General features: G+C 40.1%; 50 protein-coding genes, 1 tRNA gene and 1 pseudogene. 47 read left to right on the forward strand and 5 right to left on the reverse strand.

What is annotated here, in order from left to right; translation table 11 throughout:
* Positions 1-4: 4 nt before the first annotated feature.
* From SCSH_RS07185 to SCSH_RS07210, 6 genes are all read left to right on the forward strand, one after another.
* Positions 5-78 (forward strand) — tRNA-Asn (locus tag SCSH_RS07185).
* A 128-nt stretch (positions 79-206) separates the two neighbouring features.
* The gene (locus SCSH_RS07190; RefSeq protein WP_057491208.1) at positions 207-704 is read left to right on the forward strand and encodes a sigma-70 RNA polymerase sigma factor region 4 domain-containing protein; all 498 of its coding nucleotides are present in this window, start codon (positions 207-209) and stop codon (positions 702-704) included.
* 303 nt (positions 705-1007) lie between these two features.
* The gene (gene ispE, locus SCSH_RS07195) at positions 1008-1856 is read left to right on the forward strand and encodes a 4-(cytidine 5'-diphospho)-2-C-methyl-D-erythritol kinase (protein WP_057491209.1); all 849 of its coding nucleotides are present in this window, start codon (positions 1008-1010) and stop codon (positions 1854-1856) included.
* An 89-nt stretch (positions 1857-1945) separates the two neighbouring features.
* Positions 1946-2386: a zinc-dependent MarR family transcriptional regulator gene (locus SCSH_RS07200; protein ID WP_057491210.1), complete on the forward strand. Its 441-nt coding sequence runs from the start codon at positions 1946-1948 to the stop codon at positions 2384-2386.
* A 2-nt stretch (positions 2387-2388) separates the two neighbouring features.
* Positions 2389-3099 (forward strand): metal ABC transporter ATP-binding protein, encoded by a 711-nt coding sequence (locus SCSH_RS07205; protein WP_057491211.1) that lies wholly within the window; start codon positions 2389-2391, stop codon positions 3097-3099.
* Complete coding sequence (locus SCSH_RS07210) at positions 3089-3901, forward strand: metal ABC transporter permease (RefSeq protein WP_057491212.1); 813 nt, start codon at positions 3089-3091, stop codon at positions 3899-3901. The genes SCSH_RS07205 and SCSH_RS07210 overlap by 11 nt, the downstream gene beginning before the upstream one ends.
* Positions 3902-3966: 65 nt before the next feature.
* Here the strand turns inward: SCSH_RS07210 and tyrS are convergent, their stop codons facing one another.
* Entirely contained in the window at positions 3967-5223 is a 1257-nt protein-coding gene (gene tyrS, locus SCSH_RS07215) for a tyrosine--tRNA ligase (protein WP_057491213.1), read from the reverse strand.
* 155 nt (positions 5224-5378) lie between these two features.
* On the opposite strand from tyrS, the gene pbp1b reads away from it, so the two are divergent.
* From pbp1b to SCSH_RS07285, 14 genes are all read left to right on the forward strand, one after another.
* Complete coding sequence (pbp1b, locus tag SCSH_RS07220; RefSeq protein WP_057491214.1) at positions 5379-7751, forward strand: penicillin-binding protein PBP1B; 2373 nt, start codon at positions 5379-5381, stop codon at positions 7749-7751.
* Positions 7752-8014: 263 nt separating this feature from the next.
* The gene (rpoB, locus tag SCSH_RS07225) at positions 8015-11578 is read left to right on the forward strand and encodes a DNA-directed RNA polymerase subunit beta (RefSeq protein WP_057491215.1); all 3564 of its coding nucleotides are present in this window, start codon (positions 8015-8017) and stop codon (positions 11576-11578) included.
* Between the two features lie 76 nt (positions 11579-11654).
* On the forward strand, positions 11655-15287 hold the full coding sequence (gene rpoC, locus SCSH_RS07230; RefSeq protein WP_057491216.1) for a DNA-directed RNA polymerase subunit beta': 3633 nt from the start codon (positions 11655-11657) through the stop codon (positions 15285-15287).
* A 119-nt stretch (positions 15288-15406) separates the two neighbouring features.
* A complete protein-coding gene (locus SCSH_RS07235; RefSeq protein WP_057491217.1) occupies positions 15407-15808 on the forward strand; it encodes a DUF1033 family protein in 402 nt (133 codons plus the stop codon).
* A gap of 144 nt (positions 15809-15952) precedes the next feature.
* The gene (gene comGA, locus SCSH_RS07240; RefSeq protein ID WP_057491218.1) at positions 15953-16894 is read left to right on the forward strand and encodes a competence type IV pilus ATPase ComGA; all 942 of its coding nucleotides are present in this window, start codon (positions 15953-15955) and stop codon (positions 16892-16894) included.
* On the forward strand, positions 16776-17861 hold the full coding sequence (gene comGB / locus SCSH_RS07245) for a competence type IV pilus assembly protein ComGB (RefSeq protein WP_370695911.1): 1086 nt from the start codon (positions 16776-16778) through the stop codon (positions 17859-17861). Before comGA ends, comGB begins: the two co-directional genes overlap by 119 nt.
* Positions 17861-18181 (forward strand): competence type IV pilus major pilin ComGC, encoded by a 321-nt coding sequence (gene comGC / locus SCSH_RS07250; protein WP_057491258.1) that lies wholly within the window; start codon positions 17861-17863, stop codon positions 18179-18181. The genes comGB and comGC overlap by 1 nt, the downstream gene beginning before the upstream one ends.
* On the forward strand, positions 18168-18587 hold the full coding sequence (comGD, locus tag SCSH_RS07255) for a competence type IV pilus minor pilin ComGD (RefSeq protein ID WP_057491219.1): 420 nt from the start codon (positions 18168-18170) through the stop codon (positions 18585-18587). The genes comGC and comGD overlap by 14 nt, the downstream gene beginning before the upstream one ends.
* Positions 18541-18834 (forward strand): competence type IV pilus minor pilin ComGE, encoded by a 294-nt coding sequence (gene comGE, locus SCSH_RS07260; RefSeq protein ID WP_057491220.1) that lies wholly within the window; start codon positions 18541-18543, stop codon positions 18832-18834. Before comGD ends, comGE begins: the two co-directional genes overlap by 47 nt.
* A complete protein-coding gene (gene comGF, locus SCSH_RS07265) occupies positions 18821-19255 on the forward strand; it encodes a competence type IV pilus minor pilin ComGF (protein WP_057491221.1) in 435 nt (144 codons plus the stop codon). The genes comGE and comGF overlap by 14 nt, the downstream gene beginning before the upstream one ends.
* Positions 19233-19640 carry a competence type IV pilus minor pilin ComGG gene (gene comGG, locus SCSH_RS07270; RefSeq protein WP_057491222.1) on the forward strand — a complete coding sequence of 136 codons (408 nt, stop codon included), beginning with the start codon at positions 19233-19235 and terminating at the stop codon, positions 19638-19640. Before comGF ends, comGG begins: the two co-directional genes overlap by 23 nt.
* A gap of 48 nt (positions 19641-19688) precedes the next feature.
* Positions 19689-20642: a class I SAM-dependent methyltransferase gene (locus SCSH_RS07275; protein WP_057491223.1), complete on the forward strand. Its 954-nt coding sequence runs from the start codon at positions 19689-19691 to the stop codon at positions 20640-20642.
* 59 nt (positions 20643-20701) lie between these two features.
* Positions 20702-21901, forward strand: a complete 1200-nt coding sequence (locus tag SCSH_RS07280) for an acetate kinase (protein WP_057491224.1) — start codon at positions 20702-20704, stop codon at positions 21899-21901.
* A gap of 394 nt (positions 21902-22295) precedes the next feature.
* Positions 22296-22973: a CPBP family intramembrane glutamic endopeptidase gene (locus tag SCSH_RS07285; RefSeq protein ID WP_057491225.1), complete on the forward strand. Its 678-nt coding sequence runs from the start codon at positions 22296-22298 to the stop codon at positions 22971-22973.
* A gap of 189 nt (positions 22974-23162) precedes the next feature.
* On the opposite strand, the gene proC is transcribed toward SCSH_RS07285, so the two are convergent.
* Together proC and pepA are read right to left on the reverse strand one after the other, a co-directional pair.
* Positions 23163-23933 carry a pyrroline-5-carboxylate reductase gene (gene proC, locus SCSH_RS07290; protein ID WP_057491226.1) on the reverse strand — a complete coding sequence of 257 codons (771 nt, stop codon included), beginning with the start codon at positions 23931-23933 and terminating at the stop codon, positions 23163-23165.
* Between the two features lie 89 nt (positions 23934-24022).
* Complete coding sequence (pepA, locus tag SCSH_RS07295) at positions 24023-25096, reverse strand: glutamyl aminopeptidase (RefSeq protein WP_057491227.1); 1074 nt, start codon at positions 25094-25096, stop codon at positions 24023-24025.
* 114 nt (positions 25097-25210) lie between these two features.
* On the opposite strand from pepA, the gene SCSH_RS07300 reads away from it, so the two are divergent.
* The 6 genes from SCSH_RS07300 (at position 25211) to SCSH_RS07325 (ending at position 28506) form a co-directional block, all read left to right on the forward strand.
* On the forward strand, positions 25211-25498 hold the full coding sequence (locus SCSH_RS07300) for a DUF4651 domain-containing protein (protein ID WP_057491228.1): 288 nt from the start codon (positions 25211-25213) through the stop codon (positions 25496-25498).
* Positions 25495-25818 (forward strand): thioredoxin family protein, encoded by a 324-nt coding sequence (locus tag SCSH_RS07305; RefSeq protein WP_057491229.1) that lies wholly within the window; start codon positions 25495-25497, stop codon positions 25816-25818. Before SCSH_RS07300 ends, SCSH_RS07305 begins: the two co-directional genes overlap by 4 nt.
* 64 nt (positions 25819-25882) lie before the next feature.
* On the forward strand, positions 25883-26509 hold the full coding sequence (ytpR, locus tag SCSH_RS07310) for a YtpR family tRNA-binding protein (protein WP_057491230.1): 627 nt from the start codon (positions 25883-25885) through the stop codon (positions 26507-26509).
* Positions 26510-26736: 227 nt separating this feature from the next.
* Complete coding sequence (locus tag SCSH_RS07315) at positions 26737-27780, forward strand: YeeE/YedE family protein (RefSeq protein ID WP_057491231.1); 1044 nt, start codon at positions 26737-26739, stop codon at positions 27778-27780.
* Positions 27780-28007 carry a sulfurtransferase TusA family protein gene (locus SCSH_RS07320; protein WP_057491232.1) on the forward strand — a complete coding sequence of 76 codons (228 nt, stop codon included), beginning with the start codon at positions 27780-27782 and terminating at the stop codon, positions 28005-28007. Before SCSH_RS07315 ends, SCSH_RS07320 begins: the two co-directional genes overlap by 1 nt.
* Before the next feature lie 103 nt (positions 28008-28110).
* Positions 28111-28506 carry a single-stranded DNA-binding protein gene (locus tag SCSH_RS07325; protein ID WP_057491233.1) on the forward strand — a complete coding sequence of 132 codons (396 nt, stop codon included), beginning with the start codon at positions 28111-28113 and terminating at the stop codon, positions 28504-28506.
* A 597-nt stretch (positions 28507-29103) separates the two neighbouring features.
* Here the strand turns inward: SCSH_RS07325 and SCSH_RS07335 are convergent.
* Positions 29104-30024, reverse strand: a complete 921-nt coding sequence (locus tag SCSH_RS07335; RefSeq protein ID WP_057491235.1) for a hypothetical protein — start codon at positions 30022-30024, stop codon at positions 29104-29106.
* A 716-nt stretch (positions 30025-30740) separates the two neighbouring features.
* Between SCSH_RS07335 and SCSH_RS07340 the strand changes: the two genes are divergently transcribed.
* The 12 genes from SCSH_RS07340 (at position 30741) to SCSH_RS07400 (ending at position 43408) form a co-directional block, all read left to right on the forward strand.
* On the forward strand, positions 30741-31700 hold the full coding sequence (locus SCSH_RS07340) for a sugar ABC transporter substrate-binding protein (RefSeq protein ID WP_057491236.1): 960 nt from the start codon (positions 30741-30743) through the stop codon (positions 31698-31700).
* On the forward strand, positions 31700-33025 hold the full coding sequence (locus SCSH_RS07345) for a sensor histidine kinase (protein ID WP_057491237.1): 1326 nt from the start codon (positions 31700-31702) through the stop codon (positions 33023-33025). The genes SCSH_RS07340 and SCSH_RS07345 overlap by 1 nt, the downstream gene beginning before the upstream one ends.
* Positions 33022-33702: a response regulator transcription factor gene (locus SCSH_RS07350; RefSeq protein WP_057491238.1), complete on the forward strand. Its 681-nt coding sequence runs from the start codon at positions 33022-33024 to the stop codon at positions 33700-33702. Before SCSH_RS07345 ends, SCSH_RS07350 begins: the two co-directional genes overlap by 4 nt.
* Positions 33695-35002, forward strand: coding sequence for an ABC transporter substrate-binding protein (locus SCSH_RS07355; RefSeq protein WP_057491239.1), 1308 nt, complete (start codon positions 33695-33697; stop codon positions 35000-35002). Before SCSH_RS07350 ends, SCSH_RS07355 begins: the two co-directional genes overlap by 8 nt.
* Positions 35003-35509: 507 nt before the next feature.
* Entirely contained in the window at positions 35510-35944 is a 435-nt protein-coding gene (locus SCSH_RS07360; RefSeq protein ID WP_057491240.1) for a PTS sugar transporter subunit IIA, read from the forward strand.
* Positions 35945-35958: 14 nt separating this feature from the next.
* Entirely contained in the window at positions 35959-36453 is a 495-nt protein-coding gene (locus SCSH_RS07365) for a PTS sugar transporter subunit IIB (RefSeq protein ID WP_057491241.1), read from the forward strand.
* Positions 36454-37162: 709 nt separating this feature from the next.
* Positions 37163-38017, forward strand: coding sequence for a PTS mannose/fructose/sorbose/N-acetylgalactosamine transporter subunit IIC (locus tag SCSH_RS07375; protein ID WP_057491243.1), 855 nt, complete (start codon positions 37163-37165; stop codon positions 38015-38017).
* 1 nt (position 38018) lies between these two features.
* Positions 38019-38855, forward strand: coding sequence for a PTS system mannose/fructose/sorbose family transporter subunit IID (locus SCSH_RS07380; protein WP_057491244.1), 837 nt, complete (start codon positions 38019-38021; stop codon positions 38853-38855).
* Between the two features lie 17 nt (positions 38856-38872).
* Positions 38873-39169 (forward strand): hypothetical protein, encoded by a 297-nt coding sequence (locus tag SCSH_RS07385; protein ID WP_057491245.1) that lies wholly within the window; start codon positions 38873-38875, stop codon positions 39167-39169.
* Positions 39170-39289: 120 nt separating this feature from the next.
* Entirely contained in the window at positions 39290-39577 is a 288-nt protein-coding gene (groES, locus tag SCSH_RS07390; protein WP_057491246.1) for a co-chaperone GroES, read from the forward strand.
* Positions 39578-39703: 126 nt separating this feature from the next.
* Complete coding sequence (groL, locus tag SCSH_RS07395; protein WP_057491247.1) at positions 39704-41329, forward strand: chaperonin GroEL; 1626 nt, start codon at positions 39704-39706, stop codon at positions 41327-41329.
* Between the two features lie 375 nt (positions 41330-41704).
* Positions 41705-43408 carry a zinc ribbon domain-containing protein gene (locus SCSH_RS07400; RefSeq protein ID WP_057491248.1) on the forward strand — a complete coding sequence of 568 codons (1704 nt, stop codon included), beginning with the start codon at positions 41705-41707 and terminating at the stop codon, positions 43406-43408.
* Between the two features lie 202 nt (positions 43409-43610).
* Here the strand turns inward: SCSH_RS07400 and SCSH_RS07405 are convergent, their stop codons facing one another.
* Positions 43611-44477, reverse strand: coding sequence for an RluA family pseudouridine synthase (locus tag SCSH_RS07405; protein ID WP_057491249.1), 867 nt, complete (start codon positions 44475-44477; stop codon positions 43611-43613).
* Positions 44478-44637: 160 nt separating this feature from the next.
* Here SCSH_RS07405 and pbp2a point away from each other — a divergent pair.
* From pbp2a to SCSH_RS07445, 9 genes and pseudogenes are all read left to right on the forward strand, one after another.
* Positions 44638-46794, forward strand: a pseudogene (gene pbp2a / locus SCSH_RS07410) (penicillin-binding protein PBP2A); the annotation flags it as partial.
* Positions 46795-46844: 50 nt separating this feature from the next.
* Positions 46845-46997 (forward strand): 50S ribosomal protein L33, encoded by a 153-nt coding sequence (gene rpmG / locus SCSH_RS10930; protein WP_003086794.1) that lies wholly within the window; start codon positions 46845-46847, stop codon positions 46995-46997.
* 11 nt (positions 46998-47008) lie between these two features.
* Positions 47009-47185 carry a preprotein translocase subunit SecE gene (gene secE / locus SCSH_RS07415; RefSeq protein ID WP_057491251.1) on the forward strand — a complete coding sequence of 59 codons (177 nt, stop codon included), beginning with the start codon at positions 47009-47011 and terminating at the stop codon, positions 47183-47185.
* A gap of 216 nt (positions 47186-47401) precedes the next feature.
* Complete coding sequence (nusG, locus tag SCSH_RS07420; protein ID WP_057491252.1) at positions 47402-47941, forward strand: transcription termination/antitermination protein NusG; 540 nt, start codon at positions 47402-47404, stop codon at positions 47939-47941.
* A gap of 182 nt (positions 47942-48123) precedes the next feature.
* Positions 48124-48966 carry a patatin-like phospholipase family protein gene (locus tag SCSH_RS07425; RefSeq protein WP_057491253.1) on the forward strand — a complete coding sequence of 281 codons (843 nt, stop codon included), beginning with the start codon at positions 48124-48126 and terminating at the stop codon, positions 48964-48966.
* Between the two features lie 92 nt (positions 48967-49058).
* On the forward strand, positions 49059-49517 hold the full coding sequence (locus SCSH_RS07430) for a ferritin-like domain-containing protein (protein ID WP_057491254.1): 459 nt from the start codon (positions 49059-49061) through the stop codon (positions 49515-49517).
* A 205-nt stretch (positions 49518-49722) separates the two neighbouring features.
* Complete coding sequence (leuS, locus tag SCSH_RS07435; RefSeq protein WP_057491255.1) at positions 49723-52224, forward strand: leucine--tRNA ligase; 2502 nt, start codon at positions 49723-49725, stop codon at positions 52222-52224.
* A gap of 243 nt (positions 52225-52467) precedes the next feature.
* Complete coding sequence (locus SCSH_RS07440) at positions 52468-53271, forward strand: transporter substrate-binding domain-containing protein (RefSeq protein WP_057491256.1); 804 nt, start codon at positions 52468-52470, stop codon at positions 53269-53271.
* Positions 53264-53781 (forward strand): amidohydrolase (locus SCSH_RS07445; RefSeq protein ID WP_152972538.1); only part of this gene is annotated, 518 nt, incomplete at its 3' end. The genes SCSH_RS07440 and SCSH_RS07445, both read left to right, overlap by 8 nt.

Raw genomic sequence — 53781 nt, forward strand, 5'->3', positions numbered from 1 at the left:
AAATTCCGGCATAGCTCAGTTGGTAGTAGCGCATGACTGTTAATCATGATGTCGTAGGTTCGAGTCCTACTGCCGGAGTATATGTAGTTTAGAGCACCTTGAGTGAGGTGCTTTTTGTGTTTGATAAAAATGGGACATAAATGTCCTGTTCTTAAAATTGCTTTCGTTTTATAATGTTGTCATCACATAAAGGAGGACGTTGTGAAATGGAAGAAGATTTTGAAATTGCTTTTAATAAAGTTAAGCCAATTATTTTTAAATTGCAGCGCTATTACTTTATTAAACTGTGGACGCGAGAAGACTGGCAGCAAGAGGGGATGCTAGTTTTACATCAATTGTTGAAAGAACATCCAGAATTAACCAGAGATGACACAAAGCTTTATGTTTATTTTAAAACAAGGTTTTCTAACTATGTTAAAGATATTTTGCGTCAGCAAGAAAGTCAAAAACGCCGTTTTAATAAAATGCCTTACGATGAAATCAGCGAAGTGGCTCACTGTGTTTCAAATGCAGGCATGCAGCTGGATGAGTATGTTTTATTTTGTGATTGCTTAACGGCCTATAAGGAAAATTTGGATGAGGCGCAGCAAGAACAGTTTGAGCGTTTAATCGCAGGAGAACGCTTTTTAGGAAGACAGAAAATGCTTAAGGATCTCAAAGAAAAGTTAAGCGATTTTGGCGATATGAGTTTAAAGGGGGACTGAGCTGTCCTGTGTTTAGATCTGATTATCTTATTGTAAAAAGGGGAAGAATTATCATAAATGAGGTTAATCAAATCTGACTAAAATTTAGGGGCTTTTGCTATCGATTTCTTATTGCCAAGAGTAGTCAGCCAAGGATATAATTTGAATAAGCTGTGGTAAAATTATCTCAGCTTTTTTTATAGTATATTTAACTGCCTTTAAAGATTGTTGAAATAGGAAAAGTCTGTTTTTATACAACTAGATGAACCATATAAGTGAAGTTTTTGGTATAATTAATATAATCATTCGCAAGAAAGGCATGCTATGGAAATTATTGAAAAAGCTCCTGCTAAAATCAATCTTGGTCTTGACATTGCCGGCAAGCGTCAGGATGGTTTTCACGAACTGTCAATGATTATGGTTAGTGTTGATTTAAATGATTATGTTACGATTACTGAAATTGCTGAAGATCAGGTCATCGTAAATTCAAATAGCTGCAAGATGCCTCTAAACAGTAAAAATGATGTCTATAAGGCTGCCCAGCTTTTGAAGGAACGTTATCAAATCAGCACTGGTCTTGAAATATCACTTCAGAAATCTATTCCCATATGTGCTGGTTTAGGCGGGGGCTCTAGTGATGCTGCTGCAACCTTACGGGCTCTCAATCGTTTATGGAATCTCAATTTATCAGAAGAAGAGTTGATTGAAATAGGATTTGAAATTGGAAGTGATGTTCCTTATTGTATCAAAGGCGGTTGTGCTCTTATTTCAGGCAAGGGGGAGATTGTACAAAAACTACCTTGTGCTTTATCGGCCTGGGTCGTTTTGGTTAAGCCTGATTTTGGTATTTCAACAAGAACTATTTTCAAAGAGATTGATACTAAAATTATCTCCCGAGTTGATATTTCTGCTTTAAAAGATGCTATACTGACGGGTTCTTATGAGGATGTGCTGCAGTTTATGGGGAATTCACTTGAAGATATTACCATTGCCAGAAAGCCTTTTATCCAAAAGATTAAGGATCGTATGAATAAATGCGGTGCTGATATTTCTTTAATGACAGGAAGTGGGCCAACTGTTTTTGCCCTTTGTCAAACAGAAAATCGTGCAGACCGTATTGTTAACAGTATGAAAGGCTTTTGCAAAGAAGTCTATAAGGTAAGAATGTTATAAAAAGTTTCAAATTCATTTGATTCTTTTTTTTATTTATGATAAAATGAAACAGCGAATAATTAACTGGTTAATTAAAAGGAGGAGAGATTATGGCATTGGGACAGGAAGTTGATCATTTAATCAATCAGATTCTTTTAAAGGCTGAAAACCAGCATGAATTATTGATTGGTTCTTGTCAAAGTGGTGTCAAGCTGACCAATACTCAAGAGCATATTTTAATGCTGCTCTCGCAGGAAAATCTGACCAATTCAGATTTGGCTAAACGCTTGAATGTGAGTCAGGCAGCAGTGACAAAAGCAGTCAAATCTCTTGTTAAGCAGGAAATGCTTGAGCCGATAAAAGATAAGGATGATGCTAGGGTTACTTATTTCAGCTTAACGGAAGCTGCCAAACCTGTTGCTAAGGAGCATGAGCACCATCATGCTATGACTTTGTCGGTTTATGATCGTCTATTAGAAACATTTTCCAAAGAAGAGCAAGCCATTGTCAATCGCTTTTTAAAGGCTTTGACCAAGGAATTAGAGGGGTAGCTGTGCGATATATTACAGTAAAAGATCTATCTTATCAATATGATGCTGAACCCGTTTTAGAGGGAATTACTTATCATTTAGACAGCGGCGAATTTGTCACTTTAACGGGTGAAAATGGAGCTGCCAAGTCAACTTTGATTAAAGCAACACTGGGTATTTTAAAGCCCAAGGTTGGTTCTGTAGTATTCTCTAAAAAAAACGTGGCTGGTAAAAAGTTACGTCTGGCCTATCTGCCTCAGCAGATTGCCAGTTTTAATGCTGGTTTTCCAAGCACCGTTTACGAATTTGTTAAATCAGGCCGTTATCCTAGAAATGGCTGGTTCAGAAGGTTGACAAAGCATGATGAGGAGCATATTAAGGTTAGCTTAGAGTCGGTTGGCATGTGGGAAAATCGGCATAAGCCTATTGGCAGTCTTTCCGGCGGTCAGAAGCAGCGTGCGGTTATTGCTAGAATGTTTGCTAGTGATCCTGATATTTTTGTGCTGGATGAGCCCACGACAGGCATGGATGCAGGAACAACAGAAACTTTTTATGAGCTAATGCATCACAGTGCTCATCAGCATAATAAGGCAGTATTGATGATTACGCATGATCCTGAAGAAGTTAAGAAGTACGCCGATCGAAATATTCATTTGGTGAGGAATCAAAACCTGCCTTGGCGTTGTTTTAATATTCATGAAAAAGATAAGGGGGAAAAGGATAATGTTGAGTGAGATACTGGCTTATGACTTTATGCAGCGGGCCTTACTTGCTGTTGCTGCTATCAGTCTTTTTGCTCCAATTTTAGGTCTGTTTCTCATTTTGCGTAGGCAAAGCCTGATGAGCGATACTTTGAGTCACGTCTCTTTAGCTGGTGTTGCTTTTGGGGTCCTACTGGGGATTTCTCCGACCTGGACGACACTTTTAGTGGTCACTTTGGCTGCTGTTGTGCTTGAGTATTTGCGAACGGTTTACCGCCATTATATGGAAATTGCAACAGCCATTCTGATGTCTATGGGCTTGGCCCTCTCCTTAATTGTTATGAGCAAGGCTGGAAGTAGCAGTAATGTCAGTCTGGAGCAATATCTTTTTGGTTCTATTATTACGATTAGCCTTGAGCAGGTAGTGGCCTTATTTGCAATTGCTGCTATTGTTTTAATTCTGACTGTTTGCTTTATTCGTCCTATGTATATTCTGACTTTTGACGAGGATACTGCTTTTGTTGATGGGCTGCCTGTTCGGCTGATGTCCGTTTTGTTCAATGTTGTTACAGGAGTGGCAATTGCTCTAACGATTCCAGCAGCCGGTGCGCTTTTGGTGTCAACCATTATGGTTTTGCCTGCCAGTATTGCGATGCGATTGGGAAAAAGCTTTAAAACGGTTATTACTCTAGGAATCTTGATTGGTTTTGTTGGAATGGTTTCTGGAATTTTTATTTCTTATTTGGCCGAAACCCCTGCCAGTGCAACGATAACCATGATTTTTATTGCTATTTTCTTGCTTGTTGGCCTGCTTAATCGGCTGATAAAAGATTAAAAAAGAGTGACCTAAAATCAAAATTCTTTAGAAATTGATTTTAGGTCACTTTTTTTATTAGGTTATTAATAAGTTAAGACAAAATATTTTTTCTTACCGCGGCGGATGACAGTTAATTCATTGTCAATTTTATCTTGCTCAGATAAACTGTAGTCTAAATCTTGGATACGTTCACCGTTAAGATAGATAGCACCGTTTTGCACATCTTCGCGAGCCTGACGTTTAGAATTGACAATGCCAGTGGCAACCAAAATATCAACGATATTGAGACTATCCTCTGGTTTTACGGCGTAGTTAGGTACATTGCTGAGACCTTGTTTGAGTTCTTTAGCAGAAAGGCTCTTGATATTTCCTGCAAAGAGCTGTTCGGTAATTTTTACGGCTTCTTTATAAGCTTCTTCTCCGTGAACAAAGGTGACAACTTCTTTTGCCAGTGTTTTTTGTGCTAAACGTTCATGAGGAGCTGCTTCGAATTTGGTACGAATGTCTTCGATTTCATCCAAGCTCAGGAAAGTGAAAATTTTCAGGAAACGTACAGCATCAGCATCCATAACATTCAGCCAGAATTGATACATTTCATAAGGAGAAGTCTTGTCAGCATCAAGCCAGACAGCATTGCCTTCTGATTTACCAAATTTTTTACCAGTAGCATCTGTGATTAAAGGAACAGTAATCACGTGACCCTGTGCATCAGCTTTGCGGCGGAGCAATTCAGTACCTGATGTCATATTGCCCCATTGGTCAGAACCGCCGATTTGCAAGGTAACACCGTATTTTTGATTAAGAACATAAAAATCGTAAGCTTGCATAATCTGATAAGCAAATTCAGTGTAAGAAATTCCGGTTTCAATGCGTTTTTTCACAGATTCCTTGCTCATCATGTAATTGACTGTAAAATATTTGCCAACATCACGCAGGAAATCAACGAAACTGATTGATTCAAACCAGTCATAATTGTTGACCATCTGAGCCTTATTGTTGCCGTTTTCAAAATCAATAAAGCGTTCTAACTGGCTGCGGATGCTTTGAACCCAGCCTTCTACGGTTTCTTTGGTTTGAAGACTGCGTTCATCATCTTTAAAAGAAGGATCTCCAATCAATCCGGTAGCTCCCCCTACAAGCGGATAAGGTTTATGTCCAGCTAGCTGCAGGTGCTTCATGACCAAAATCGGTACCAGATGACCTAGATGAAGACTATCTGCTGTTGGATCATAGCCTGAATAAAAAGAGACATGCCCTTCATTCAAGGCTTTTTTCAGGGCTTCTTCATCGGTAGTTTGAAAGACTAAGCCGCGTGCTTTAAGTTCTTCAAAAATAGTCATAGCTTTTCTCCATATTCTTATAACATTACAAAGCATTATATCAAAAATCAGAGGGGCAGCGCAAGTTCTTATAAAGAAGATGAGCATTAAACCTATTTAAATAATGACTATGTTAAAAATAATAAATTTGATATAATGTAAAATGAGGTATTACTATGTCCCTGCTAGACAAGATAAAAAAAACATTAAAAAAGCTGACAATCAAAAAGCCTAATTTTAAAAAAATTAATGTAAGACACTTAAGGATTAAAAATTTAAAATTAAAGGAACTAAAACGAGCTGATTATTTGGATATTGGCTCTGTCTTTTTGCGTACCCTTAAACTCTTGTCAGACTTTACTTATATTCTTGTTCTTTTCCTTATCTTTTTAAGTGTTGGTACGGGATTGGGGTATCTGGCAAGTCAGGTTGAAAATGTGAAGATTCCGGATAAGGAAGCCTTGGTTAAACAGGTCAATACATTGACCAGAATCTCTAAAATGACCTATTCTGATAAGTCTTTAATTGCGACGATTGATACAGATTTACTGAGGACACCGGTAGATAGCAGGGATATTTCGGGAAATGTGAAAAAAGCTGTTATTGCAACGGAAGATGAAAATTTCAAGGAACACCATGGCGTTGTTCCAAAAGCAGTCTTTCGGGCAACGCTTGCCTCGGTTTTGGGACTGGGTGAAAACAGCGGTGGTTCAACTTTGACCCAGCAGCTCTTAAAACAGCAGGTCTTGGGAGATGATCCCACCTTTAAACGTAAAACCAAGGAAATCATTTACGCCCTTGCGCTTGAGCGCTATGAGGACAAGGATAAAATTCTGACCACTTATCTCAATGTTTCTCCTTTTGGCCGTAATAATAAGGGGCAGAACATTGCAGGAGTTGAAGAGGCGGCTAAGGGAATTTTTGGTGTTGCTGCTAAAGATTTAACCATTCCTCAAGCGGCTTTTTTGGCAGGTTTGCCTCAAAGTCCTATTATGTATTCTCCTTACACAGCTGATGGCAAATTTAAGGCAGATAAAGATATGGACTTAGGGCTAAAACGTTCACGAAATGTGCTGTACAACATGTATCGTACGGGTGCCCTGTCCAAGGCTGACTATGAAAGTTATAAAAAATACGATCTTAAAAAGGACTTTAAAAAACCGCAGCCAGCCCAAGAAGATTCTCATGATTATTTATACTATTCTGTTTTTGAAGAAGCACAGCAGGCTATGTATGATTATCTTATTAAAAGGGATAAGGTTTCTGCACAGGATTTAAAGAATGATAAAACCAAGGAGGCCTATAAAGACAAGGCTCTGAAAGAGCTGCGTTTAGGCGGCTACACCATTACAACAACAATCAATAAAAAAGTTTATAATGCCATGCAGGCAGCAGTTGCTCAACATGGCGGCTCCCTTGATGACGGAACAGGAAAGGTTGAAGTTGGAAATGTTCTTATGGACAATTCCAGCGGAGCAGTCCTTGGTTTTGTAGGCGGCCGTGATTATAAAAATAATCAAAACAATCATGCTTTTGATACGGCAAGATCACCTGGATCCAGTATCAAGCCTTTATTGGCCTATGGACCTGCTATTGATCAAGGGCTTATAGGAAGTGCAAGTATGCTATCAAATTATCCTGCCACCTTTGCCAGTGGTCAGAAAATTATGCACGCTGGTGATGAAGGGACGGCTATGGTCAACTTGCAGGAAGCATTGGATGTTTCATGGAATATCCCGGCTTATTGGACTTATCAAACCTTGCTGCAAAAAGGAATCGATGTTCCAAATTATATGGAAAAAATGGACTACCATATTCCTGAATATTATATCGAAAGTCTTCCTTTAGGTGGAGGGGTTGAGACAACGGTTGCTCAGCAAACCAATGGCTACCAAACGATTGCTAATGGCGGTGTCTATCAAAAGCAATATATGGTTGAAAAAATTACTGACAGTCAAGGCAAGGTTATTTATCAGCACAATCCTAAACCAGTTCGTGTCTATTCTAAGGCCACAGCTAGCATTTTAAGCGATTTGCTGAAGGGTCCGATTAGTTCTGGTAAGACAACAACCTTTAAGGACAAGCTAAAGGCGCTTAATCCAGGACTGGCAGGAGCCGATTGGACCGGAAAGACAGGAACGACAGATGATTACACTGATGTCTGGTTAATTCTGTCTACTCCTAAAACAACTCTTGGCGGTTGGGCTGGTCATGATAACAATACTTCTTTAAGTGCAATGTCGGGTTATAACAACAATGCCCAATATATGGCGCACTTGGTCAATGCTATCAATCAAGCAGATCCTTCTGTTTTAGGAGTTGATCAGCGTTTTGGTCTTGATCCTAGTGTTATTAAAGCCAATGTTCTGAAGTCAACAGGTTTGAAACCTGCAACTGTCAATGTTAACGGAAAGAATATTTCTGTCAGCGGTGCAACCACTACAAGTTACTGGGCTAAAAATGGTCCTGGAAATACTGTTTATAAATTTGCCATAGGTGGTACAGACAGCGACTACCAAAAGGCCTGGTCAAGCATTGGAGGTAAGTAAAGTAGCTTGACAGCTGTAGTAATATAGTGTATAATGATTGATAAGTATTTGTCGTCTGTTCTGACTGAAATATTGTCCAGTTGGAGCTTACAGCAGTTAAATCAAACTTTAATGAGTCAGATTTAGCTGCTCTTTTTGTGCCTAATTTTGCAAAAAACGCTTATTTGTAACGGATATTTAAAGATTCTAAAAATTATCACAAACGGCAAATTTGCTAACGTTTTGACCTTTTTAGAGGTCTAGAAAGAAGAAGGAGCTAAAACTTGGCAGGACATGAAGTTCAATACGGTAAACACCGTACTCGTCGCAGTTTTTCAAGAATCAAAGAAGTTCTTGATTTACCTAATTTGATTGAGATTCAAACAGACTCATTCAAAGACTTTTTGGATACTGGTCTTAAGGAAGTATTTGAGGATGTTTTCCCTATTTCAAACTTTACAGAAACCATGGAACTTGAGTTTGTAGGGTATGAATTTAAGGAACCTAAGTATACCTTGGAAGAAGCGAGTGCTCATGATGCGCATTATTCAGCACCGATTTTTGTAACCTTCCGCCTGATTAATAAAGAGACTGGTGAAATCAAGACTCAAGAAGTCTTCTTTGGTGATTTCCCGCTGATGACTGAAATGGGAACGTTCATTATCAATGGTGCTGAGCGGATTATTGTATCTCAGTTAGTTCGTTCACCAGGTGTTTACTTTAATGATAAAGTTGATAAAAATGGGAAAGTTGGTTATGGTTCAACTGTTATTCCTAACCGCGGTGCTTGGCTTGAACTTGAAACGGATTCTAAGGATATTGCCTATACGAGAATTGACCGGACGCGTAAAATTCCATTTACAACGCTTGTGCGGGCTCTTGGTTTTTCTGGCGATGATGAAATTCTTGATATCTTTGGGGACAGCGAACTGGTTCGCAATACTATTGAGAAAGATATTCACAAAAATCCAAATGATTCTCGGACCGACGAAGCTCTTAAAGAAATTTACGAACGTCTTCGTCCAGGTGAACCTAAGACAGCTGACAGCTCGCGCAGCCTTTTGATTGCTCGTTTCTTTGATGCTCGCCGCTATGATTTGGCAGCTGTTGGCCGTTATAAGATTAACAAAAAGTTAAATATTAAAACCCGCCTGTTGAACCAAATTATTGCTGAAAATTTGGTGGATCCTGAAACTGGTGAGATTTTGGTTGAATCAGGAACTGAGATGACTCGCAGTGTGATCGAATCTATTTCTGAACACCTCGATGGTGATCTCAACAAGATTGTTTACACACCTAATGAGTACGCTGTACTGACAGAACCTGTTGTTCTGCAAAAATTTAAAGTCGTTGCTCCTAATGATCCAGATCGTGTTATCACCATTATCGGTAATGCTAATCCTGATGATAAGGTACGCCACCTGACACCTGCTGATATTTTGGCTGAAATGTCTTATTTCCTTAATCTGGCAGAAGGTCTCGGAAAAGTTGATGATATTGACCATTTGGGAAATCGTCGTATCCGTGCGGTTGGCGAGCTCTTGGCTAACCAATTCCGTATTGGTTTGGCACGTATGGAGCGTAATGTTCGTGAACGCATGTCTGTTCAAGACAACGAAGTGCTTACACCGCAGCAGATCATCAACATTCGTCCTGTAACAGCAGCTATCAAAGAATTCTTTGGTTCGTCTCAGTTGTCACAGTTCATGGATCAGCACAATCCGCTTTCTGAACTGTCACACAAGCGTCGTTTGTCTGCCTTAGGACCTGGTGGTTTGACCCGCGACCGTGCTGGTTACGAGGTGCGTGACGTGCACTACACTCATTACGGCCGTATGTGTCCGATTGAAACGCCTGAAGGACCTAACATTGGTTTGATTAACAACTTGTCTTCTTATGGACATTTGAACAAATATGGTTTCATCCAAACACCATATCGTAAGGTTGACCGCACTACAGGCGTGGTTACCAATGAAATTGAATGGCTGACTGCGGATGAAGAAGATGAATACACTGTTGCTCAAGCAAATTCAAAACTTAATGAAGATGGTACTTTTGCTGAAGAAATCGTTATGGGACGTCACCAAGGTAACAACCAAGAATTCCCAGCAAGTTCTGTAGAATATATGGACGTTTCGCCTAAACAGGTAGTTGCGGTTGCGACAGCATGTATTCCTTTCTTGGAAAATGATGACTCCAACCGTGCCCTTATGGGTGCCAACATGCAGCGTCAAGCTGTTCCGTTGATTGATCCAAAAGCACCTTATGTTGGTACAGGTATGGAATATCAGGCTGCTCATGATTCAGGTGCGGCGGTCATTGCTCAGCATGATGGGAAAGTTGTTTATTCTGATGCGGATAAGGTTGAGGTTCGCCGTGAAGATGGTTCCCTTGATGTTTACAACATTACAAAATTCCGCCGTTCTAATTCAGGAACTGCTTATAACCAACGCACACTTGTTAAATTAGGTGACAGTGTTGAAAAGGGAGACTTTATTGCTGATGGACCTTCCATGGAAAAAGGCGAAATGGCTCTCGGCCAAAACCCTATTGTCGCTTACATGACTTGGGAAGGTTATAACTTTGAAGATGCCGTTATTATGAGTGAGCGTCTGGTTAAAGATGACGTTTATACATCGGTTCACTTAGAAGAATTTGAATCAGAAACCCGCGATACAAAACTTGGTCCTGAAGAAATTACCCGCGAAATTCCAAATGTTGGGGAAGAAGCCCTCAAAGATCTTGATGAGATGGGTATTATCCGCATTGGTGCCGAAGTAAAAGAAGGAGATATTCTTGTTGGGAAAGTAACTCCTAAAGGTGAAAAGGACCTTACTGCTGAGGAACGTCTCCTGCATGCTATCTTTGGTGATAAATCGCGTGAAGTACGTGACACTTCCCTTCGTGTACCACACGGTGGAGATGGTGTTGTCTGTGACGTTAAAATCTTTACTCGTGCTAACGGTGATGAACTTCAGTCAGGCGTTAATACGCTGGTTCGTGTTTACATTGCTCAAAAACGTAAGATTAAAGTTGGAGACAAGATGGCCGGTCGTCACGGAAACAAAGGTGTCGTTTCACGTATTGTTCCTGTTGAGGACATGCCTTATCTTCCAGACGGAACTCCAGTTGATATCATGCTGAATCCTCTTGGTGTGCCATCACGGATGAATATCGGACAGGTTATGGAGCTTCACCTTGGTATGGCTGCCCGCAATCTTGGTATTCACATTGCTACGCCGGTCTTTGACGGTGCGACATCCGATGATCTTTGGGAAACGGTTAAAGAAGCTGGTATGGCTTCTGACGCTAAGACCGTTCTTTATGATGGCCGTACTGGTGAACCATTTGACAATCGTGTGTCTGTTGGTGTTATGTACATGATTAAACTGCACCATATGGTTGATGATAAACTCCATGCTCGTTCTGTCGGTCCTTACTCAACGATCACTCAACAGCCACTTGGTGGTAAGGCTCAATTTGGTGGACAGCGTTTTGGTGAAATGGAAGTTTGGGCTCTGGAAGCTTACGGTGCATCAAATGTTCTGCAAGAAATTCTAACTTACAAATCTGATGATATTACAGGCCGTCTTAAAGCTTATGAAGCCATTACTAAAGGCAATCCAATTCCAAAACCAGGTGTGCCGGAATCATTCCGTGTCCTTGTGAAGGAATTGCAGTCGCTTGGACTTGATATGCGTGTCCTTGATGAAGATGACAGGGAAGTTGAACTGCGTGATCTTGATGAAGGTGAAGATGAAGATGTTATGCATGTTGATGATCTTGAAAAAGCGCGTGAAAAACAAGTTATTGAAGCTGCCGAATTTGCAAATGGCGACGCAAAATAAGAGATAAGTAAACTGCTAGCTGCTTAAATTATTTTAGGCAGTCTAGCTGCTGATAATCATAAGAAAGGTAAAATTAGTGGTTGACGTAAATCGTTTTAAAAGTATGCAAATCACATTAGCTTCGCCTAATAAAGTCCGTTCATGGTCTTACGGCGAGGTTAAAAAACCTGAAACAATCAACTATCGGACCTTGAAACCAGAACGTGACGGTCTTTTTGACGAAGTTATTTTTGGTCCTACTAAGGACTGGGAATGTGCCTGTGGCAAATACAAACGCATTCGCTACAAAGGTATTATTTGTGACCGCTGCGGTGTTGAGGTAACTCGTACCAGAGTTCGTCGTGAACGCATGGGACATATTGAGTTGAAGGCACCTGTTTCTCATATCTGGTACTTTAAAGGCATCCCTTCTCGTATGGGACTCACTCTTGATATGAGCCCACGTGCTTTAGAAGAAGTTATCTATTTTGCGGCTTATGTGGTGATTGATCCTAAAGATACACCGCTTGAGCCAAAATCTCTTTTAACTGAACGTGAATACCGTGAAAAACTTCAAGAATATGGTCCAGGATCATTCGTTGCTAAAATGGGTGCAGAAGCTATCCAAGACCTCTTGAAACGTGTTGACTTAGAAGCAGAAATTGCTGAGCTTAAAGCAGAATTAAAAACAGTTTCTGGTCAAAAACGTGTTAAGGCTGTTCGCCGTTTGGATGTTCTCGATGCCTTTCAAAAATCGGGTAACAAACCGGAATGGATGGTGCTTAACATCCTGCCTGTTATTCCGCCTGATCTTCGTCCAATGCTGCAATTGGACGGTGGCCGTTTTACAACTTCTGACCTAAATGACCTCTACCGCCGTGTCATCAATCGGAATAACCGTTTGGCACGTTTGCTCGAATTAAATGCTCCTGGTATCATCGTTCAAAATGAAAAACGGATGCTGCAGGAAGCGGTAGATGCTTTGATTGATAATGGCCGCCGCGGCCGTCCAATCACAGGACCAGGCAGTCGTCCGCTTAAGTCTTTGAGCCATATGCTTAAAGGTAAACAAGGCCGTTTCCGTCAAAACTTGCTTGGTAAACGTGTTGACTTCTCAGGTCGTTCCGTTATTGCCGTGGGTCCAACACTTAAGATGTATCAATGCGGTGTTCCGCGTGAAATGGCGATTGAACTCTTCAAGCCATTCGTGATGCGGGAAATTGTTGCCCGTGACATCGTACAAAATGTTAAGGCAGCAAAACGCTTGATCGAACGTGGAGATGACCGTATTTGGGATATTCTCGAAGAAGTTATTAAAGAGCATCCTGTTCTTCTTAACCGCGCACCGACCCTTCACAGACTTGGTATTCAAGCTTTTGAACCAGTTCTGATTGATGGTAAAGCACTCAGACTCCATCCGCTTGCCTGTGAAGCCTACAATGCCGACTTTGACGGAGACCAAATGGCTATTCACGTGCCGCTGTCAGAAGAAGCTCAGGCCGAAGCCCGCCTCTTGATGCTGGCTGCTGAACACATCTTGAACCCTAAAGATGGGAAGCCAGTCGTAACACCTTCTCAGGACATGGTTCTTGGAAACTACTATCTGACAATGGAAGATGCTGGTCGTGAAGGCGAAGGTATGGTCTTTAAAGATCGTGACGAAGCTGTTATGGCCTACCGTAATGGTTATGTACATCTCCACAGCCGTGTGGGTATTGCTGTTGACAGTATGTCTGATAAACCGTGGACAGATGAGCAAAGACATAAAATCATGATTACAACTGTTGGTAAAATTCTCTTTAATGACATTATGCCAGCAGACCTTCCTTATCTTCAAGAACCAAATAATGCCAACTTAACAGATAAAACGCCCGATAAGTATTTCTTAGCTCCTGGTTCTGACATCAAGGAAGTTATTAAAAATCTTGACTTAAACATTCCATTTAAAAAGAAAAATCTTGGAAATATTATCGCTGAAATCTTTAAACGCTTCCGTACAACGGAAACTTCAGCCTTCCTTGACCGCTTGAAAGATCTTGGCTATTACCATTCAACCCTAGCTGGTTTGACAGTGGGAATTGCAGATATTCCGGTCATTGACAATAAACAAGAAATTATCGATGCGGCTCACCATCGCGTTGAAGAAATTTCCAAAGCTTTCCGCCGTGGACTCATGACGGATGAGGATCGCTATGAAGCTGTTACAGCAACTTGGCGTGATGCCAAGGAAAAACTGGAAGAACGTCTGGTTGAAACGCAGGATTCTAAAAATCCAATCGTTATGATGATGGACTCTGGAGCGCGTGGTAATATCTCTAACTTCTCTCAGCTTGCCGGTATGCGCGGACTGATGGCTGCTCCTAACGGACGTATTATGGAACTGCCTATCTTGTCTAACTTCCGTGAAGGTTTATCTGTCTTGGAAATGTTCTTCTCAACCCATGGTGCGCGTAAAGGTATGACTGATACAGCGCTTAAGACTGCTGACTCTGGTTATCTGACTCGTCGTTTGGTTGACGTTGCTCAAGATGTTATTATCCGTGAAGATGATTGTAAAACTGACCGCGGTTTGACGATTACGGCCATTACTGATGGTAAAGAAGTAACTGAGACACTTGAAGAACGCCTTTCTGGCCGTTACACTAAGAAGACAGTTAAACATCCAGAGACTGGTGAAGTTATCATTGGAGCTAATGAGTTAATCACTGAAGACATGGCTCGCAAGATTGTTGAGGCTGGTGTGACTGAGGTAACTATCCGTTCAGTATTTACATGTAATACTCGCCATGGTGTCTGCCGCCACTGTTATGGTATCAACCTAGCAACAGGTGATGCTGTTGAAGTGGGTGAAGCAGTTGGAACAATTGCTGCCCAATCTATCGGTGAACCAGGTACACAGCTGACGATGCGTACCTTCCACACGGGTGGTGTTGCTTCCAATGCTGACATTACTCAGGGGCTTCCTCGTATCCAAGAAATCTTTGAAGCCCGCAATCCTAAAGGGGAAGCTGTTATCACAGAGGTTAAAGGTCAAGTTACGGATATTGAAGAGGATGCTGCTACCCGCACTAAGAAGGTTTACGTCAAAGGTGCAACAGGTGAAGGTGAGTACACTGTACCATTTACAGCTCGCATGAAAGTTGAAGTGGGAGATGAAGTTCACCGCGGAGCACCGTTGACTGAAGGTTCTATCCAGCCTAAACATTTGCTAGAAGTTCGTGATACCTTATCTGTTGAAACTTACTTACTGGCAGAGGTACAAAAAGTTTACCGCAGCCAAGGGGTAGAAATTGGCGATAAACACGTTGAAGTTATGGTTCGTCAAATGCTGCGTAAAGTACGTGTCATGGATCCAGGAGACACAGATCTTCTTCCAGGTGTTTTGATGGATATTGCAGACTTTACAGATGCCAATAAGGACATTGTTATTGCTGGAGGTATTCCTGCAACAAGCCGTCCAGTTCTCATGGGAATTACCAAGGCTTCCCTTGAAACAAATTCCTTCTTATCAGCTGCTTCTTTCCAAGAAACAACCCGTGTACTTACAGATGCTGCTATTCGCGGTAAGAAAGACCATCTCCTTGGTCTTAAGGAAAATGTTATTATTGGTAAAATTATTCCGGCTGGTACTGGTATGGCTCGCTATCGCAATATTGAGCCACAGGCTATTAATGAAGTCGAAGTAATTGAAGAAGTCGAAACTGATGATGAAAGCCTCACTACAAAATAAAAAAAGGTCCTGCTTAGCAGGGCTTTTCTATTAATTTTCTAATCTTTCTCATAAATGAGCAAAAATTTTTAAAAAATATAGCTTTTCCTATATAATAAGAGTACTAAGGAAGTAAAGTTATGTATCAAGTAATAAAAATGTATGGCGATTTAGAGCCTTGGTGGTTCTTGGATGGCTGGAGTGATGATATTGTTCAATTTTATGAATTTAGCCATTATTATGAGGCTCTGAAATGCTATAAAAAGGAATGGATAGAATTATACCGTTCTTATTCCACTTTTAACAGCCACAGCAATATCATGACGGCCTTTTGGGATGAAAATGATCAGCGCTGGTGTGAAGAATGTGATGACTACGTTCAGCAGTACCATTCTTTAGCTCTTTTAACCGACTGGCAGGAAGTTCCTAAAGACCGGTATCGCCCGGCATATAACAAACGAAACATCAGAGCTTATCATCGGACTTCTTCTGTCAAGAAGTTTAAGAGAGCAAAACAGGAGCTAAAAAATTCTAATAAATAGCTGCGCTAAATCTTTTTCTGTAAATCGTATAAAATGAGGCAGAACCTTTGTTCTGACCTCTTATTTTTTTGCCATAAAAACAATAACTGTTAAATAATTATCCAAAACTTTTTTCTTTTGCGAATAAATAAGGCAGGAGGAGTTATGGTTCAGGAATTAGGAAAGAAAATCATTGCAGAAGCTGTTCAAAGTAGGGCTCAGGATATTTACATTATTCCTAAAAAAGATTCTTATGAGCTTTATATGAGAATTGGAGAGGAAAGACGGTTTATTGATACTTATAATTATCAGCTTATGGCTAATCTTATCAGCCATTTCAAATTTGTTGCGGGAATGAATGTTGGCGAAAAAAGGCGAAGTCAGCTGGGAGCCTGCGATTATTATTATGAGAAAGATAAAAAGATTTCTTTGCGCCTCTCCAGTGTTGGCGATTACCGCAATTATGAGAGTTTGGTCATTCGTCTCTTATTTGATGGACGCCATGATTTGAAATTCTGGTTTGATGGCATGAATCTCATTTTAAAAGAAATCAAAGGCAGAGGACTCTATCTTTTTTCAGGACCAGTTGGCAGTGGAAAAACGACACTCATGTACCAATTGGTCAAAGAAAAATTCAGCAACTGCCAAGTTATTACTATTGAAGATCCTGTGGAAATTAAACAAGATGACATGCTGCAGCTGCAATTAAATGAAAGTATTGAGATGACCTACGATAATTTAATTAAGCTGTCTCTTCGGCATCGACCAGATATTCTGATTATTGGAGAAATCAGAGATAAAGAAACTGCGAGAGCAGTGATTAGAGCAAGTCTGACAGGGGCGATTGTTTTTTCCACTATTCATGCTAAAAGTATTCCCGGAGTTTATGCCAGACTGCTGGAACTTGGAGTCAGTCGGGAAGAGCTGAAAAATGCTTTGAGGGGAATTGCTTATCAACGTTTAATTAAGGGAGGAGGAGTTATTGATTTTGCCCAAAGGAACTACCAAGAGCACTCAGCACAGAAATGGAATCAGCAGATTTATAGCCTTTTTGCAGAAGGATATATCACTAAGGAAGAAGCCCAAGCAGAAAAAATTAACGACTGATAAGCAAAGAAAAGTCATTCAGCTGTTTAATAATCTTTTTGCCAGTGGCTTTAATCTGACGGAAATCGTAACCTTTTTAGAACGTAGTCGTTTATTAGCAAAAGTGTATACGGATAAAATGCGCCAGAAACTCTTAGATGGTCAGAATTTGGCAGAGATGATGGGGGCTTTAGGCTTTTCAGATGATGTTGTTACCCAGCTGGCACTTTCTGATATTCATGGGAATACTCAGAAAAGTCTCCTAAAAATTGAAGCGTATTTAAGTAATCTTCTAGCTGTTAAGAAGAAACTGATTGAAGTAGCTACCTACCCTTTTATCCTAGTTATTTTTCTTATTTTAATCATGCTAGGTTTAAAAAATTATTTGCTTCCTCAGCTTGAAAACGGAAATTTTGCAACAGAGCTGATTTCTAATTTTCCAACTATTTTCCTCCTAGGTTGTATTTTTCTCATCTTTGTGTCTCTAGTACTTTATCTTTTTGCTAAAAGGATGAGTCGGATTCGTCTGTTGACTATTTGCAGCAAAATACCGCTTATCGGCAAGTATTTTCAGCTATATCTGACAGCTTATTATGCACGGGAATGGGGTAATCTTATAGGACAGGGGGTGGAGATGGCTCAGATTGTCAAATTAATGCAAGTTCAAAAATCACGGCTTTTCAGAGAAATTGGCTATGATATGGAAAAAGCTCTAATATCCGGTCAGGAATTTCATCAGAAAGTTTTAGAATATCCTTTCTTTTTAAAGGAGCTCAGTTTAATGATTGAATATGGGGAAGTGAAGTCAAAACTAGGCAGTGAACTTGAGATTTATGCTGAGGAGAGCTGGGAGCATTTCTTTTCCAAACTTAGAAAAGCAATGCAGCTTATTCAGCCGCTTGTCTTTATTTTGGTAGCAGTGGTTATTGTTATGATCTATGCAGCTATGCTGCTGCCAATATATCAAAATATGGAGGTCAATTTATGATGAAAAAGTTTAATTTAAAAAAAGTTAAGGTTAAAGGTTTCACTTTGATTGAAATGCTGGTCGTGCTGCTGATTATCAGTGTTTTATTGCTCTTATTTGTACCAAATTTAACAAAACAAAAAGATAAAGTAAAGGATACTGGCAATTCGGCTGTTGTTAAAGTTGTTGAAAGTCAAGCTGAACTTTATGAATTGGATCAGAGCGGTTCTGCAACTCTTTCAAAGTTAGTCGCCAGCGGCAATATTACTCAAGAACAAGCAAATTCTTATAAGGCTTATTATGCAAAACATCCTGAAAAAGAACGTCATGTGGCGAATTAAGGGCTTTACACTTTTGGAGAGTCTAGTGGTTCTGGCTATTACAGCCTTTCTGCTTCTAGGTCTGTCTGGAGGAGTTAAGCAGACCTTTGCCAGTGTAGAAGAGCAACTATTTTTTCTGTCGTTTGAGCATCTTTATCGTGACACACAGAAGCTCAGTGCTCTATCTAAACAGGAAATGACTCTAACTTTAGATAATGAAAAGATTTCTAATGGTATTGAGACGCTTGATCTTCCTGAGAATATTAAATTAGGAAAAGACATGACATTGCATTTTGACCAAACAGGCGGAAATTCATCATTAGCTAAACTTAATTTTCAAACTCCAAAAAAGACTGTGGAATATCAATTATATATAGGGAGTGGTCAATATAAAAAAACAGAAAATGAACGCCTACATTCTCCTTGAAAGTCTAATCGCCCTTGGGATTCTGGTGACCATTACATCTTTAATTCTTCATCAAATTAATGAGGATCAAAAAAGAGTGTCTAAAAATTTAAGAAGGCAGGAGATACTGAATGTAGCAGTAATGGCTGTTCAAACTAAACAAGACAGTCTAAGTCTTAATGGTATTAGTGTAAAAGTGATTAGAGGTAAGGATACAATAGCTGTTTACCATGAGCATGAGGAGGTTATAAGTCTTGTTAAAGAATAAATTAAAAGCCTTTACACTTCTGGAGTGTCTGGTTGCCTTGCTTGTTATTGCTGGTAGTGTCTCTGTTTATAATGGACTAACAAAAATAATCAGCAGCAATGTTCGGTATCTTTCAGAAAACCAAGAAGACAAGTGGCTGCTTTTTTGTCAGCAATTTCGCTCGGAGCTTGAGGGGACAAATCTCCAAAAATTAGATGATTATAAACTTTATATCAGCAAAGATGGTCAAAATTTAGCTTTTGGCAAATCAAAAGCAACAGATTTTCGAAAAACGAATGCTGATGGACGCGGTTTTCAACCCATGCTGACAGGAATAAAATCGGCTTATTTCAGTAAATCAGGACAGATTGTGAAACTAAATATTACTTTTGACAATGGATTGGAGAAAGCTTTTGTTTATGCATTTGATGAAAAAAGTTAAGGCAGGTGTCCTTTTATATGCTCTGCTTATGGCAGCGATTTTTAGTCTTTTACTGCAATTTTATCTTAGCCGTGTTATTGCAACGCAAAGACAGAATCAATTCCAATTAGCAGCCAGTCAGGCATATCTTATGGCGGAATTAACTCAAGATTTAGCCAAAGGTAATAGCGGTCAGTTTACCTTTAATTACGGCAGTTCAACTTATCAGAAGGAAAATCAGCAGCTTCTAATCGAGGTACATTTAAAAAGCGGTCAGTTTTACCATTATCACTTTAAAGAAGAGGGCGATAAGACAAAGGATAAAATAGCTGAAAGAAATTCTAAAAAAGAGAAAACAACCCCTGAAGAATCAAAGAAAGATAGAAGTTTTCGAACGCATAATTGATTTTGCCAGTTTAATCTATTTTTGATATGATAGGTGCTGGAGGAAATCATGGACTTTGAAAAAATAGAAATAGCATATAATTTACTGCTGGAAAACTGTCAGTGGCTGGAAACTAAGCTTCAGACAAATCTTTATGATGCTTTAATTGAGCAAAATGCTTATTATTTGGGAGCTGAAGGAGCTGATGATAAAGTCAATCGCAATAATGATAAGTTACAGCAGCTAAATCTTAGTAAAGAGGAGTGGCGTAGAAGTTTTCAGTTTTTGTTTATTAAGGCTGCTAAAGAGCACCAGCTGCAGGCAAACCATCAGTTTACTCCAGACAGTATTGGTTTTATATTGCTCTATTTGTTGGAAGAATTAACTGACAAAGATCAATTAGATATTCTTGAGATTGGTTCGGGAACAGGAAATTTAGCAGAAACCATTGTTAATAATACTTCTAAACAGATTGATTATATGGGAATTGAGCTTGATGATCTTCTGATTGATTTGTCAGCCAGTATTGCAGATGTATTAGATTCTCCTGTTCATTTTATTCAGGAAGATGCAGTGCGTCCGCGGATTCTAAAAGAAAGTGATGTTATTATCAGTGATTTGCCTATTGGTTTTTATCCTAATGATGAAGTTGCTAAGCGCTATGAAGTTGCAGCAGCAGAAGGTCATACCTATGCCCATCATCTGTTAATGGAGCAGTCGCTTAAGTATTTAAAGAAAAATGGTTTAGCTATTTTTTTAGCACCCATTGATTTATTGACCAGCCAACAGAGTTCTTTGTTAAAGGCTTGGCTGCAAAGGAATGCTGCTATTTTATCAGTTATCTCTTTACCAGAAACAGTCTTTAGCCATAAAAGCAATATGAAATCTATTTTTGTTTTAAAAAAGCAAACAGAACAAAATTTTGAAACTCTTGTTTATCCATTAACGGATTTGCAGAATCCTGAAACTTTAAGAAATTTTATGAAAAATTTTAAAAAATGGCAGGAAGATAATGTCTTTTAAACGATAATTTGCTATAATAATCTTATATTATCGTAAACGATTTCATGAAGGGGTATATTATGTCGAAAACAATTTCTATTAATGCAGGTTCTTCAAGTCTTAAATGGCAGCTCTATCAAATGCCTGAAGAAGAAGTGCTGGCAAAAGGTTTAATTGAGCGTATTGGCAAAGATGATGCGATTTCAACTGTAAAATTCGACGGTCAAGAAGTCTCTGAAACTTTGGCTATTAAGGACCATACGGCTGCTGTAAAAATTCTTTTAGATGATTTGATCCATTTAGGAATTATCAAATCTTATGATGAAATTACAGGTGTGGGTCATCGTGTAGTTGCTGGCGGAACCTACTTTAATGAATCTGTTTTGGTGGATAGTGAAGAGGTTATTGAAAAAGTTGAAGAATTAGCACTTCTGGCGCCTTTGCATAATAAGGCCAATGCTGCAGGAATACGGGCGTTTAAGAAGATTCTTCCAGATATTACCAGTGTTGTTGTTTTTGATACTGCCTTCCATACAACCATGCCAGAAGTTGCTTATCGTTACCCATTACCAAATAAATACTTTACGGAAAATAAGGTTCGTAAATACGGTGCTCACGGTACTAGCCATTATTATGTTGCTCACGAAGCAGCTAAGATTCTAGGTAAACCAATTGAAGAACTTAAGTTGATTACTGCCCATATGGGAAATGGTGTTTCTCTTACAGCAGTTGCTGGTGGAAAATCAGTAGATACTTCCATGGGCTTTACTCCTCTAGGCGGTGTTATGATGGGAACGCGTACAGGAGATCTTGATCCAGCGATTATTCCTTATTTAATGGATAATACAGATGATTTCAAAACGCCAGAAGATATTCGCCGTATTTTCAATCATGAATCTGGTTTGCTTGGTATATCAGAATTATCCAACGATATGCGTGAAATTGAAACAGCAACGAAAAGTGGCAATAAAGATGCCTCTTTGGCTTATGAAATGTTTATTGATCGCATTGTTAAGCATATTGGTGCTTATGCAGCGGTAATGAATGGTGTTGATGCCATTGTCTTCACAGCAGGTATCGGTGAAAATGATGCTCGTATTCGAGATGAAATTATCAAACATTTTGCTTGGATTGGTGCAGATGTTGTTGCTGAGAAGAATGAGACGCGCCCAGCGTATGGCGTTGTATCATCAGATGATGCTAAAGTTAAGGTGCTGGTTATTCCAACGGATGAAGAACTCGTCATTGCGCGTGACGTTGAGCGCCTAAAAGTTAAATAAGTTATCACATTTTATGATAAGACCGAAAAAGCTGATAGATAATAACCTATCAACTTTTTTGTTTATTTTGAGAATCGGCTAAGTTAAAAATATATTTGGTATTATAACCAGACCGAACTCATTTTTGTAAAGTCTGTTTTGCTTGCTAAAAAATGTAATGCAAGCTATAATGCTTTTATTGCAGAGCATAAATTGAGAAACTATATCTAAAAGTTGTGAGATTCAGTGGGATAAGCTAAAAGTGAGATATGCTCAACACTTATTTTAGCAGGTGATAGTTTACTGAGAAACACTAATGACTTGTTGGAATTAACACATGAAACTTCTGAACACTTTGGAGATAGGCCAAAGTTTACTGTAAAATAACCGAGGTCTTGTTAATTAAAGGAGGAATATGAAAGGAATTTTAAAAAAATTAATAGCGGCTATCGCTATTATTGGTTTGTTTGTTGTAAGCCAAACACCTGATTTGTTAATGATTATTTGGAAAAAGGAAAATCCAAAACTTGATACATGGCAATGGCTGTTGATTATGATACTGCAAATCATTGTGGTTATTGGTTTTTATCTATTGGCCAGACGAAAAGAGCTGATTAGTTCTGGAGTCAAACATTGGCTGAGTTGGAAAACTTTTACGGTTGTTTCGTTAGGTTTTATAGCTTTATTTATTATCAAACTTGTTGGGGGAATCATCTTAACTTTAGAAGGAAAAACAAGCACAAATAATCAAGAAATGATTAATCAGCTTTTTGAGAATTCTTCTCTTTTAGTTATGTTTATGACTATTGTTATTATTGCTCCTTTGACAGAGGAACTTATCTTTAGAGGGCTCATCCCGAAACTGTTTTCTAAGCGATTTGAAGGTTTGGGATTTGCTGTTGGAGCTCTGCTTTTCGGTTTACTACATGGGCCAAGTGATATTGGCAGTTTTGTTTTGTATGTTGGTATGGGAGCTGTTTTAGCTGTTATATGCTATAGATTTAAACATTTGGAATACAGTATTTTGACACATGCCCTTAATAATGCTTTAGGCTTTGCAGCTTTACTGATTAGTCATCTGATGGGCAGCTGAGTTCCTAGTAACTTATTTTGAAAGATTAGTAAAGGCCTACAAAATCTTGTGAGAAGAGATTTTGTAGGCCTTTTTTGCAGAATAAAAGGAGCTGTTTATACTTCCTCTGAGGTTTGGTTTCATATTGTTGTACTCCTGAAGAAAAAATTATGGATAAGTTTTTCTTTAGGAACAATAGCTCTTCTATTTTTACATGTTTTTAGCTTTTTCGATGGTGGTATCAATAGCTGAGACAACACTGGCAGTAAAACCCGTTTTTTCTAAATCTAAAAGTCCTGCAATGGTTGTACCGCCAGGACTTGAAACCCTGTCAATAAGATCGTTGGGACTGCTGCCGTTTGAAAGTAGATTTTGGCTGGTGGCTAATACGGTCTGACAAATAATATTGAAGGCTAGATCTTTAGAGAAACCGTGTTTTAGTCCGGCCTTGGTCAGTGCTTCAATAAAAAGTGCAATATAAGCAGGGCTGGAACCTGCTAGAGCGGTGAAAGTATCGAAATCCTTTTCAGCAATTTCAAAAGTTGTTCCAAAAGTATCTGTGATTTGCTTAGCTGTTTCAAAGAGTTGGTCAGAAACATTGTCATTGCGGCAAATGGCAGTACAACTCTGAAACAGTTGTGCATTGAGATTTGGCATAATACGGATAATAGGGAGCTCCGTTCGGCTTAACTCGGCTAAGCGATCTAAGGATACTCCGGCAGCCATTGAAAGGATAGGTTTGTTAATATTTAAATCTTGTAAAACGGAAGGCAAAACCTGCGGTTTAATTCCTAAAACAACAAGGTCAGCTTTTTCAATCAGTTCCTGATGGGATGCTGCAAAGCTGACTCCTAGTGTCTCAGCCTTTTTTTTACTTTTTTCAAAACTGCTGTCTGAAATAAGTATCTTAAATTCTGTTTTTTTTAGTCCGGCGATGATTGCACTGGCCATTTTGCCAACACCAATAAATCCAATTGTCATAATAAGCTAGAGATTTGAAAATGCTGAATGAAGCAAATTGTGATTTGTCAGACGCATTATCAGAGAATATTTATCCCCTCTCATCCTTTCTAATAATTTTTGATAAGATCAACAGTTGAGCGGTCAAGTTTCTTGATGATTGTTTGGAGGAAGTTCTGTGCCTGCAGAAAATCATCTAGGGCATAAAGTGTTTGATGTGAGTGAATATAACGCGCACAGACACCGATAGTTGTTGAAGGGATACCGCCATTTTTGAGGTGGGCTGCGCCAGCATCTGTCCCGCCTTTAGCGCAATAGTATTGGAATTTGATGCCAGCTTCTTCTGCGGTAGTAAGCAGGAAGTCACGCATATCTTTAAGCATGAGATGTCCTGGATCATAGAAGCGAATCAGTGTACCTTGACCAATTTGTCCTTGATTGCCATAGACATCTCCAGCAGGCGAACAATCAACTGCAAAGAAAATTTCTGGATCAAACTGAGTCGTTGAGACGTGGGCACCGCGAAGACCAACTTCTTCTTGAACGTTGGCACCTGCGATAAGGGTGTTGCCCAATTGTTCATCTTTCAGTTTTTCAAGGAGTTCCGTTATCATGAGAACTCCGTAACGGTTGTCCCAAGCTTTAGAGATGACATTTTTTTGATTGGCAGTTAGGATAGCTTCTGATTTTGGTACAATGATATCTCCTGGACGTACGCCAAAGCTTTCGGCTTCTTCCTTGTTAGCAAAGCCACCATCAAATACGATGTCTTCTACTTTTGGCAAAGAAGCTCCGCCATTGTTTCCGCGCAAGAAATGGGGTGGTACAGAGCCAGAGATGACTGGAATAGCTGTGTTGTCACGCGTATAGAGGGTGAAGCGCTGTGAGCTGACAACAAGTGGATTCCAACCGCCAATTCCGACCACGCGAAGGGTTCCATCAGCCTTAATCTCACTAACCATGAAGCCGACTTCGTCCATGTGGGCAGCTACCATGACGCGAGGTGCATTGTTGGCTGTGCTATGCTTGATGCCGAAAATTCCACCTAGTCCGTCTGTCTGAACTTCATCAGTTAATGGGGTTATTTTTGTTCTCAGAAAGTCGCGGATATTTGTTTCGTATCCAGCGATACCATCTAATTCAGTGACTGTCTTAATTTTGTTGAATAAATCTAATTTTGTCATTTCTACCTCGTATTATTAAAAAGGAAACCTGTTATTAACTATATATCCAGATTCACGTTTCTTGCTTAATTCTATACTTTATATTTTAGCATGTTTTATGATAAAATAAAGGTTATGAAAATTAAAAAAGTCACATTGGTCTCTGCTGCTCTTGCAGGGATAAGCGGAGCTCTTCTTACCAGCCTAATTATTCAGCGGCGTTTGGAAGAACAAAGACGAGACAAGGTTACCAGAGAAATTCGGCAGTTTTTTAATCAATTTGGTGAAATTGAAGTCCTCTATATCAATGAATTTGAATCGGATCAGAAGCATCTTTATGGTGGTGTGGTTATGAAAGACAATACTGTCTATCATTTTACTCATCAAGAAGGCCATATTGACTATACGGAGGAAAAAAGATGATTATTCCGCAGTCTTATGAAGAATTAGCTGTGTATGCAGAACAAAAGGAGAAGACAGTCTTCTTTTTCACAGCAGATTGGTGCCCTGATTGCCAGTTCATTTATCCAGTTATGCCAGAGATTGAAGCAGAAAATCCAGAATTTACCTTTGTTCGAGTTGACAGAGATAACTTTATGGAAGTCGCTCAGCGCTGGAACATTTTTGGTATTCCAAGTTTTGTCGTAGTGGAAAATGGTAAGGAAATTGGGCGTTTTGTGAATAAACAGCGTAAAACAAAAGCTCAAATCAATACTTTTTTGGCTGAGCTGAAGACGCTTTAAGTTTTAAAATACTGATTTTTATACTGAATTTATGTAAGCAATTAAACAATTGAAAGGAATAGAGATGATTTTTACTTACAATAAGGAATATGTCGGTGATGTTTTGATGGTTATTGTCAAAGATAGCAAGGGTGGGAAACTGTCTTCTGAGCGCCATGGAAAAATTGCCCGTGTTTTTTTGCAAGAGAGTAATGAAACAGTTGCTTGGAATATTTTTGAAGTATCCGAATTGATTGAGCTTAAAGGCAAGGGGCAAGTCTTCCTGACAGATGAGCAAGTTGCTGTCTTGAACACTGAATTGGTCAAGGAAGGTTTTCAAGAAACTTTGGAAAATGATTCTTCTCCTAAGTTTGTTGTTGGTGAAATTGTTGAAATGATTCCTCACCCAGACAGTGACCATCTCAATATTTGCCAAGTCAAAGTTGCCAGTGACAAGACCCTGCAGATTGTTGCTGGAGCTCCCAATGCGGGTGTCGGTTTAAAAACAATTGTTGCCTTACCAGGCGCTATGATGCCAAACGGCAGCCTGATTTTTCCAGGAAGTCTCAGAGGTGAAAAGAGCTTTGGTATGATGTGTTCGCCACGTGAACTGGCTCTGCCAAATGCTCCGCAAAAGCGAGGAATTATTGAGCTCAGTGGCTCTGCAACTGTAGGAGAAACTTTTGATGCCAATAAGCACTGGCGTGCTTAGGATAAACTATACGAAACAGCAGTGAGCATCCAAATAGTCATTGGACAGCTTGAATGCTGTTTTTTTATTTTTGCATTTTTTAAAAGAATTTAGCAAAGCTACTGCATGCTGTAGCTCCGCTAAACTGGCGATAACTATTTTTTATAGACAGCCATAAAAAATATAGATTGGTCAAGAATTAACAGCCGTGATAGGATAATTAATAACGAACTTAAGGGAGGTGTGACATGCTTGTAACGCTTATTTCCGGGGGCTTAGTTGGGACTGTTTTTGGTTTTGTTTTGCAGCGGACTCGTTTTTGTCTGACGGGCGGTTTTCGCGATATGTATATTGCAAAAAATAACACAGTCTTTTATGCCTTTTTGATTGCTATTACCGTTCAGAGCATTGGTGTTATCAGTCTTATTCAGCTGGGAATTGTATCCAATCCTTATGAGAATTATTCAATTCTGGGAGCGGTTTTAGGATCCTATATTTTTGGAATTGGCATTGTTTTGGCAGGCGGCTGTGCGACGGGAACTTGGTACCGAGCAGGTGAGGGTTTGATTGGAAGTTGGATAGCCCTTTTCTTTTATATGTTAAGTGCAGCTAGTATGAAATCTGGTTTGCTTTTGCCCTTGAATGAAAAAATTGCCAGTTATGGAGTTGTTAATGAAGATTTTGCTGGGCAACTAGGAATATCTGTTTGGTATTTTGTGCTTGTACTGAGCGCAGTTACCAGTTTCTTAATTGTCCGTGATTTACGGAAACCAGCCAAAAAAGCAGCAACTCTACCTCCGAAGTATCAGGGTCTTCGGCATTATTTGTTTGAAAAAACTTATCCTAAATATTGGGCGGGGTTTGTGATTGGACTTATTGCCTTAGCTGCTTGGCCAGCCAGTGAAATAACTGGTCGAGTCGGGGGACTTGGCATTACGACGCCTTCAGCCCATCTCATAACTTATATTGTGACAGGTGACAGCAGTTTGCTGAACTGGGGTGTCTTTCTTGTTTTAGGCATTTTTCTAGGTTCCTTTATTGCTGCTAAGGGTTCAGGAGAATTCCGCTGGCGTTTGCCTAACCTCCCTACCGTCGGTAAAAGTGTTGTCGGTGGTATTCTTATGGGTGTTGGTGCTTCTTGGGCCGGTGGTTGTACAATAGGAAATGGTCTGACAGCAACGGCTGTCATGTCAAGTAAAGGCTGGATTGCCTTACTTTTAACCATTCTAGGTGTTTGGACAGCTTCTTATTTTAGTTTTGTAAAACCAAATCTCAAGAAAGGAGAAAAATAATGGCATTAGTAGAACTTGAAACAGGTGGATTGATCTGCCCTTTTCCACTGATTGACGCTAAAAATAAGATGGCAGAGTTAGCTGTGGGTGATGAGCTTTTAATCAAGTTTGATTGCACTCAGGCAACAGAAAGCATTCCCAATTGGGCTGCGGAGAATGACTATCCGGTTACACGCTTTGAACAAGTTGGTCAAGCTTCATGGGAAATTGTAGTACAAAAAACATAGATAAATTAAAAGTCTGCATCCTTATTGTGGAAGATAAAACTTTTTGTAATTGATTCTTTATTTTTCTTCTATTTTTTCGAATAGTAAAGTAGGAGGGAAAATGATGTACAATAAAGTTATCCTGATTGGACGTTTAACGGCAAGACCTGAGATGTCCAAGACACCTAACGATAAGTCAGTCACGCGCGTGACTCTTGCTGTTAATCGCCGCTTCAAGGGATCAGATGGCGAACGGCAGGCAGATTTTATTCAGATTGTTTTTTGGGGGAAGCTGGCTGAAACCTTAGCTTCGTACAGCAGTAAGGGAAGTCTCCTGTCGCTTGATGGTGAACTGCGCACTCGTAGATATGAAAAAGAAGGAGTTACTCATTTTGTAACTGAAGTTTTAGGGCATTCTTTTCAGTTGCTCGAGAGTCGTGCTCAGCGGGCTGTCCGTGAAAATAATGCTGAAAATGATTTGACAGACTTGGTCCTTGAAGAGGAGGAGCTGCCATTTTAAAAGAAGCAATGTAAAATAATTATGATAGAAAGAGCCGTAAAAGGCGGTAAATTTTTTGTTGGTTGACCTTAAACAATATTTTAGAATAGTTAACCGCTTGTTTAAAACCGAGCCTAGGTTTCTTAGTTATTCGATTACTATTTATGGAGAACCTGTTTTACTTCTGAGGAATGAAACAAATAAAGAAAGTGAGACAGAAAACCAACAATTCGAAGAATTTAATTTCTCAGCAAAACCTCAGTTCTAATTGCTGTTTTATATAGTCACTAAAAATCAAAAATAGACTAGGTGACGAACTGCAATCTGTAGGGTAGGGCAAAGTGAAGGTAACAGCCTATAGTTTTGATTTTTGAAGAGGATTAATCTCCTATCTGATTTGACAAATCTATTACTTAACAGTCAATTAGCCGAAATGAAACATAAGTATAAAAAAAGAGGAATCAACTTGCTTAGGGTTATTCCTCTTTTTATGAGTAGTTGGGCAGGTAATGACTTTTTCAAGAAAGCTCACAAAACCTTATTTTTTCAAGCTTTTTGACAGTTTAGAACGGTGATTTTTTCTTTTCTGATTTTAAGTTTTTGGCTTGATGACTTAGGTCAGTCAGCTTGTTTTTCTTTTTCTTCTTGTTTGGTAATGCCATGGTGGCTTGGTTCGTCTGGTCTCATGTAGTCCAAATTGAAAGTATGAGCGTCAGCGATAGCCTGTTCTATAGCCTTTTCGAATTTATCCTTATCTTTTGCCGGATAGTAGATATTGGCAGTTACAATATTATGCCCTACCTTAAAATGATAGATGGACTCAATAACATCACCGTCGCTATAGGTCATTTTTTGTTGGTAGATATAGATAGTTTGGCCTTGAAGCTTTAGAGGTGCATAATCAATGATTCCATGCGTTAGGTTGAGAGCATTTGCTACATTATCTAAGTTTCTATTAAAGCGTATTCTCTCTTGCCGCTTTAATTCATTAGCAAAAGCGTATTTGGATTTGTCTATTTTCGCGAAACGTTTAGCATCTTTTGTAGCGGCATAATCCCCTGCAGTTTTATAGTCCCGACCAGGACCTGCTTCAAAAAAGACAAAGGCTCCTGAATTATCCTTGCTATTGATGATAAGACCGTATTTACCATCAAAATCAAGAGGTGCCTGTCTATCCTTATAGGTTTGCTGCCATTGCTTTGGAATTGGGATAGCAATATTAGTGCCGGGGAGCCAAGATTCCCTAGCTTTTAATTCTCGTGGTTTTGTCTGTTGATATTTATCAGCCCAGTCAACTAGATAATCCTGTTTCTGAGCATCAGATAAATTCTCTGTAGAGGAGTTCAGGTATTTTCGGTATTTGTTTTCTTTAAAGATGAAAAAGAGAGGATCTCGGTACCTTTGAACAGCAATCATGTAGTTAATCTCTGCCTTTGTATAAGGGACACGTTTGTTAACTAAGGCTATATAATAATCTGAAGTATTATTTTGCCGCTTATCTATGAAGATTGCATAGCCAAGGGTAAATAGTACAGCCATCAGTGATACTCCTAGAATCACCAAAATAAAACATCCGATTTTGGATTTAAAAAATCTTTTCATAATAACTTCCTCGCTAAATATTACTAGTAGTTCAGTGAGAATGGAATTTGGCAGGTATACTTACTGCCGTTTAGCTATTTTCAAATCAGGCACTTATTACGTAACTGTTTGATTTATTAAGAGCTGTCCGATTAACCTCTTATACTCTTCAAAAATCAAAACGATAGGTTGTTGCTGCAGCTCGTCGCCTAGTTTATTTTGATTTCTAGTGAGTATTAGTCTGTATAAATAGTAAAACTCCTTGTGCGTCCTATTTTTAACAAAAAAGAAAACGCTTACCCATCTAAGTATAACATAAAATGTTAAAAATTTAGAGCTTTAATTAAAAATAAGATTGTTGACTTGCCTCTTTAAAAAAATAATCTTTTGTCCTCAACGGTCGGGATATCATTTTCAATGGGTGATTATGCTTTTAAAACTAGCGTATTGCTAAAAATATTACGCTGTTTTTTGTTGATTGCCTCTTGTTTTTATTGTATTTGGCAGTGTTTGCCATGAATAAATGAAAGTGTTAAACTAGAGTAATAGATAAGATGGTATAAATGCTTTTTTAAGAACAATTATTATGAAATAGCTTTTTGCTTTTAAGCTCCGGATGGTATTTTGCTGGCCGGTGACATTTTAAAGAGCAGTTTTTGAGATGGGAGGAAAATATGAAGAACAAGCAGCTCATCAGGCTTCTGGCTTGCCTATTGGTTACAGCGGTAGTTTCGATTCTGTTTTTTTATTACAAAGAAAAGCCTGCTTTCCCTCAGCAAATAAAAATCGGTGCCACTTATATGACTATGAACAATGATTTTTATAAATATTTGAATGCTGAGGTTGAAAAAAGTGTGAATGAACATCACGATCAGCTCTATACTCGGGATCCTGCTCTTAGTATCAAAAAACAGGTTGAGCAAGTGCGGTTTTTTATCTGGAAAAAGGTTGATGTCATTATTATTAATCCAGTAGATGGCAATAGCCGCCTGCTCATTAACAGTCTTAAAAAAGCTAAAAAAGAAGGGATTAAAGTTATTGCAGTTGATAGTCAGTTTAAGGATAGTTCTGCTGTTAATACGACAATCGTTTCTGATAATTATAAGGCTGGGGTTCTGTGTGCCGAGCAGATGATGAAAACGAGAAGAAGCGCTGATATTTTGCTGCTAGAACACAGGGATGCTCTATCTGCGAATAGTCGAATTCAAGGTTTCCTAGATACTATCAAAAGACATGGATCTTATCGAATTGTGTCGCGGCTTGACAGTTTGGGACAGACTGAGATAGCTATGCCTAAGGTTAAACGATTGATCCAAAACAATCTTGACTTTGATACAGTAATGGCCCTTAATGATCGGGCTGCTATTGGTGCCTTGGCTGCTATCAAGGGAGAAAAAAAGACAAATACACAGGTTTACGGGATTGATGGGTCTCCTGATATGAAAAATTTGCTTTCTACGACGCCGGAAATTCAAGCGACTGTCGCTCAGTCTCCTTATACCATGGGGCAGGAAGTCATCAAAGCGACACTTAAACTTTCTAAAAATAAAACCTATCCTAAAGAAATCATTGTACCAGTTCAGCTGCTGACAAAAAAGAATATTGGAGAAGCTGATTTAGTAGGGTGGCAGTAATGAATAGCTATAAATACTTAAGATACAGTCAATACGCTAGGCAAGCTTTGATTTTTATCAATCTGCTTGCAGTTATTTATTATGCTTTTGTTTATTTGTTTGCCAGTAAGTATATTGTAGCTAAAAATTTAAGCCATGTTCTTTTGGATAAATTAGATGTTGTTCCGACAGCTCCTGAAAGCATCTTTTTTTCGACTCTGTTCTTTTTTGCCTTATTTTTAATAGTCATGTTTTACCGTGAAAGTATCCTAAACAAAAAGGAAGAAATCAATGACTGGCTGATTGTTGCAGAAGTCATGCTGATTGTTTTTACCTTTATTTCCCTGCAGTTTTCCTATAATGGTCTTTTTCTTTTAGTTTTTGCTGATGTTTTTTACAGCTATGCTAATTTTTATAATGTTAAGGAACAAAAGTATTGGCTGCTCTTTATTTTTCTGGGATTTGGCATGCTGCTGATCTCTAATTTTGACCTTTTGTCTCTAGTCATGAAACTGCCGTCTTTGGACGTTTACATTAGTTTTTTTCCTAGTACTAGCCGTCTGGTCATTCTCTTTATTAAGAATTTTCTTTATTCTTTAAACATCATTGTCTTTATCGTTTCGTTGGTAGCCTACATTATGTACTCCATTGCTGAAAATCATAAGATCGAAGAGGAACTGCGTATGGCTGCGCGGGCTAATACCGAATTAAATGATTATATTTCTCTGGCTGAAAAAATTGCTGAAGACAAAGAGCGTAAGCGTATTGCCAGAGAAATTCACGACACCTTAGGCCATGCTTTGACAGGGATTTCAGCAGGAATTGATGCGGTCAGTGTTCTAGTGGATTTGAATCCCAGCCATGCCAAGGATCAGTTGAAAAATGTTTCAGATGTTGTCAGAGAGGGAATTCAGGATGTCAGAAGGTCCTTGGAAAAAATGAGACCCGGAGCGCTTGAAAAAGGAAGTTTGAAGGAAGCTCTCCTGAAGATGATTGCTGATTATGAAAACCTGTCTAAATTGCAGGTCAGTCTGGATTATAAATGGGATAATATTGATTTGGATATTACCAAGGAAGACATTATTTTCCGCGTGATTCAAGAGACTATTACCAATTCTCTGCGTCATGGCCATGCGCGTCATGTTTGGATTGAAATGCTCAATACAGATTCCTATATCATTAAAATCAAGGATGATGGTTTAGGCTGTAAGGAGATAAAACCGGGCTATGGACTGACGCAGATGCAAGAACGTCTGGCTATCATTGGCGGCCGCGCCAGCTTTGAAAGTGAAGATGGTTTTCAAACCACTGTCATTATCCCCAAGAAAAAAGGAGAAGAAAAGTGATTAAAGTACTTATTGCTGATGATCAGGAACTTATTAGAGAATCATTGAAAATTGTTTTGTCATCTTACAAGGATATTGAAGTTATCGGTGCTGTTGACGACGGGACTGAGGTTTTAGAGAGCCTGAAAAAAAGCCAGCCTGATGTCATTTTGATGGATATCCGCATGCCAAAGATGGATGGGGTTTTATGCACCAAGGAAGTCAAGGAAAATTATCCTCATATCAAGATTATTATTCTGACAACTTTTGACGATGATGATTTTATTTTCAAGGCCCTCCAGTATGGTGCCTCGGGCTACATTTTAAAGGGAATATCAATGGAAGATCTGCATCAGGCTATTGTGACAGTCAATAAGGGTAATGCCATGATTAATCCGGATGTAGCAACAAAGGTTGTCAAATTATTTTCTCAGATGGCTCAGTCTAATTCGGCTATTCAGGTGCAGGAAGATAGTGTTGAACATATTTCTAAGGCCGAGTGGAAAATTATTCAGCAAATTGGTTTTGGTCTTTCTAATAAAGAAATTGCAGCCAAGCTGTTTCTGTCGGAAGGAACTATCCGCAATTACCTGTCGACCATTCTATCCAAGTTAAACCTACGCGACCGGACGCAATTAGCTATTTGGGCAGTGCAGACAGGTGTTACGACTAGGCATTTTGGAGACGACAATGATTAAAAAATGGATTTGTCAATATAAGTTTCTTTTAATAAGCATTTTGGTGCTTATAGTAGCTGTCCTGAGTGTTTTCTTCTTTCAGTCAAGACAAAAGAAGATTCTGCGTCTGGGCGTCTATGCTGGCAGCAGCTGGGATGTTCCCAGCGGGAAGGAATACCAATTTTTAGATGAGGCTATCAAACGTTTTGAAAAGAGGCATCCCAATGTTGACGTTCGCTATGAAAGTGGAGTTTTGAAGGAAGACTATTCTTCTTGGTTGGCAGGAAAAATTGTTGAGGGGAAACAGCCAGATGTATTTATGGTTCCTGAAAATGATTTTAATCTTTTAGCTTCGACAGGGGCTTTGGCAAATTTAGACAGTTACATCAAAAAAGAACTGAAACCGTCTCAATTTTACCGTTCGGCTTATAATTCCGGTCACTTTGGTAAGAATCAATTTGCTCTTCCTTTTGAAAGCAATCCTGTCATGATGTGCATTAATAATGATTTATTAAAGAAAGAAGGGATTGATCTACCAACTTCAAACTGGACGGTGAAGGATTTTTATACCATTTGTAAAAAGGTTACCAAGGACACTGATGGAGATGGGATTATTGATCAGTATGGCAGCCTTGGCTATGGCTGGGAAGAAGCTTTGGCAGCATATGATATTCAATTGTTTAATAAAATGGGAACCGAGGCGTATTTTAATACGAAAAAGGTTCGTTCAGCGCTGTCTCTGGTCACTAAATTAAAAGATCTAAACGGCAATTATAATGTAACACTTAAGGACTTTGACGAAGGGAAAGTCGCTTTTTTCCCTATGACCTTAGCTCAGTATAGGACCTACAAACCCTATCCTTATCATGTTTCAAAGTATTCTTCATTTTCCTGGACCTGTGTAGGAATGCCTTCTCAGCAATCATCTAAAGCAAGAACTAAGACCAGTACTTCTTTATATGCCATGTCTGCTAAGACGTCCCAATCTAAGTTGGCCTGGGAATTCCTGAAACTTTTATGTGCTGATAAGAAAACTCAGCAGCAGCTGTTTGAGAATTCACAAGGAGCATCTGTCCTAAAATCAGTGATGAACAGTAAGGAAAGCAAAAATCTCCTGCAAAATGATAGTTTTGGTGCCAGAGCTTTGACCGTAAATACGCTTGACAGTATGATGAAAGAAGCAATAACAACGCCTAAATTTAAGTCTTATAATACCATTTATGAAAAGGTGGGCTATCTTATTACTAAGTCTTTAGAAGACGGTACTGTCGAAAGTGATTTGTCGGATATCCAAAAAGAAGTTGAAAATGAATTGAAGTAAAATAATAAAGGTGCTTGTAATCAGACTGCACCAGCAAAAAACGAACAGCTGAAATTTTCAGAGAATCAAGGCTGTTCCTTTTTTTGTTTTAGCAATCGTGTGATACTCAAAGAAAATCAACAGTACAACGACATGTCATGAGATTTTCAGGAAATGTTATTTTATCAGACTTCAGCTCTGACAATCAATGAACAAATAATGAAAAATTCTTTAAGTGGCCAAGTGCTTTTTAGAAGTTGTTTTCTAAGATTTCGGTCAATTACTGTTAAACACTTATATTTACGTCGGCAGTATGTCAGAGTCTCTTTCAGATGTCGGAAATTTTAAATTTTGTATAAAATCTCTTCATTTACGGCTTAAATTTTCATTTTTGAAAAGTTAGAATAGTGACAATTGTCATCTGCTAAATGACAATTGTCAGGGAACTAAAAATGACAAATGACACTTTAAAAGCGTTTTCAAACAAAGTAAAATAAGTATGAAATTAAAAGAAAGCAGGGTGTTTTCATGAAGTACTTATTACTCGTAAGCCATGGAGGCTTTGCCCAGGGACTGAAGACCTCCTTAGCTATGTTTGCCGAAGATAAGATTGATCAGGTAATAGCTGTTGGTTTGGAAAATGGGAAATCAGTAGATGATTTTGCGCAAGACTTCAAAGAGGCTGTTTCAGACCTTAAAGAAGAGGATTCAGTGGTTGTCTTGGCTGATATTGTTGGTGGCAGTCCTTTAACGACGGCTTGCAATATTTTGGCAGAATTAGGCAAACTGGACGATGCCATTGTTTTAGGCGGGATGAACTTGCCAATGGCTGTAAATGCAGTAGTGATGAAAGATGTACTTGAGGGTCAAGATTTTGTAACAACTGTTTTAGGTGAAGCAACAAGTGCTTTGCAGGAATTCAAGGTTACTTCTGATGACGAAGATGACGATGATGATATCTAATAAAGGAGGAAAAAATGGCTGTATCATTTGTAAGAATTGATGACCGTATGATTCACGGGCAAACTGTAACACGCTGGGCTAAGGAGTATCCATGTGATGGCTTGATTGCCGTTAATGATGCTGCAGCTAAAAATAAGGTGTTAATCCAAGCCTATAAAGGAGCTTCGGATAAGAAGACTTTTGTTTGGACTAAGGAAGCCTTTGCTCAAAAATCGCAAAAAGTAACAGATTCTGACAGCCGCTACTTCCTTATCGCTAAAAATCCTATTGATATGAAGGAAATTTTGGTGGATCAAGGATTTGTTCCAGGAGATGTGAAGGAAATTATCGTCGGTCCTGCAAACGACCGTCCAGGTGCTGTTAAACTGGGCAACAACCAGTCAATTACTCAGGAAGAAGCGGACGCAATTGAAGCTATTGAAAAAGCTGGATATAAAGTAAAATTCCAACTCTTGCCGGATGTCTCAATCGGTTACTGGTCAGATTTCAAATCTAAATTTGGTTATTAAGGTAGAAAGTTTGAGAGTGGGACAAAAATCGGTAAATCGTCATGAAATTGCGATTTCGATTTTGTCGTCCCACCTCCGCACAGTTGGCTAGGTTTTCCGCTTTGGCCTTGTGGCAAAAGGAAAGCCAGCCAACCACTGCGTCAAGAGATTATTCCAAAACAGGAATATTGGATAAGTTTTTGTCCGCCTCGTTTGTTATCAAGTGCAAAGCATTTAGATAACAATCCTCTGCCGTATCTTAATAACTGAACACGGCTACGACACTCTGCAAAAAGACAGCTTCTCCTAGAGTCTTTTGACTCTTCGTCGAACCTCCTATTTTGCTGTGTGTCGCTTACGCCTTTGTATCTTAATAATTGAACACGGGCTAAAATCATAGTAAAAAAGATAAACTTCCTTGTGTCTTAACGACACAGCGTCAGTTTCCTATTTTTATACGGATTTCTTTACGCCCTTTGTATCTTAATAATCGAACACGAGCTGCGAGCTGTGTCAAAAAGACAGCTTCTCCTAGAGTCTTTTGACTCTTCGTCGAACCTGCTATTTTGCCTTTGCTCGCTGACGCTCTTTGTATCTTGTTAATTGAACACGGGCTAAAAGCGTCGAGAAAAAGATAGCCTGCCTTATGCGCAAAGCGCATGGCGTTAGGCTCCTATTTTCTTCTCGCTTTCTTAACGCCCTTTGTATCTTTAAATAAAGGAGAATTATTATGACAATTTCTTGGTTACAAGCAGCCATTCTTGGCTTGTTTGCCTGTTTGTCTTCAATGCCCGGTCTGGGTGGTACTACCATTGGTAACTACACTCTAGGCCGCCCCTTAGTCGGTGGTCTGGTCTGCGGCTTGGTTCTTGGAGATGTTAAGACAGGTATCGTTTGTGGGGTTGCTATGCAGCTGGTTTACATTGCTTTGGTAACACCTGGTGGTACGGTATCAGCCGATGTTCGTGCAGTGTCTTACATCGGTATTCCTTTGGCAATGGTTGCCATTCATTCACAAGGGCTGTCCGCTAATTCAGCTGATGCAGCTAACCTTGCAAAATCAATGGGGACTCTGGTAGGAACCATTGGTACTGTACTTTTCTACGGAACAGCTACTATGAACCTGGTTTGGCAACATATCGGATGGAGAGCTGTTGAAAAGAGAGATTATAAAAAACTGTATGCAGTAGACTGGGGATTCCCTTGGGTTTCTCATATCGTCTTCTCATTTATCCCAACTTTGATTATGTGTAAACTGGGAGCAGATGCTGTTACGGCTCTGAAGGAAGCTCTGCCAATGGACGGTATCCCAATGAAAACCCTCTTTACCGTTGGTTCTCTTCTGCCATGTGTAGGGATTGCCATCCTTTTGAAACAAATTGTTGAAAAAGCTGTTGACTTTGTCCCATTCTTTGTTGGATTTACCTTAGCAGCTTCACTGGGATTGAATCTGGTATCATGTGCCGTAATTTCCCTGATCTTTGCTGTATTGTTCTATGAATTGGAAATGGCTAAAAATGCTAAAGCTACGGCAGTAGTCGGTGCAGATGGCGTAGATTTTGATGACGATGAGGAGGATATCTAAGATGGCTCAAAAGAAAATTACAAAGAAAACCCTAAGCAAGTCCTTCCATCATTGGTACTATGGTAACCTGACCTGCTTCTCACAAGAGCATATGCAAACTTTTGGTTACCTGACTTCTATGCTGCCAATCGTTGAAGAACTTTATGACAATGAAGACGACAAAGCTCGTTCAATGCAAACTTATACAGCCTTCTTTAATACTGAACCGCAATTAGGGGCACTTATTGTCGGTGTTACAGCGGGTCTTGAAGAAGCGCGTGCCAACGGTGCTGACGGTGTTGATGATGAAACCATCAATGGTCTGCGTGCTGGTCTGATGGGACCAGTTGCCGGTATCGGAGACTCTCTGGTTGTCGGTACTTTGATTCCAATTATCCTAGGGATTGCTCTTGGTTTGTCAACGGGTGGTTCACCAGTCGGCGCAATCTTTTATATCATTGTCTGGAACCTTCTGGCTTACTTTGGTATGCGTTTTGCCTACTTCAAAGGTTATGAGTTAGGAGATAAGGCGGTTGAAGTGCTGGTTGGCCCTCAAGGACAAGCTATTCGTAAAGCCGTAGCTATTGTCGGTGGTATGGTCGTCGGTGCGGTAGCGGCAACTTGGGTACCTATTAAGACTGCCTTTGAACTGAAAAATTCTTCCGGCAAGGCCTTCTTGGTGCTCCAAGATCAATTGGATGGCGTTTATCCAGGATTGCTGACAGCCTTGTTCACTGTATTTTGTTGGTGGCTGATGGCTAAGAAGAATATGTCACCAATCAAAGTTATGCTGCTATTGGTAGTCATTGCTCTTGTTGGTGTCTTGACAGGATTCTTCGATCCAGGATTGAAATACTAAATTAAAAAGGAGAGATTATGCTGACAAAAGAAGAATTTATCAAAGGCTATGAAGAAGAAATAGCTTATCAAAAGCACATGATTGAAAATCTGGGACGCTGGTTTACCTTGATGTTTGTCATTGCCAGTATCGGAGTTGTCTTGATTTATTCCTTCTCAGCTAATCTGATCGGGCTCATTATTGGCATTGTTTTGACAGTTCTGGGTATCTTGGCCATGTTGATTTTTGGTTATGGTATTTACAAAGGTCGGATCAATGTTCAGAAGGTTATTGATGATTTTGAAGAAAAGCTGAAACTTTCTGAGTCTAAATAAATTAAAAAAACTTTACCGAGAGGTAGAGTTTTTTCTTGACTATTTTTGACCAAGTGATAAAATAATAAATGTAATTAGCACTCGATAGGTTAGAGTGCTAAAAATCTATGGAGGTGTATTATGTTAAAACCCTTAGGAGACCGAGTGGTCGTACAATTAATTGAAGAAGAAGAAAAAACAGTTGGTGGTTTTGTCCTTGCTGGTGCCAGCCAAGATAAGACTCAAAAAGCGACAGTAGCAGCTGTTGGCGAAGGTATTCGTACATTGAGCGGTGACTTAGTTGCTCCAAGCATAGCTGAGGGAGATACTGTCCTGCTTGAAAGTCATGTAGGAACACCTGTTAAAGATGGTGACAAGGACTATCTCATTGTTCGTGAAGCAGACATTTTGGCGGTCGTTCAGGACTAATTAGAAGGTCTGTAACAGATATCTGAAAATGTGAGGCTGCAGTTTCAAGGTTTTAGCCCTAAAAAGCGCTTAATGAGACTGACAGATTATTAGATTATATATTATTTAGATAAAGAGGATTAGATTATGGCAAAAGATATTAAATTTTCAGCAGATGCCCGTTCCGCAATGGTACGCGGTGTAGATACTTTGGCAGATACCGTTAAGGTGACCTTAGGCCCTAAAGGACGCAATGTAGTTCTTGAAAAGTCATTTGGCTCTCCTTTGATTACCAACGATGGGGTAACCATTGCTAAAGAAATCGAATTAGAAGACCATTTTGAAAATATGGGAGCTAAGCTGGTTTCAGAAGTTGCTTCAAAAACCAATGATATTGCGGGTGACGGTACGACAACGGCAACTGTTTTGACACAGGCGATTGTTCGCGAGGGTCTTAAAAACGTCACTGCCGGTGCCAATCCAATCGGTATCCGCCGCGGAATTGAAACTGCGGTTGCAACAGCAGTTGAAGGCTTACAAGCTATCGCTCAGCCTGTTTCCGGCAAGGACGCTATTGCTCAGGTTGCAGCTGTCTCTTCCCGTTCTGAAAAAGTTGGAGAATACATCTCTGAAGCCATGGAAAAAGTTGGCAATGACGGTGTTATCACGATTGAAGAATCACGCGGTATGGAAACTGAGCTTGAAGTGGTTGAAGGAATGCAGTTTGACCGCGGCTACCTGTCTCAATACATGGTCACTGACAATGAAAAAATGGTTGCCGATCTTGAAAATCCTTATATTTTAATTACCGATAAGAAGATTTCAAACATTCAAGATATTCTTCCTTTACTGGAAGAAGTTCTTAAAACTAACCGTCCGCTCTTGATTATTGCTGATGACGTGGATGGTGAAGCACTTCCAACCCTCGTTTTGAATAAGATTCGCGGTACTTTCAATGTTGTGGCTGTTAAGGCTCCTGGCTTTGGTGATCGTCGTAAAGCTATGTTAGAAGATATTGCTATCCTAACTGGCGGAACTGTTATTACAGAAGACCTTGGCCTCGAACTTAAAAATGCAACAATGGATGCTCTTGGTCAAGCAGCCCGTGTCACAATTGATAAGGACACAACTGTCATTGTTGAAGGTTCAGGCAGCAAGGAAGCTATTGAAAACCGTGTTGCGCTTATCAAATCGCAAATTGAAACAACAACTTCAGACTTTGACCGTGAAAAGCTGCAAGAACGTTTAGCTAAATTATCTGGTGGTGTTGCTGTCATTAAAGTCGGAGCAGCTACTGAAACAGAATTAAAAGAAATGAAACTTCGTATTGAAGATGCGCTTAATGCAACACGCGCTGCTGTTGAAGAAGGCATTGTTTCAGGAGGCGGTACAGCCCTTATCAATGTGATTGAAAAGGTTGCTGCCCTTGACTTGGAAGATGATGCTGCAACAGGCCGCAACATTGTTCTGCGTGCTTTGGAAGAACCTGTTCGCCAAATTGCTAAAAATGCCGGCTATGAAGGGTCAGTTGTTATTGACAAATTGAAGAACAGCCCTGTAGGTACAGGCTTCAATGCTGCCAATGGTGAGTGGGTTGATATGATTAAAGAAGGTATCATTGACCCTGTGAAGGTGACACGTTCAGCTCTGCAAAATGCGGCTTCTGTAGCAAGTCTTATTCTGACAACAGAAGCAGTTGTTGCTGATCATCCAGCACCAGAAGCACCTGCAGCTCCGGCTATGGATCCAGGCATGATGGGCGGCATGATGTAATTTAGAATCAAATAAGAAAACTTGGCTGCAGAATCAAGGAGATTCTGCAGCCTTGCTATTGTAAGAACGAGAGTTGCAGACAGCATCTATGTTGCTTGTCTGCAACTTAGTCAGCCATTAAAGGCAGAAAATCTCATTATGTTCATCCAAAAACAGTTGATTTTGATTGTTTTGTTATCATTTTGTTATAATTTAAAAAAAGAAAAAAAGTATAATGCGAGAACAGCCTAAAAGTCTAATTCCTGGATGGCATCCGCTTAGAGGCTGACGCTAATCTGCCTGATGTTCTTTTATCATAGAAGAACAAATAAGAGTTAAGGGCTGATAACAGTCGGTCGAAGCGCAGTCAGTGCTTTTAATAATGAGGAGTAAAAGATGGAGAATTTTAAGAAAAAGTGGCAGCTAGTCATTCAAAAGGTAAAAGAGCTGCTGGGGCCGCTTTTTGAAAGAATGAAAAAGGAAGGCAAAAAACTGCTTCAAAGAAAGCCCATACGTACAACTCTCGTGATTATTGGGGTTCTTTTAGTCATCTTTGGCTTGTGGGGAAGTTTTCATTATTCCAAAACAGCTACGCTGGACCGCTATATTAAGGCTCGAAGCGCTTCGGGCAATACCTTTGAAAACATCAAGGAATATATGGTCTGGGATGATACCAATGAGCTGATTACCAATGATGAAGCTCAGTATACCAAGTTTGCTCGCCTGAAAACAAAAGCTGACCAGCGCAGTTTGCGACGAAAACTTTTGATGGCTGGTGCATCTGACACACTTTACCTTAAACGTATAAAGCAGCGGTTCTTCTTTTTTCCAGACTATCGCTTAGCAATGAAGCCGCTCAAATTAAAGCTAAAAACAAATGTCTCAAATCTAGATGTCCTTTTGAATGATAAGAAGGTTGCTACCAGCGATTCTGATCAGTATCAGCTGACTCTTAAGCATTTGCCGGTAGGTGATTATCGGTTTACTCTTAATGGTTTGCATAATGGAAAGGAGGTCGAGTTCAGCAAAGATTATGATGGTAAGCATAAGACGGTTGACATGACTTTGGCCTTTAAGAACTTTACAGTCAAAAGCAATCTCAAAAATGGTGACCTTTATTTCGGCAGGAAAAAGATTTCTTCTCTTTCAAATGGTGAGTATGCTGTTAGTGATTATCCTGTCATGGGAACAAAATCTGTCTATGTCAAAAAGTCCTTTTCGGACGGGGAAATAAAATCTAAGAAGCACTCGCTTTTGGATATCGCAGATGGCAGTACCCTTCAGCTGGATGTTCCAAATCAGCTGGATGAAGAGACTGCTCAAAAACTACTTAACTCTGCTTTTGAGAAGTTCTCTGTCTATGCTACCAGCGGACAGGATCCTACGGATTTAGCGCCTCTTTTTGAAAAGGGAACAGACAATCATTTTTACAATGCCTTGAAGGGCAGTCTCAAACAAAAAATGGTAACTGAAAACCGGAAACCTTCCAGTTTTGCGGTTATCTCTGTCAATTTAAATGATTTGCGTCAAACAGGCGTAAAAACCTATGATTTATCTTATGAAGTTGCTTATGATTATTACTATGATGAGGCGACAGATCCGGAAAAGAAAACATCAGGACACCTCATTCAAAATCTTACTGGTCAGGTTAGAGTGAAAAAGACCGCTGCAGATTATATTATGACCAAGTCAGTCAGCGGACCGACAGTTGTCAGCGAAGATAATCAAGTAAAAAGTCCAACACCGCTGCCGGAAGATCTGATAGGAACTTGGGAGACCAAGGAAGACGATAAGACAGTGACCATGACCTTCTCAGAAGATGGAACCGTGACGAAAAAGACTGACTATAAGGACGATAAGAAAGAAGATACGACGAGAACTGCCAAGGTTGAAAAAACTGAAAAGACCTCAGATGGCACGTACCGCTATTACTATCAATCCGGTGATAAGGCAGCCTTTACGGTTTTAGATGATATCGGTGCTAATGATCAATATACCTATGGTGTAAAAATCAATGGCAGCAGCATTACAACTGTTTACTGGGAAACAGGTGACACCAGCGGTTCTCCTAAAACCGGCATTAGTTTGAGTAAAAAATAAGAAAAAGCATCTTTCTACACTGCATTTTTAAATGGGACGAAAAACTGATAACTAAAACGAGAGTAGGACATTTAATTTTTGTCCTACTCTCGTTTTGCTAGCTGTGAAAGTTTTTTGAGTGATTAGGAAATAGTCATGCATGCTTATGACTTACTTAGATTAAAGGGATAAGAAGCAAGGGTTTGTCTGCGTTCGAAAAATTTTATCTAGGCAGCCCTTTTTCAAAAGTAGCTGAATTGGCTTCAATTTTAATTTCTTCAAGTGTTAAGGGATGTGTAAACCTTAATTGATGGGCATGCAGCATGAGCCTGCTGGCAGTTTTCCTACTGTAAAGAGGGTCTCCTATCAGAGGATAGCCGTGGTAAGCCAGGTGAACACGAATTTGATGGGTGCGGCCGGTCTGGAGCTGGCACTTGATGAGGCTGGTATTATTGGAGAAATGCTTTAAGAGTGAAACATGGGTGATGGCTGTTTGACCGTGCTTTTGATCCACCAGCCGTTTACGTCGGTCATGGCGGTCGCGTCCGATTTTTTCCCTAAAAACAGCTGTTTTTTGGGGAAGCTGTCCTTCTGCCAAGGCCCAATACTCACGCTGAATGTGTTTGTTTTCCAGCAACCGATTGATGATAGGCAGGATAAAGGGATTCTTAGCAAACAGGACAGCTCCGCTGGTTTCCTTATCAAGCCGATGTACAACATAGCAGGTCTGTCCTGCATAGCTGGACACATGGTTTAAAAGGGCGATTTCCTTGGGTTCATTGCCATGTACTTTCATTCCTTCGGGTTTATTGACGATAATCAGGTGCTCGTCTTCATAAAGGCAGTCTACCAAGTCCTTGTTTCCCGTGGGAATAGTCTTGACTGGATAATCATCGTCATCAAAGATTAACTCAATCAGGTCTCCCTTATTAACAAGACTCTGCCAATTGATATTTTGGCCATTAATAAAAACATGTTTCTTGGTTCTTAGAAAGTGTCTGATTTTCCTTGGAATCAGCAAATGCTCTTCTAAAAGCTCCTTAACAGTCCCTTTAGGATAGGGATTGGTAATTTTTACGGTAAAAGTCATAATTTTATTATATCATTTTCACCAAAATTGATATAATAGGGACATGAGTATATTAGATTTGTTAAAAAAGAAATTTTTTCCCAAACAATATGAGGCTGAACAAGAACGCCGCAAAGCGGAAGCTGCTGCTCGAATAAAGGAAGAGCAGGAAGAGTCAAATGACAGCCGTTACCATCGCAGTTACGGCCAAAAGGCGGATGATAATAAGTTTAGTGCTTTTCTAAGCAAGATTGGTCTGGCAAAAAATGGCTTGGTACGCAGATACTGGCGCCGTTATCATGTCGGAAAAATTCTGCTGATTGCCTTTGGAACCTTAGTGCTTTTGACGGGCTCTTATCTTTTTTATCTTGCCAAAACGACCAATGTTTCTAATTTGCAGCAGGCTTTGAAAGCAACGACAGTCATTTATGACAAGAATGAAAAGCAGGCTGGCACTCTTTACGGCCAAAAGGGGACTTATGTCGAGCTGGATGCAATTTCGGACGATTTGGAAAATGCGGTTATTGCGACAGAAGATAGAAGCTTTTACGAAAACAGCGGTATTAATTACAAGCGGATGCTGCTGGCTGTCGTTACTTTAGGCTATTATGGCGGCGGTTCAACCATTACCCAGCAGTTGGCTAAGAATGCCTTTTTGACACAGGAGCAGACCGTTAAAAGAAAGGCGCGGGAGTTTTTTCTGGCTCTGGAACTGACGAAAAAGTACAGTAAAAAAGAGATTCTGACCATGTACCTTAATAATGCCTATTTTGGCAATGGTGTCTGGGGTATTGAAGATGCCAGCCAAAAGTATTTTGGGACAACAGCTGCTCAGCTGACCCTCGATGAGGCTGCTACTCTGGCAGGTATGCTTAAAGGACCTGGAATCTATAATCCCCTTTATTCGATTGAAAATGCAACCAACCGGCGCGATACTGTCTTGCAGAATATGGTGGCTGCCGGAAAGATTTCCCAAAATCAGGCGAATGAAGCGCAAAGTGTCGGTATGGGCAACCGCCTGAATGATACCTATGTGGCTAAAACAGATGACTATCAGTATCCGTCTTATTTTGATGCTGTCATAAGTGAAGCCAGCTCTGTCTATGGAATCAGTGAAAAAGATATTGTCAATAATGGCTATAAAATTTATACAGAGTTAGACCAGAACTACCAGACTGGTATGCAGCAGACCTTTGATGAAGAAAGTCTCTTCCCTGTTTCGCCTTATGATAATACCAGCGCTCAGGCTGCCAGTGTGGCTCTTGATCCCAAAACCGGCGGTGTCAGAGGCTTAGTTGGTCGAGTTAACAGTACCAAAGATGTAACCTTCAGAAGTTACAATTATGCTACCCAGTCTAACAGAAGCCCAGGTTCAACTATTAAGCCTTTGACAGTTTATTCTCCAGCGGTTGCAGCGGGCTGGTCTGTGGATAAACTTTTGCCCAATAGATCCAGAGATTTTGATGGTTATAAACCGAATAACTATGGCAATATTGAAACGGAAGATGTGCCTATGTATCAGGCTTTGGCTAATTCTTACAATATTCCTGCTGTTTACACGCTCGATGAGTTAGGGATTAATAAGGCCTTCGCCTATGGCAAGAAGTTTGGTTTAAATATGGACGATGCCAAGAGGGAATTGGGTGTTGCCTTGGGAGGCAGCGTTACGACTAATCCACTTGAAATGGCTCAGGCTTATGCGGCCTTTGCTAATGGCGGCGTTATGCCGACAGCCCATCTTATTACCCGGATTGAGACTGCTAGCGGTGAAATTTTGAAGAAATTTACACCGAATGATAAACGTGTCCTCAGTAAGTCTGTGGCGGATAAAATGACCAGTATGATGCTGGGCACCTTTTCTAACGGTACTGGAGTTAATGCTAATGTCTACGGTTATACCTTAGCAGGTAAAACGGGGACAACAGAAACCAATTTTGATGCCAACCTTGCCAGTGACCAGTGGGTTATCGGCTATACACCGGATGTTGTCATCAGCCAGTGGTTAGGCTTTAATAAGACGGATGAAAAGCACTACCTGAGTGATTCCAGTTCGGGGACGGCTTCAAATATTTTCAGCACCCAGGCCAGCTATATCCTGCCTTATACGAAAGGTACGGAATTTAAAGTTGATAATGCTTATTTCCAAGACGGCATTAAATCAACCTATGACCCAGAAGATGCTTCAGATGCAACCAATGCAGACTCTCAAGACATTATTGACAGCATTCGAGAAAAGGCTAAAAATGCTACAGATTCCATTAAGAAGCAAGTGGATGATGCCAATTTGGTAGATAAGGCCAAGAGCCTTTGGGACAAGGTCGTCAATTATTTTGAGTAACTTGCAAGAATAATTGAACCATGTTAAAATAGAAAAGCTATGGAGGCATTATGGCACAGAAAAAAGCAAGTCTAGCTTGTGTGGAATGCGGGTCGCGCAACTATTCTATCGGAGTGAGCAGCAATCCTAAACCTAATCGGCTGGAAGTGAATAAGTTTTGTAAACATTGTAAGAAATACACACTGCACAAAGAAACACGTTAGGAGAAAGAACGATGAAATTTATCGGAGGCGTTTTTTCGGTTCTGAAAAATACTACTTGGCCAACGCGCAAGCAGGCTTGGCATGATTTTATTTCAATTATTGAGTATTCAGCATTTTTTACCCTGGTTATCTTTTTATTTGATAAGCTGCTGAACCTTGGTTTAACAGATTTGTTGAGTCGTTTTTAACCAGAGGAAAGGTAGCTATTTTGAGCAGAAGATACAGTGAGTTTTTCGACTACTGAAAGCTTTAACTGTTCAATTGGTGGAAAGCGGGATTGCTTGTTTGTGTCCCGCTTTTGCTGTCGGAAATGCAAAAAAGTCTATCGTTTTTGACACTTTTATGGTATAATATAGCAAAAGTTCCAAAAGCCGCATAGGCTTTTTTATAATGGAGGAAATAAGATGTTAGATTCATTTGATAAGGGCTGGTTTGTTTTACAGACTTATTCAGGCTATGAAAACAAAGTAAAAGAAAACCTTCTGCAGCGGGCACAGACTTACAATATGATGGATAATATCCTGCGCGTGGAAATTCCCACACAGACTGTCAATGTTGAAAAGAATGGGAAAACCAAAGAAATTGAAGAAAATCGTTTTCCAGGCTATGTTTTGGTTGAAATGGTCATGACAGACGAAGCTTGGTTTGTTGTACGTAACACCCCAAATGTTACCGGCTTTGTCGGTTCGCACGGGAACCGTTCTAAACCAACACCGCTGCTTGAAGAGGAAATTCGTTCGATTCTTCTGTCAATGGGACAAACTGTTGATGTTATTGATACCAACATCAAAGAAGGCGATGTGGTTCAAATTATTGACGGTGCCTTTATGGGACAGGAAGGCCGTGTTGTCGAAATTGAAAACAATAAGGTCAAAATCATGATTAACATGTTTGGCGCTGAAACACAGGCAGAGCTGGAATTGTATCAAATTGCAGAACTATAAACACAATGAGGCTGAAACGCTTGTAGCTTGCAACCCCAGAGGTTAGACAAAAATCTAACGGCTGGGGTGTTTTTTTATTTAGTTATGAGAGCTCTTGTGTGCAAAAATCGGTTCTGGTTTCCCGCATTTTCGGCGAGCTTTTGCTATAATAAGGACAATTGATTGGTGAAAGAAGGGATAAAATGTCTGTCGGTTTGGTTTTAGAAGGCGGCGGTATGCGCGGTCTGTACACGGCTGGTGTGCTGGATGCCTTTTTAGATGCAAAGATTAAGGTTGATGGCATTGTTGCAGTATCTGCAGGTGCTCTTTTTGGGGTTAATTATGTGTCAGGCCAGCGCGGCCGTGCCCTGCGTTACAATAAAAAATATATCTCTTACCCTAATTATATGGGGTTGCGCAGCTGGCTGACAACCGGCAATGTGGTTAATAAGGACTTCACTTATTATAAAATTCCCATGGAGTTAGATGTTTTTGATGAAGAGGCTTTTGAGAAAGTGAACATTCCTTTTTATGCAGTAGCGACAAATATAGAAACTGGCAAACCCGACTATATCCAAATTACAAATGTCTTTAAACAAATGGAAGCTCTTCGGGCCAGCTCGGCTCTTCCTGTGGCTTCTAAAATCGTCGAATGGGAGGGCAAAAAGTATCTGGACGGCGGGCTGTCTGACTCTATTCCGGTTGATTTTGCCAGAAGTTTGGGCTTTGATAAGCTGATTGTGGTCTTAACACGGCCTATTAATTATCGCAAAAAAACGTCCAGTGGCCGAATATATAAGCTGCTCTATCGCAAATACCCAAATTTTGTTAAGGTAGCTTCGAGGCGTCCTGAGCACTACAATGCGACAGTTGAGCATATCATTAACCTAGAAAAAGACAGGGAACTCTTTGCTCTTCGTCCCAGCCGTGCGGTTGAGATTGGCCGTCTGGAGAAAAATCCTGAAAAATTTGAAGAGATATACCAGCTAGGCCTGGCTGACGCTGAACAACGGATGCTTGCTCTGAAGACCTATTTAGCAGATTAAACAAGGCAGAAAAAACAAAAGTTGATTTCAAAAAATAAAGTGATAGAATTTAAAAAGTAAGGTGTATATGGTTAATTTGAAAGGAGTTCCTTATGTCGAAAGAAACAATTGCATATTTACAAAATCTTGTAACAGCAATGAATACGCAGGCAACCCATCATCAGATGCAAGCTAGAATTTTTGGGGCACTCGGCTTTAGTAAGTTAGAAACAAAATATGATGGCCACGCAGAAGAAGAACGTGATTTTATGAATCAATTCATTAATCGTATTTTGGATTTGGGCGGAGAACTGAAGATGGAAGCAGGGGAAGCAGAACCGCTTTTTCAAAACCCAATTGATTATTTGAAGCACGATCTCGACGTTTCAAGAGAAGGGCTGGCTGCCTTAAAAGCGAACGGTCTTTTTGAAGATTTTAAAACAGACTATGCCACTTATGATCTTTTGAAAGCTTACTACAAAGATGAAGAGGAAGATATGCTTTGGACAGAGGCCCAGCTTGATTTGATTGAGCTGATTGGGGCACAAAACTGGCTGACACAGCAGTTATAAAAAGCAGAATAGTGAAGAATCAGTTCTAATATCCAAAGTGAATTTACCCATTGCAGATGTTATTGAACGACTGCAGCTGCTTACTGAGGCAGAGCTGCCTTACTTAGGACTATCAGCCGAAAAGGCGGAGAAGGGACTCTTTCCGCCTTTTTTCTTTATCTATTTCATGCTATAATAATACCGATATTATTTTTTGGAGAATACTATGGTTTACTATAATCACAAAGCAATTGAAAAAAAATGGCAGACTTTTTGGGCTGAAAATCATACATTTAAGACTGGAACGGATGCCTCAAAACCTAACTTTTATGCACTGGATATGTTTCCTTATCCATCAGGAGCAGGGCTCCATGTAGGTCACCCGGAAGGCTATACGGCGACTGATATTCTCAGCCGCTTCAAAAGAGCTCAGGGCTATAATGTCCTGCATCCAATGGGTTGGGATGCTTTTGGCCTGCCTGCTGAGCAGTATGCTATGGATACAGGCCATGACCCTGCTGAATTTACGGCTAAAAATATTGAAACCTTTAAGCGGCAAATCAATTCGCTCGGTTTTTCTTATGATTGGGACCGTGAAGTCAATACAACGGATCCTAATTACTACAAGTGGACGCAGTGGATTTTCACCAAACTTTATGAAAAGGGTTTGGCCTATGAAGCCGAAGTCCCTGTCAACTGGGTAGAAGAGCTGGGCACAGCCATTGCCAACGAAGAAGTCCTGCCTGATGGGACATCAGAGCGCGGCGGTTATCCTGTTGTCCGCAAACCTATGCGCCAATGGATGCTCAAAATCACAGCCTATGCAGAACGTTTGCTGGCAGACTTGGAAGACCTTGACTGGCCTGAGTCTATCAAGGATATGCAGCGCAACTGGATTGGCAAGTCAACCGGTGCCAATGTGACCTTTAAGATTAAGGATACAGACAAAGACTTTACAGTCTTTACGACCCGTCCTGACACGCTGTTTGGGGCAACTTATGCTGTTTTAGCACCAGAACATGACTTGGTGGATGTTATTACAAGTCCAGAGCAGGCAGAAGCTGTTGCTGAATACAAGCGTGCAGCCAGTCTTAAATCGGATCTTGCCAGAACCGACCTTGCCAAGGAAAAGACCGGTGTTTGGACAGGTGCCTATGCTATCAATCCTGTCAATGGCAAAGAAATTCCTATCTGGATTGCTGACTATGTGCTTGCCAGCTACGGAACTGGTGCCATCATGGCTGTTCCGGCTCACGATGATCGCGACTGGGAATTCGCTAAACAGTTTGGCTTAGATATTATTCCGGTTCTTGAAGGAGGAGACGTTACCGAAGCGGCCTTTACAGAGGACGGAATTCATATTAATTCCGAGTTTTTAGACGGTCTTGACAAGGCTGCTGCTATTGATAAGATAGTCGAATGGCTGGAAGATCAGGGTGTGGGCAATAAGAAAGTATCTTACCGCCTGCGTGACTGGCTCTTTAGCCGCCAGCGCTACTGGGGTGAGCCGATTCCGATTATTCACTGGGAAGACGGGACTTCAACAGCTGTTCCAGAAAATGAACTGCCCCTTGTTTTGCCGGTGACAAAAGACATTCGTCCGTCAGGTACAGGTGAGTCGCCGCTGGCTAATTTGACAGACTGGCTGGAAGTCACTCGCGAAGACGGTGTCAAAGGCCGCCGTGAAACCAATACCATGCCGCAGTGGGCAGGCTCAAGCTGGTACTTCCTGCGCTATGTTGATCCGCACAATGACCAAAAACTGGCTGATGAAGACTTGCTTAAACAGTGGCTGCCGGTTGATATTTATGTCGGCGGTGCCGAACATGCCGTACTTCACTTGCTTTATGCTCGTTTCTGGCATAAATTCCTCTATGATATTGGTGTTGTACCAACCAAGGAACCTTTCCAAAAGCTCTTTAACCAAGGCATGATTTTGGGAACTAGCTATCGTGACCACCGTGGTGCACTTGTCGCAACGGATAAAGTTGAGAAACGTGATGGTTCCTTCTTTAATATTGAAACGGGAGAAGAGCTGGAACAAGCGCCGGCCAAGATGTCTAAATCCCTCAAAAATGTTGTTAATCCAGATGATGTGGTTGAGCAGTACGGTGCTGATACCCTGCGTGTTTATGAGATGTTTATGGGACCGCTTGATGCATCTATTGCTTGGAGTGAAGAAGGACTTGAAGGCTCACGTAAGTTCCTTGACCGCGTTTACCGCCTTCTGACCTCAAAGGAAATTGTCACTAAAAATAATGGCAGCTTAGACAAGGTTTATAACGAAGCGGTTAAAACAGTGACTGAGCATATCGAAGCTATGCGCTTTAATACGGCCATCTCTCAGCTGATGATCTTTGTCAATGCTGCTAATAAGGAAAACGAACTCTTCCTTGACTATGCCAAAGGTTTTGTTCAGTTGTTAGCGCCGTTTGCTCCACATTTGGCTGAGGAGCTCTGGCAAAGGCTGACACAAAGCGGAGAATCCATTTCCTATGTAGCTTGGCCAACTTATGACGCCAGCAAATTGGTTGAAGATGACGTTGAAATTGTCCTTCAAATCAAAGGAAAAGTTCGTGCCAAAGCTGTTGTTCCTAAGGATTCCAGCCGTGAAGAGCTTGAAAAGATTGCTCTTGCCAACGATAAAATTCAAGCTGAAATTGCAGGAAAAGATATTGTAAAAGTGATTGCGGTACCAAATAAATTGGTCAACATTGTTGTCAAATAAAATTAAATCATAAAAAGACTGACTTTGGGGCAGCCTGCTTACGTACAGATGCCATTTGAGTTCAGTCTTTTTGTTTGCCAACTAACTTTGGGCTCTGTCTTCATCATTTAAAGGTAATTTTGTGCAATTCCTATGCAATGTCTTGCTTAAGGTGATAGTCAGCAACTATCTCTCTGATAAAAAATTTCTATTATCCAAAGAGCTGTTTAAGTGTTAAGATAAAGTTATTTTTAGGAGGGTTTTATGAAAAAAGCAATTGCACTGCTGTTAATAGTAATCTGTACTTGTGCAGCTCTAGGGATTCCAGCTGCAGCTGATGCTAAAAAAGTTACTGTTGCTACAGCAGGGGATGTCAGACCTTTTGCTTATGAAAATCAGGGCAAGCTGACTGGCTATGATATTGAAGTCATTAAAGCTGCTAAAAAATTTATCAAAGGCTATCAGATTACTTTTACAAAGACAAGCTGGAAAAGTATCTTTGCAGGCTTAGACAGCGGTCGCTATCAAATGGCTGCCAACAATTTAAGCTATACTAAGGAGCGTGGAGCTAAATATTTGTACTCGCTGCCGATTGCTAAGAATCCTTTGGTACTGGCTGTTCCTAAGTACTCAGACATCAATTCTTTGGAGGATATTGGCGGCAAAACAACTCAGGATGATACAGGAACGTCAACAGCAAAATTAGTCGAGGACTGGAATAAAAAGCATTCTCAGAAACCTTCAAAAATTGCCTATTCAGGAGAAGATGCAACTAAGCGTATGATGGATTTAGAGGCTGGAGAATTTGATTATTTAATATTTGACAAGGTTTCTGTGGAAACTGTTATCAAGCAGAAAGGACTGCGTTTGAAGACCATTGAACTTAAGACAGACGACAACCCCAACAATTACATTGTCTTTTCAAATGACAGTAAAAATTTACAAAAACAGTTTAATCGTGCTTTGAAGAGGCTCTGGCGCACTGGCCGTCTCAAGGATTTAAGTCAAAAATATTTGGGCGGTGTTTATTTGCCGGACAAAAAGGAATGGGAGAAAGCAAATGACTAAAGATTTTTATGACAAACTGGCTGCAATTCGCCATGAAATTCATCAGCATCCAGAAATTTCCGAGCGGGAAGTTGAAACAACAGCTTACTTAAAAAAGAAAATTTCAGATCTGGGCATTCGAATTTTAGACAGTCAGCTGCCAACAGGCTTGATAGCTGAGATTGGTCAGGGGCAGCCCATCATTGCTCTGCGTGCTGATATTGATGCTCTTCCGATTAAGGAAAAAACGGGACTTGCCTATGCCAGTCAGAACGAGGCGATGCATGCCTGCGGTCATGATTTTCATCAGACCAGTCTTTTGGGAGCGGCAGAATTGCTTAAACAGCGGGAGGCTGAGCTTTCGGGAACTGTCAGACTGATTTTTCAGCCGGCTGAAGAGAATTTTCAAGGCGGACATCAGGTGATTGCTGCAGGCGGTCTTGAGGATGTTTCAGCCATCATCGGCTACCATAATAATCCTCATTTAAAGCCGGGACAGCTGGGCCTGCGTTCGGGGGCGATAATGGCTGG

The sequence above is a fragment of the Streptococcus orisasini genome, assembly GCF_001431045.1.
GTDB classification, from domain to species: Bacteria; Bacillota; Bacilli; order Lactobacillales; family Streptococcaceae; genus Streptococcus; species Streptococcus orisasini.

Coding starts and splice junctions, on each gene's coding strand:
- SCSH_RS07405 (WP_057491249.1), bottom strand. CDS start 44,477: ATGACTTTTACCGTAAAAATTACCAATCCCTATCCTAAAGGGACTGTT.
- SCSH_RS07305 (WP_057491229.1), top strand. CDS start 25,495: ATGATTATTCCGCAGTCTTATGAAGAATTAGCTGTGTATGCAGAACAA.
- SCSH_RS07375 (WP_057491243.1), top strand. CDS start 37,163: ATGACAATTTCTTGGTTACAAGCAGCCATTCTTGGCTTGTTTGCCTGT.
- SCSH_RS07210 (WP_057491212.1), top strand. CDS start 3,089: ATGTTGAGTGAGATACTGGCTTATGACTTTATGCAGCGGGCCTTACTT.
- tyrS (WP_057491213.1), bottom strand. CDS start 5,223: ATGACTATTTTTGAAGAACTTAAAGCACGCGGCTTAGTCTTTCAAACT.
- SCSH_RS07400 (WP_057491248.1), top strand. CDS start 41,705: ATGGAGAATTTTAAGAAAAAGTGGCAGCTAGTCATTCAAAAGGTAAAA.
- SCSH_RS07380 (WP_057491244.1), top strand. CDS start 38,019: ATGGCTCAAAAGAAAATTACAAAGAAAACCCTAAGCAAGTCCTTCCAT.
- groES (WP_057491246.1), top strand. CDS start 39,290: ATGTTAAAACCCTTAGGAGACCGAGTGGTCGTACAATTAATTGAAGAA.
- SCSH_RS07425 (WP_057491253.1), top strand. CDS start 48,124: ATGTCTGTCGGTTTGGTTTTAGAAGGCGGCGGTATGCGCGGTCTGTAC.
- SCSH_RS07280 (WP_057491224.1), top strand. CDS start 20,702: ATGTCGAAAACAATTTCTATTAATGCAGGTTCTTCAAGTCTTAAATGG.
- groL (WP_057491247.1), top strand. CDS start 39,704: ATGGCAAAAGATATTAAATTTTCAGCAGATGCCCGTTCCGCAATGGTA.
- proC (WP_057491226.1), bottom strand. CDS start 23,933: ATGACAATTGGATTTATTGGTGTTGGCAAAATGGCCAGTGCAATCATC.
- SCSH_RS07355 (WP_057491239.1), top strand. CDS start 33,695: ATGATTAAAAAATGGATTTGTCAATATAAGTTTCTTTTAATAAGCATT.
- pbp1b (WP_057491214.1), top strand. CDS start 5,379: ATGTCCCTGCTAGACAAGATAAAAAAAACATTAAAAAAGCTGACAATC.
- comGG (WP_057491222.1), top strand. CDS start 19,233: ATGCATTTGATGAAAAAAGTTAAGGCAGGTGTCCTTTTATATGCTCTG.
- SCSH_RS07430 (WP_057491254.1), top strand. CDS start 49,059: ATGTCGAAAGAAACAATTGCATATTTACAAAATCTTGTAACAGCAATG.
- ispE (WP_057491209.1), top strand. CDS start 1,008: ATGGAAATTATTGAAAAAGCTCCTGCTAAAATCAATCTTGGTCTTGAC.
- SCSH_RS07200 (WP_057491210.1), top strand. CDS start 1,946: ATGGCATTGGGACAGGAAGTTGATCATTTAATCAATCAGATTCTTTTA.
- secE (WP_057491251.1), top strand. CDS start 47,009: ATGAAATTTATCGGAGGCGTTTTTTCGGTTCTGAAAAATACTACTTGG.
- SCSH_RS07285 (WP_057491225.1), top strand. CDS start 22,296: ATGAAAGGAATTTTAAAAAAATTAATAGCGGCTATCGCTATTATTGGT.
- SCSH_RS07235 (WP_057491217.1), top strand. CDS start 15,407: ATGTATCAAGTAATAAAAATGTATGGCGATTTAGAGCCTTGGTGGTTC.
- SCSH_RS07365 (WP_057491241.1), top strand. CDS start 35,959: ATGGCTGTATCATTTGTAAGAATTGATGACCGTATGATTCACGGGCAA.
- SCSH_RS07385 (WP_057491245.1), top strand. CDS start 38,873: ATGCTGACAAAAGAAGAATTTATCAAAGGCTATGAAGAAGAAATAGCT.
- SCSH_RS07345 (WP_057491237.1), top strand. CDS start 31,700: ATGAATAGCTATAAATACTTAAGATACAGTCAATACGCTAGGCAAGCT.
- SCSH_RS07190 (WP_057491208.1), top strand. CDS start 207: ATGGAAGAAGATTTTGAAATTGCTTTTAATAAAGTTAAGCCAATTATT.
- SCSH_RS07360 (WP_057491240.1), top strand. CDS start 35,510: ATGAAGTACTTATTACTCGTAAGCCATGGAGGCTTTGCCCAGGGACTG.
- nusG (WP_057491252.1), top strand. CDS start 47,402: ATGTTAGATTCATTTGATAAGGGCTGGTTTGTTTTACAGACTTATTCA.
- SCSH_RS07320 (WP_057491232.1), top strand. CDS start 27,780: ATGGCATTAGTAGAACTTGAAACAGGTGGATTGATCTGCCCTTTTCCA.
- leuS (WP_057491255.1), top strand. CDS start 49,723: ATGGTTTACTATAATCACAAAGCAATTGAAAAAAAATGGCAGACTTTT.
- comGC (WP_057491258.1), top strand. CDS start 17,861: ATGAAAAAGTTTAATTTAAAAAAAGTTAAGGTTAAAGGTTTCACTTTG.
- SCSH_RS07340 (WP_057491236.1), top strand. CDS start 30,741: ATGAAGAACAAGCAGCTCATCAGGCTTCTGGCTTGCCTATTGGTTACA.
- rpmG (WP_003086794.1), top strand. CDS start 46,845: ATGGCACAGAAAAAAGCAAGTCTAGCTTGTGTGGAATGCGGGTCGCGC.
- SCSH_RS07325 (WP_057491233.1), top strand. CDS start 28,111: ATGTACAATAAAGTTATCCTGATTGGACGTTTAACGGCAAGACCTGAG.
- SCSH_RS07335 (WP_057491235.1), bottom strand. CDS start 30,024: ATGGCTGTACTATTTACCCTTGGCTATGCAATCTTCATAGATAAGCGG.
- SCSH_RS07315 (WP_057491231.1), top strand. CDS start 26,737: ATGCTTGTAACGCTTATTTCCGGGGGCTTAGTTGGGACTGTTTTTGGT.
- pepA (WP_057491227.1), bottom strand. CDS start 25,096: ATGACAAAATTAGATTTATTCAACAAAATTAAGACAGTCACTGAATTA.
- SCSH_RS07440 (WP_057491256.1), top strand. CDS start 52,468: ATGAAAAAAGCAATTGCACTGCTGTTAATAGTAATCTGTACTTGTGCA.
- comGD (WP_057491219.1), top strand. CDS start 18,168: ATGTGGCGAATTAAGGGCTTTACACTTTTGGAGAGTCTAGTGGTTCTG.
- SCSH_RS07275 (WP_057491223.1), top strand. CDS start 19,689: ATGGACTTTGAAAAAATAGAAATAGCATATAATTTACTGCTGGAAAAC.
- comGA (WP_057491218.1), top strand. CDS start 15,953: ATGGTTCAGGAATTAGGAAAGAAAATCATTGCAGAAGCTGTTCAAAGT.
- SCSH_RS07300 (WP_057491228.1), top strand. CDS start 25,211: ATGAAAATTAAAAAAGTCACATTGGTCTCTGCTGCTCTTGCAGGGATA.
- ytpR (WP_057491230.1), top strand. CDS start 25,883: ATGATTTTTACTTACAATAAGGAATATGTCGGTGATGTTTTGATGGTT.